Origin of the sequence: Halodesulfovibrio aestuarii DSM 17919 = ATCC 29578, assembly GCF_000384815.1 — a bacterium.
GTDB classification, from domain to species: Bacteria; Desulfobacterota; Desulfovibrionia; order Desulfovibrionales; family Desulfovibrionaceae; genus Halodesulfovibrio; species Halodesulfovibrio aestuarii.
On sequence record NZ_ARQF01000020.1, the window covers coordinates 519,044 to 576,714 of the forward strand.

A 57,671-nucleotide genomic window follows, 5' to 3' on the forward strand; every position below is an offset into this window, starting at 1 on the left:
AGATTGGATCCACAGCAAGACCAAGAACTTCACAAGTGATTGATTCAACTTCCGCAGGAATCATTGCCATAGTACCTACGGCACCGGAAATTTTCCCTACACGGATGCCTTCCACCGCAGCTTTAAAGCGCGTGTAATGGCGTTTAAATTCAGCATAGAAGCCAGCCATTTTTAAACCGAAACTTGTTGGCTCTGCATGAATACCGTGGGTACGTCCCATGCACAAACGACCTTTGTTCTCATGCGCAATGTTTTTCAGGGTCTCAAGCATTGTTTCAAAGTCTTTGAGAATGATATCACCAGCGCGGGAAAGCAGAACGCCGTTAGCTGTGTCCACAATGTCGGAAGAAGTACAGCCAAGGTGGATAAAGCGAGCCGCAGGGCCTACTTTTTCTTCTACAGCAGTGAGGAATGCAATTACGTCGTGACGAGTTGTTTCCTCAATTTCTAGAATACGGTCCACGTCAAAATCGGCCTTCTCACGAATCTGCTTCATACTTTCATCATCGATTTCGCCAAGGCGGTGCCATGCCTCACAAACAGCGATTTCAACTTCGAGCCAGACGCGGAATTTGTTTTCAAGCGTCCAGAGCTGACCCATTTCGGGGCGAGTATAACGATCGATCATTTTAGCGTTCTCTTACATATGGTTGTGGTTAAAGATTGCTATGCATAAAAAAGGCAGCCAATACTGGCCGCCAAAAATTTATCAAGATGCAGAAGAAGAAGAAGAATTAGAACACCCGGAAGAACCGGATGGGATATCCTTTTTAGTGGGATTCGATGCCGCACTGTTTTTTCCATATTCGGAAACATACCAGCCACCACCTTTGAGCACAAAAGTAGTGTTAGAGATAATACGTTCGGCTACGCCACCACAGACAGGACATGTAATAGACTCATCGCCTTCAGAGCAGGATGTAGTCCATTCTTCAAAAATTTGTTCGCAAGCATTACAGCGATATTCATAAATGGGCATAAAACCCTCCATCAACAAATAAACTAAAAAAAGCTAAACAGCGGCTTCATTGTTAAAACATGAAACCGCTGCCAAGAAAAATGCCGTTTCCCAGTCTGCATAGGCAGCTGGAAAACATTATCGAACCTGTAAGCAGCCGATAATTTATCGTAAAGAAACTTATGCGTTCTTAGCAGCAATAGCTTCTTTAATACGAAGTTTCATTGCTTTTTTACGACGCTGACGACGGCGATCGAGTTCTTTCTTACGTTCATGTTTTTTATGAGCCATTATAATTCTCCTTAGCAGGCTTTTCGAAAGTCGGGATAATACAGTAGATGACCGCTGTTGTCCAGCGATGCCATAGAATCACAGTTGATTCTATTTTTCATCATAAAATCCGCTGACCAGTTCGGAACGGGGTATTTCAGCAGAATTCTCCATGTCATTCACCATATATCTTCAAGCCCCTTTTGATGCATAATAACGTGCCGCGCAACGACTGACCACAAAACAATACAAGCCAGCACAAAAAAGCCCTTGAGTTCAGACTCAAGGGCTTGAAGTATAGCAGTAGTTACCATGCAGGTATTTTTTCAACCGGTTCACTCAAAAGGAACTCGCCCTTTTGAATCCATTCTTTAAGTTTGTCTGCAATTTCAAGTGAAATAGGGTAGCTGGTCATCGGTACTGACTCAACCTTCTTACCCATAATCTCTACTTCACCGGACTTCAGTTCCTCATAGGTGCAATGTTGCAGCACACGCGGTAACCCGTTGGGATAATCATGCCCGTAATCTTTAATCGGCATCTGAATATCGCTGTCTGCAACGCCTGTATACCACGCTATTTCTTCGTTAAGAATCGGGATCGGAATACCGACACCAAGACTCATAGTGTTACCGTACCCTAAGAAACTCAGACCACGCACATATCTAGCATCCATCTGCTTCAGGTCACCTTTCAGTTCCAATGTACCGGCAGGTGAAAGCGGAATGCCGCGCTCGTTTCGTTTTGGATTAGGTACATGCTGTGTACCTGCACCAATTACGTAACCGACACCGCCGCCAAGAAATATGCGGGTACCAAGCCCAATAGTTTTAAAGAGCGGATCGTTGAATAATGGAGACAAACACCCTGCGGTTGCAAAGTTCACGTTCCGCATGTTCGGTTTTAGCGGCCCCATATACGTGTACACAATGCGACTGGTGAGGTTCACAGCAGCATTATAGTTCTGGTAGCAGTTACGCGGGTTAAGCAACTCTGCATGTGGCAAGTCGCTCAATGTAATTTCTTTTTCATACAGTTTACGAGGATAACAGTCCGTTCCGTATGCTTCAGCACGCAATGAAACAGTGCGACCAGCAACAAGATCTTCAATAACGTTACCGCCGCCGTATTTAAATTGCCCCGGATAAACTTTGTTGAGCGGATCATCTTCCCGCGGCTCTGTTGCACCTAAATACCCATCCACAGCGGCAAGTCCTGAATAGGCAGGAACACCGTTGAGGGTAACTTTGGATGTTTTAATAGTAGGCGGCTCCTGCTGCCCGATATTGAAAAGAAGACCGGATGAGCACATCGGCGAAAATGTACCGGTAGTCACAACGTCTACCTCTTTGGCAGCCTTTTCTTTACCCATTGTACGTACAGCTTCAGTCATTTCTTCTGCGTTAAGTACAACAGCTTTACCGGAACGAATTCGCTCATTAATCTCAGCAATAGTTTTATTTACTTTTGTGTGTGCCACTTCCGCGCCTCCTCAAGGAAGATATACTTTTCATGATTGATTTGATCTATATCAATGTTTGCAGATAACCTCAAGTAGTTTGCTTTCAAAAATGTGACTCTCGAACCATAAACCGTCTTATGTAATTTTCCCTTTATTTTCAGTCCCCAAAAAAAAGACAGTCCCCATTTTTCTTGCTGTAGCTTTTCAACATAGAGTTGCTACTACAAAAAAAAGACTGTCAACCACGTTGCCTGAGAACAAAATTTACATGAGCGATAGAACTTTTTTTGCGCCGGCATGATTTGGATCCATTGCCAGACATATCTGCAAATGCATTTTTGCCATCACAGGATCCTCCGCTTTATAAAAGATGAGCCCCATATTGTACGCGATGGCAGTATCTGTCCGTACGAAATCTTCATTAAGCTGAACAACTTTCTTTAAGTACGCTGCAGCCTGTACGAATTCTTTACCCTCTGCGGAAGCAATGGCAATGTTATAATAAAGGTTCTCATCTCTGCGTGAGATTTGCAGTGCCCGCTTGTACTCATAGATTGCTTCACGCCATTTCCCCTGCTTTCGCAATACAATGCCAAGGCTATTGAAGGTTTCAATATCTGCCTTATCGAGGTTATCGCCCTTGGCTCGCAATGCCTTGCGCAGATACTGCTCTGCCCGTACAGGATCGCGCTTTTCATACGCAGAGGCAATCTGCTGGGAAACATTGCCTACATAGTCTATTGCTTCTTTATTCGCCTGCCGAAGTGCACCTTCAAAATAGATATCCGCGCTTACGTAGTTACCGAGCTCAACATAGATATGGCCAATATCCAACTTACGTTCCACATTCAGCGGGCTCATCTTGTCCAACTTTGTGAGACAATCGAGCTGCCTTTTCTTTACGCCGGCAACACCGTAAAGATCTGCCAACTTCTTAAGCGGGTCCAGAAACAACGGAGCGGAATCCCCTGCTCCAAGGTAGCATTTATGCGCAAGCTCGTATTTTTTTAACCCCTTATACGCATCACCCATAACAAGAAGTGCTGCTGAAGAATCCGGCTTTGCATTGAGGACAGTTCTTCCGACTTTAGCGGCATCTTCGTATGCGCCCTGTTCCAGCATCGTCTTTGCAATATCAATCAGCTGCCCCATCTTTCCCTGCGGTTTGATGCTATGCGCAACTTTCTCAATAAAAGTATTAATCGCTATTGGCTTGGTAATAAAGTTGTCCGCCCCGAGTTCATGCAACAGTACGAACTGCTCACGCGGCGCTTCGGTCATCGTAATGAACACCTTGCATTGTTTATAATCTTCCTTGATCTTACGAACAAGAAAAGCCATTTCTTTATCCCTGTGGATACGTTCAATAAAAACTAACAGTTTTTTCCCGGCAGCAAGCTCTTTTCTAATTTGTTTAAGGGACTCTTCAACAGTACTGACTTGCGAAAAACACTTATTTCGCAATCCAAGATGCTTGTTGAGTGTTTGTCGCAAAAGCGCTGTAAAGTTGGTATCTTCAGTCAAGACTATAGCATATCCATTTTTCTTAGAAAAAAAGTCTACTATGCTAGCCTCGAACTTTCGAAATTCCATTTTAGCTAAAACACTTTCCATCGACATAAAAGCTCCAGCCCGGGCTAATTCTATCTAGACACTATCACAATCTTGCAATGGTTATTCTGCGTGCAAGCCTGATGTAAAAATGAGGTCGTAGCCGCCTCAGTGATGCGTTATCGAAATCCTTCTACAGATAACAGAATGCACTGTGGCCTTAAAGAAAGGTAGTGTGAATTATTGTGATACAGCTTTTAACAATCTATCAATATAGATAGTTTGCTATTCTGGAAGATAAAATTTCCATCTTACTTACTGTGTGCGGCACTAGGTTAATATGTGTTAATTAAAGTATCAACACCAAAAAAATGTTATTCACTATTACAAAGGTGACTACAGCCTTGCACCACAACGCTTACAGTAAACAGCATCATGGGCATGGTCACTCGTCCCGCATGAACTACATGTCATTCCTTGCAACTTTTTTTTAACGTCAGAGAACTCTTGTGAAATAACCCCAGCGAGCACAACAATCATACTGTAGCCAATCAACATAATTAATGATGCAACAGCCTTACCTAGAACAGTCTGAGGGGTTATGTGGCCATACCCAACTGTAGTCAACGTGACAATTGCCCAATAAATTGAGATCGGGATGGATGTAAAACCATTCTCCTGCCCCTCGATGACATACATCAGTGTCCCGAAGATCACTACGAGTACCATAATCCATAACGAGAGTACCGCTATCCTGCGTCTACTGTTCAGTAAAATCTGCATCATTAAATGCGTATCGTTCAAATACTGCAATAACTTTACAAGACGTAGTATCCGCAACACACGGAAAAGACGTAATAATGCCAAAGAGGGAAAGAGGGGAAAAATGATTGTGATCCATGTCGGGGCAATAGAAAGCAAGTCTATCACACCGAAAGTACTGAACATATACGATTTAGATGAGGGTGAACACCACGCACGAAGTAAATATTCTATGGTGAAAAGAACAGTAAAAAAAAATTCCAAATAATTTACCGCATACCAATATTCTGCAGCCACAGAAGGAATTGAATACGCAAGTACAACGAACACTGACATCACAATGCTTACGATAAGCAGAAGGTTAAAGACCTTGCCCGGGAGTGTATCCTGCAAGTACATTGTATTGTATACAATCTGCTTTATTGATCTTCGTTTCATTTATTTGCACCGCTTTGTTAAGTAATACCTTCCAAATAATACGAAAACGAAGCCTTCCTCCAGTATTAACTCCTTTTTTACTTACAAAACAATATCATGCGAATAGTCTTCAACATAGTATTGGTAACTAGTGCTGTGTAATTTCAACACAACCGAAGGATGTCCCTGTTTACCCCTCGACAAAGCGGACTACTTTAATTCCAGCCTGCTCATGAACCATCTCCAGACGCCATAAAAAAAGACAGAAACACCGAACAGCCGGAATCTTCTGCCTTTTATATATTCTAATATCAAAATGGTACTAACCGCTGATTACACCACCAACCGATTCTACCATAAGCTACTTTCTTTTATGTTCTTCAAGACCGTATTTTTTAATTTTACTATGCAGTGTTGCACGGGTAATCCCAAGCGCACTGGCTGCATCCACTTTCTTTTTATGTTTTTTAAGTGCCGCCTGTACAGCCCGCTTTTCCAAACTTTCAAGAGAAACATCACCGAGCGGCAAATCAACTCCGCTGGAATTTCCCCTGCTCTGCTCAAGCAAGTTTTTACGCAAGTTTGCGGGTAATTCTCTATCGGTAATGTACTCAGTAGTAGCCATAATAACAGCGCGTTCCATGGTATTTTCCAACTCTCTGATATTCCCTTGCCACGGGCAATTCACTAACGCGTCCATGGCCTGTGGAGAACATCCCACAACGCTTTTGCCGTACTTTTCGGCATAAATATTCATAAAATACTCAGCCAGCAGTGGAATATCTGCCTGCCGTTCACGCAGAGAAGGAACTTCCAATCCGATCACATTCAGCCGATAATATAAATCTTCACGAAAGGTTTTATTTGCAACTTCATCCTGCAAGTCTCTGTTTGTTGCGGCAATAACGCGAATATCTACATGCAATATTGCGTCACTGCCTACTCGTTGCAACTCGCCCTGTTGCAACACGCGCAGCAGCTTTGCCTGTAATGATAACGGGATTTCACCCACTTCATCCATAAAAATGGTGCCGCCGTTCGCTTGCCAGAACAGTCCGTCCCTACGCTTATCAGCACCGGTAAAAGCCCCCTTCTCGTGCCCGAACAACTCGGACTCAAGCAAGCTTTCACTCAAGGCTGCACAGTTAATTGTCACAAAAGGTTTATTAGAGCGCTCACTGGCCTTATACACTGCTTTAGCGACCAGTTCCTTACCTGTACCTGATTCTCCTGTAATAAGAACAGGAGCATGCGTCGGAGCGACTGTGGTTATAGTTTCCACCAGATCATGCATACGTTCACTGCTGCCAACCATGCCGAACTGGTTCTTTTCAGAATTTTTTGCCTTCAGCGAACGGTTTTCTTCAGCAAGGCGGGTATGATCAAGCATCCGTTCAATTGTAAGCTTTAACACGTCAAAATCTAACGGTTTAATAAGATAGTCATATGCACCCTGCTTCAGGGCAAGAACGGCGGTATTAATAGAAGAATATGCGGTCATAATAAGTACAGGTATTGAAGGGTTATGCTTCGCTATCTGTTTCTGGGCTGTGATTCCGTCCATACCGGCCATGCGGATATCCATAAGCACGCTGTCATATGGACGTTCCTGTGCCATCGCCACAGCTGTTTCCCCATCCGTAGCTTCTGAGACTTCATAGCCCCAATCTTCAATTATTGTTCGGAGTACAGTGCGGTGCGAGCCGTCATCATCAACAATTAAAATATGCGCTGGCATCATTATTCCTTATCCATGCAAGGTAACTGTATAACAAACCGTGTTCCTTGCCCTTTATGGGAGAACACGCGAATAATTCCGTTATGTGCTTCAATAATCTTATGCACTACAGATAACCCAAGTCCCGTACCATGAGACTTAGTCGTAAAATATGGTTCAAATATACGTTCCGCTGTCTCACTGTCCATGCCTTCGCCATTGTCTTCCACAATAACGCTTAGTGACTGTGCATCCGGAACCACAGTCACTTGCAATTCGCCGCCTTCATCCATGGCATCAAGACTGTTCAAACACAGATTAAGAATAACTTGCGAAAATCTATCGGTATCCAGCAAAACCTGCGGCGTCTCCTCAGGGATAACCACAGAGAGATGCACGTCACGCAGTTCAGCCTCCTGCGTAATTAAGCCTGTGCAGTGTTCAATAACATCCGCGATGTAAACAGGCTTCATTGTTAAATCAGAGGGGCGGGAAAGGCCTATCAATTCGGTAATAACACGATTTAATCGTTCCACTTCATCAATAACAATGGCAGCCGTTTTTTCACCGGCGCTACCTTGTGTGAATTGCGATTTAAGATAGGTTGCGCCGCCTTTGATAGAGCTGAGAGGGTTCCGGATTTCATGTGCTACACCTGCTGCAAGAGAGCCTATAGCAGCAAGCTTGCCCTTACGCTCCACTTCCGTTTGCAGACTGTGCATTTCACGCAGATCACGCATCAAAAAGACAGTACCGATAACGATGCCATGTTCATCTTTTATGACTGATCCTGTGACACCCACAGGAAGCAAGGGCAGTGCTTCTGTAGAAAGCTCTATGATCTCTTCCCGACGCAATAAACCTTCACGCGCTTTGATATAGTACGGCACAAGGCCCGGCAAAAGTACCTGCGCAGCATCGAGACCTGCTGTAATATCTCCGTCGCAGTGCAGTAGTACCCTGCTCAGTTCATTCATATATACGATTTGGTCATTACTATCTGTCACAATCAATCCATCCGGCAAGTTGTACATAACTTCCTGCACCATGGCTTGACTGCGCCCTGCTTTTCGACGGGAACGCTGGGCACGATGCGCCCAATATAAAGATAAAAAGCCGACAACCGCCAACAAAAGCACACTGCCGCTAGTAACAACAGTCTGCACGGTGCTGGCGCGCTGCAATTCGCGAAGCGGACGAGCATCCAGCCCTACATAGATAACCGGCTGTTCCTTATCTTCATCTGTCGTATTAAGAAACGAGGTTATATCATCGGCAAGGTTCTGCGTATCAACTTTCTTTTCTATGGAACGGCTAGCAGTATGCGTTTCCGATGCTTTTTTCCCCTTGCGGAACAGCTGCATAAAACGTTCAAGCGGTTTAAGCGTCGGCTCCTTTTGTAACTTCTTCCACAATTCCTTACGGGTTAATGGAGTGAACTCTCTGTAGGCTAAGAAAACCTGCCGCTCATTAGCGGTATATATTGTCGAACGCCCTTTTGCTTCAGCACGCAGTTCTTTTATATGTCGTAAAAACTGTGCCTCCATGCGTTGCAACCCTTTCGGGAAGCTGCTCTGCATGATGGTTCCGTCACTAAACGTAATGGCAATGAAAAATATTTCAGGACGGTCTGCCATTTCATCAAGTAACAGCTTCAACCGTATTGTAGAATTTTTACTCCGCAAGTCCGTGCGCACTCCCGCTTCTACAGACGTGATAAGAGACGCGCCTTTATCTTCGTACAGCCGCACGTACTCTTTCATATTCTTCTGAATGGTGTTGTAGGTAAGAAAGGCTACGCCCAATCCCACAAGTAGAACCACCCCTACTATGCAATATGGTGAAAGCAGTCTGCTTGAAGAAGTCTCATTTCGTGTATTTTTTGAACGCATAGCGCTCTCTACTCCATGCCTCTTGCGTATAAAAATGTGCTATTTAGTGCAGTTATCAATATTTTTGTTCAAATTTTAAACGTTTTCTATAAAACGTATAGTTTTTATACATAGCGTCTTTACCCCGATCTACCACAAATAGCACGATAATTTTTATCCTACTGTAATGCTAAGACAAATTGAAAAAACGTTTTTTTGGCACGCAGGTTGCTGTAGAGAAAACATAAGCAAGCTAGCTCCCCCGACTGGCTGCTGAAGCGTATAGAGCGTAGCGTCACTAAAATGAGTTCACCCTCTCATTGTATGGCAACAAAATTGTTTTCAGGAAAACGTGACGCTACGCCCTAAAAAAATACAGTGCAAAACCCTTTTACCTGCTCATTTTCATAACAGTTTTGCATATTACATATGAGGTACTCCTATGACTAATCGTCTTTTAATTGCGCTCATTCTTGTGCTCTCAGTAGCCAGCGGCACTATTGCCGATGCCACTGAAATTGCTGAGCACGAAAAAGCTACGGCGACTCAAGTGGAGCTTACAGCTATCCAGCAACAAGAAGTGCTAAGACGTAATAAGGCATACGCAGAAAAAACCCGCCCGATTCGTGAAGAACTCTGGGCAAAAAAAACTATTCTTCGCGCACTCACAACTAACCAGAATGCCGAAGTTAATGATATTCAAAAGATCGTGAACGCCATGAAGGAACTCCGCGCCAAGCTGCATGCAGAGCGTGTTGTGTTCGAAGAGGATATGATGAAAAAGTACGGCTTCATCCCCTCCACCAACTGGATTAATAAGAACGATGCGTTCCGACCCGCTGACACTGATCCTGATACCGCAACAGAAGATTCTCAGAATACAGATGACAGCACCCCTAAGACGAAGAGCTTTTTTTCGAAGCTCTTCGACTAAAAAAAACAGATTGCTGCAACATGTATATCAAACAACATACATGTTGCAGCAATACTGTGAACCCTACAGTTAATCTCACTGCAAAGTTGAGCAGAAGTTTCGATAATACGGTTTGTTCTTCACTCAAGCATCAAAAATGCATCTCCCTGCAACGGTCTTGGTAATCGCTCCGAAGCAGGGAGAGAGTGGAGATGCGGTACAAGTCGATTACCATAACCGCACTACCCCTATTGTTACATACACAATTTCAGTACCCCTGACTTTCCCGGTCAGGGGTTTTGTTTTAATATCAGGTTAGAACATGGTAGAAACTCAGTGTCATATCCCGCACAGTCATAATGAACCAACTGAAACAAGTGCCGAGTGGATACACAAAAAAATTCATGCAAAAAGTGATTCCATGCGGTATTATGCTTAAAAAAAAGCACAACGAGCCGCGCTTCCTCTGAATAATTCATTTCAGCACAAAAGACAGTTCGCCTTTCAACACCACACTACCAGTGACAGACTAAACAAAATGCACGATAGCTTATGATAACAATGTATTAATGACATAACAGTTACCGTGTAAAAAACAGACCGCAACAGACTCAGGAGTACCTTATGGTTCGCATACTTTGCTCTGTACTTTGCAGTTTCCTTGCAACTATTATTTGTCTTACCGGTGCCTATGGAGCTGCACAGCATGACTTGCCCCCTCCTGTCACAAAAGTTCTGACGCATACATGGAAGGTCTCCCCTGCATGGAAAACATCAACCTACACCTTTCATAAAGAGGAATTTATTAATCCAAGAATTGTGGAAGAAATGCAGGGGCCACTTGCGGATAGCGGATCACAGCTCATTTCCGTAAACGTTCAGAACGCTAACATCAGCAATCAATTTTTTAGTGAAGTACGAGTGCGTTCCACTACCCCAACACCGTACGTTTACTATCAGGAAGATAACAAAGAATTCGGATACTCATTCGTAGGAGCAACAACTACCGGCATCCAAATTGTACACACTCAGAGCACACAGGGGGGCTCGGGAGTATATCATAATCTTCTATTTTTCATTTTTACCGATACAGATGCCATATCGTTCGGACTGGAAGTAGTTCCTGTAACTCAGCCAACGCTCACGCTAATCGGCACGCTTCCTCTTGGAGACAGATTTACAGGCACAATATCCCTTGCCGATGACACACTTACCGTACTCCCCCCCAAAGAGTCCGCGCAGCCTCTTCCGCTCTACAGCGGAGGAATTATTCTACAATTCAAATAAAAAAGGATGAGCAACCCTGCTCATCCTTTCATTCATGCTACTTAATGGCAAAAAACAACATCCCTTTGGTTACATCAGAACTGTTAAGCCCTGTTTCCGCAACCTTAGCGATTTGTTTAAAGCCAACCTCTTCAAGCAGTGCCAGAAACTCCGTTTCCGGTATAGCGCCCCCTTGTCATTTAAACCAGCAGTCCATCGCCTGCTCACTGCACATTGCCGACCCAACTAGTATCTGATCTGCAACATGAAGCCGACCACCTTTTTTGAGAACACGATATGCCTCTTTTAGAGCACGTTTCTTATCAACTGCAAGGTTCAGCATTGCGTTTGTGGTAACTACATCAAACTGCTCATCGTAAAACGGTAACGCTGCAACTTCGACAACTTGAAATAACACATTGGTTGTTTGAGAAATTTTTTTATTACTCTGTGCCCGCTTAACCATCTCTTCTGAAATATCGACTCCCACTGACAGTCCGGAAGAGCCAACCATTTTTGCGGCTAAAATAGCATCAATACCGGCGCCGCACCCTAGATCGAGCACTTTTTCGCCTGACACAATTTTACTCAACGATAATGGATTTCCCACGCCGCAATACCACTTTGCGACATCGTCAGGTAACAGCCCGATAAGCTCTTCAGGATAATGTCCGCCCTGCAACCCTTCTTTGCCTGTTGGGTACTGAAACTGACACGCAAGAGATTCAGCAACATTTTTATATTTTCTTTTTACAACAGAAATAATTTTCTGTGCAACTTCAGCACTGGGCCTAAGCATGCTTCACCGCACTCCAGTTACTATGCGTTACTGCATTACACACAATATGACTTGATACCCGCCTCTATAAAAAACCACACGGACAATATCTGGTTAAAAACAAATATGTCTATATTTCTCTTTAAAAAACAGCATATAAGCACTCACTAACAAAAGTGCCTCCACATTGCTGCAAAGGCACTTTTAACGGCATCATCATGTACAGCCGGGATTAAGCTATAAAAGATCTGCTATTTCATCTATGGAATATAAATTGTTACGATACAGCCCGTACCCCGCAAAACGAGAATGGGCAAACTTCACATCAACAGAATCACGTAACAAACGCACAACACTTTTCAGGTGCTTGGAATGAATAAACTCCGCCAGATGAGACCCTTCAGGCTCCTGATTAGCAAGGCAAATAACAACATGCGGTCTTTTATGTAGAATTCCTTGCAGGCCGTCCTTGCCATCCACCAGACTACCCGGAAGCATAAGTTGCTTACGCTGATAAAAAATATTTTCCACTTCAGCTATTAACTCTTCCAAAGCACTTGTGCCTTCCACAAGCTTGAACAATTTTTCAAGGTACGGGATGACCCCATACGGTCCCATTAAGTTCATTGAGCCAAACCGCATGGCAAAGATGGCCAAAGCAGGGTCAGGGTCAATTTTTGCTGCTATTTTTGTCGGCAGATATACACCTAGCATGTCAAAACGCATGACAACACCAGTCGAGAACGAGCTCTGGCAATCAATGTCGGTGATATGATAATCAGTTCGCGGTGCAACCGCAGAATACGTGTTTTCCCGCATCGCTGTCTGCAAAAAGTCCTTTACTACGACTTGTTCTTCACAGGTATACACTGTCTTTTCATTGCAAGATAAATAAACATCAATACATGTCTTCAATTCAGCAAAAATCAAAACCCAACGCTCTGGGTCATTCATAAGCGTATTATCAACACTCGGGAGTTCAACATAATAGCTTTTTGTCAAGTAATTCTGGTTAAATAACATATCGTACTTACCTGCTCTTAGACGAACAATAAGTAACGCAATGCCTCTATAATAAATATGCACTTCATCCGGACGAATTTGCATATCCAGAGACGTATCTTTCCGAACAAATTCCAGAAACGGATATAGAGGGCCGTTTTCGTGCAAGTCATCCATAAATTTACTGCTCAGTTCACGGGCCATGGCAAACTCCTTTTCATAAAAAAAGCCTATTACCACTATCCCAATTACAGCAGATAAAACCTATGATAAGACAATGTATTTGTGAGCAATAAATATAAAAAAGCCCCTTGCGCCGTAACGCAGGGGGCTTTTGATTATCTATTGAATATCTCGGGAACAGGATTAGTGCATCATGAATTTCAGAACGAACAAGCCTACCAGAACGTAAGCGAGCTTAGGAATCTCGGAACGGCGACCTGTAAGGAACTTCAGTGCTACGTAGGAAGTAAGACCGAAGATAATACCTTCTGCGATGCTGAAAGTGTACGGCATCATAACGATACACAGAAATGCAGGAATTGCTTCGGTGTAGTCGTCCAGATCGATTTCACGAATCGGGCTCATCATAAACATACCTACAGTAATAAGTGCAGGTGCAGTTGCCTGAGCAGGAATTACGAGAAATACAGGAGCGATGAGAAGAGCCAGAGCAAACATACCAGCGGTTGTAACCGCTGTAAGACCTGTACGCCCGCCTTCAGCAACACCGGCTGCACTTTCTACGAAAGTAGTAACCGTGGAGGTACCAAGGCAAGCACCGGCAGTTGTTGCGATAGCGTCTGCGAACAAAGCCTGTTTTGCGTTAGGAACACGCCCCTGCTTGTCGAGCATATTTGCTTTAGCGGTAACACCGATAAGGGTACCGACAGTGTCAAACATATCCACAAACAAAAAGGTAAAGAGAACAATAACCATGTCCAGAGAGAACACCTTGGAGAAGTCCAACTGCATAAAGAGCGGAGACAGGCTTGGAACACTGAACAAATGGTCAGTATTAAAAGTGCCCAGATCAGTTACACCAAGAGGAATACCAACGATGGTTGCTGCAAGCATACCAATAAGCAGTGCGCCTTTAACTTTTTTAGAAAAGAGCACGCCGATAACGATAAGGCCGATGATACAAACCAGTGGGCCAGCAGAAGCAATGTTACCAACGGTAACAAGGGTTGGTTCGTAAGGAACAACAATACCGGCACTCTTAAAGCCGATAAGCGCAATAAAGAAGCCGATACCGGCAGAAATAGCACGCTTTAAGTTTGCAGGGATACTGTTAATAATTGCTTCACGGACGTTGGTACCAGTGAGGACAACAAAAATAACACCTTCAAGGAATACTGCTGTAAGTGCAGTCTGCCAGGTGTAGCCCATGGTAAGAACTACGGTGTACGCAAAGAATGCGTTCAAACCCATGCCCGGAGCCAAAGCGAAAGGCAGGTTTGCAAAAAACCCCATGATCAATGTACCAACAACCGCGGACACTGCAGATGCAGTAAACACCGCAGCAGGGTCCATTCCAGCAGCTCCCAGAATGACAGGGTTAACAGCCAGAATGTACGCCATAGTCATAAATGTAGTCAGGCCCGCAGTCACTTCTGTGCTTACAGTAGTGCCGTGCTCGGACAGCTTGAACGTACGCTCAAGAAATCCCTTGCTCACAACAAGATCCTCCTTACGTAGCAACCATCGTATTTCCACTCCTCAACGCTCAGTACAGTCCCCGCACATAAACGCCGCACCTTGTCAGAAGATGCTCCCTAAAATACGATTTTGCTCGTTAACAACAGCAAAGCCGACCATTGGAAGTAGGTCGGCTTGGATTCCATGCACCAAAATATATAAGAGCGCAAGAAAAGAGCTCTGTCTGTCTCAACATGTTTCACGCTCAGTGTCTCAACGTGTTTCATAAACAACGTAATTAACCATTACTACTATTTTCTAACAGCTTACATGTAAAACAAGAAAGTAAATACATAACCTCAACAGAGCAACACACTATTACTTTCCGCGAACCTGCCCCCGCTGTTATTTTCCGTATTGCTAAACCTACTTCTAAAGTAAATGCGTGCCCGCCTCTATTGCTTTTCCCATGTCCTGAAGACGTTCCCCTTGAATAGCCTGACCACGTTTTTTCTGTGTGTCCGCTAATCCCGCGTATATGAGCGAATGCTCCACTCTGTCCCAGAGCTCCCCCCACATTTTTGTTAATTATCATCTCTCAAGACAAGCATCACTACACCTTTGAGCTGGTATATATAATAGAAAAACATTGTATTAATTGTATGTTACAGTATCGCGGACATTATAGGCACGTCTGCTCCAATACAAAAAGAGATGTGAAATCATGCGCTCTGGTGACTTGCTTAAAATTGCTGCCGTCGTGGGCACCCGACCTGAGGCCATAAAAATGGCGCCGGTTCTGCAAAGTCTTGCCTCAAGGGCAGACATGGCAACATATCTTATATCTACAGGGCAACATCACTCTCAACTCGATCAGGTTTTTTCTTTTTTCGAGATAACTCCAGACGTTGATCTAGAGCTTATGAAAGTAACGCACAACCTCAATGAACTTGCTGCGAAGACATTACAAGGAATGGACATTTTATTAGAGAAATCACCTCCAGACCTTCTTTTGGTACAAGGAGATACTACTACCGCATTTGCCGGGGCGCTGGCTGCTTTCCATCATCAAATCCCTGTAGGTCATATTGAGGCCGGATTACGAAGCGGCGACTTGCAGAACCCATATCCTGAAGAGGCGAACCGTAAGCTCATCAGTGTATTCGCAACTCTTAATTTCGCTCCTACATATGTAGCTCGCAGAAATCTTTTGTCTGAGGGCGTTCCTGCATCAAGTATCGTTACCACCGGCAATACGGTAGTGGACGCGCTAAACAGCATCGCCAGCAAAGTCACTAACGTTCCCGACAAGGTAGCTCAGGTTCTTAAATCCCAAAATCGTCTTATTCTGGTGACAGCACATCGTCGAGAATCCTGGGGAAAGCCTCTTGAAAACATCTGTGCAGCCATCAACAACCTTGTACGTACATATGATGATATTGAGATCATATTTCCAATACACAAAAACCCACGGGTACGGGAAATCGTCTTTAACAGCATCACAAAACACGAACGCGTGCACATCATTGAACCTCTGGATTATTTCGACTTCATTTCCACCATGAAGCATGCACATTTAATCCTAAGCGACTCCGGAGGCGTACAGGAAGAAGCGCCCGCCTTTGGAGTACCCGTTTTAGTTATGCGCAAAACTACAGAGCGCACCGAGGCTCTTGAGGCTAATCTGTCCAGACTTGTGGGCACTGACCCTGTGGAGATAGTTACACAGGCGTCCAGCATTCTTGGAGGTGATCCAGAACCAACTAAAACTGCTGCACAACTAAACCCCTTTGGAGACGGCCTCGCTTCTGAGCGCATAGTGAACGCTATTGATGCTTGGCACCATGGTAAACTTCCATATTTAAATGAGCACGACTCTTTTCACTCCACCAAGCCCGCTCCGCCACAATAAAAGGCTAGGCAGGCGGCATTTTATAGGCGTTAGAACAACCGGTTTCATGAAATTCAAATAATTATGGGACTTATATGTTAAACGAAGTAGGCATAATTTTATTTTTGGTACTTAAGATCATCTTTATTGGGGTTGCATTCATATTTGTCATCAGTGGCATAGATGAATTCTTCATCGACCTCTGCTACATCTTCCGAGGAGCTTACCGACGGCTGTTCATAACAAATCACTACAAGCGACTTACGGAAGAACAATTATTAGCCAAACCGGAACAGTCTGTTGCCATTATGATCCCCTGCTGGGATGAATCTGCTGTAATTCGGCGCATGCTGGAAAACACTATCAAGACTGTGACCTACAGTAACTACACCATTTTTGTAGGAACGTACCCGAATGATCCGGCGACCCAGCGGGAAGTAGATCTGGTGCGCGAAAAATACTGCAATGTGGAGCGCATTGTTACCCCGAATGACGGTCCTACCAGTAAAGCAGATTGTCTCAACTGGCTGTATGCGGGCATACTCGCTTTTGAAAAAGATAATAACAAAAAATATGATATCTTTCTTATGGAAGATCCTGAAGATATTCTTCATCCACTCCAGTTGAAACTGTGTAACTATATCATCCCAAAGCTCGATATGGTTCAGTTGCCAGTACATCCTATGCCACGGCATTGGACTAATTTCACAGGCAACCACTATATCGATGAATTTGCCGAAAACCATACCCGTGACCTCATCGTGCGCGAAGCCCTCACGGGCTCTCTGCCTTCAGCCGGCGTAGGTACAGCAGTCAGCCGTAATACCATAAAAACGATCGCTGAAGAAAGAGACCATCAACCTTTCGACACTAACTCGCTTACCGAGGATTACGAATTCGGTCTAAAAATTAAGGACTTTGGTTTCAAACAAGCTTTTGTACGCCAGTGGGTTTGGCGAAATAAAATGGTCAAAGACTTTTTTACACGCAAGCCAAAACAAAAACAGGTAAAAGAATTCATATCCATCCGCGAATACTTCCCTAATACATTCAAATCCTCTGTACGGCAAAAAACACGATGGGTTATGGGAATCTCTCTCCAAGGCTGGAAGAGTCTCGGGTGGCATGGCGGCTTGCCGTCACGGTACATGTTATGGCGTGACCGCAAAGCAGTTGTGACCAACCTTGCCAACTTCATAGGTAACATTTTGTTCGTCCTGATTTTGGTGCTGCTCACCTATAACATTCTGACTAACGCTTATCGACTTCCACCGTTAGTAGATGATTCCGCATGGATGACCGCCGTAATCTTCATTTGTCTCTTTTTCTTATTCTGGCGAATCATTATGCGTATTCTGTTCGTAGTGCGCACGTACGACTGGTTTCAGGGAATTCTATCTGTTCCGCGCCTGTTCTGGGGCAACATTATCAACTTTATTGCCACGATCAAAGCTATCTCAAAATACATTAAAATACGTTCCACAGGACAAAAGTTTACATGGGACAAAACAGACCATGTATACCCTTCCGAAGAAGAATTGCGCGCTTACCGCCGCAAACTGGGCGACCTGCTCCTTGATCGACGCTTCTTAACCATTGAACAATTAGACCACGCACTGGAAATAAAAGAGAAAACAAACAAAAGGCTGGGGGAAGTCCTTATCGAACTTGGGTATATTACTGAAGATCAGCTCGTTCAGACTCTAGGAGTACAATTCAAAGTAGCGACGCAGGATATTGATCCTTACAGTACTCCGCCTGAACTACTGGATTTGGTTCCTTTCAAATCAGCCGTTAAATATAATGTGTATCCGCTTGCCGTAGAAGGCGGACAACTCATTGTCGCCACAAACGAAATAATTGATGAATCGTCCCTGCGTGACCTTGAACAGGAGCTTGGTCATTTCATAGCATTGCGTCTCGCAACGCGGAGTGACATTTCCTTCGCTATTCGGAGAGGCTATGAGCGACGATTGACATTAAAAAAATCTGATTTCCTTGGCAAAAAGCTTGTTGATGAGGGACAAATTTCCTCAGAACAACTTGCTGAAGCTCTTCGCGCTCAAAGGCGTCGATACCATCCTTTAGGCGAAGTCCTGATTCGCCAACAAGCCATAACAGAAGAAACTTTTGCCAAAGCTAACAGTGAATTTTTAGCACAAGATGAATTTAAGAGAATAGGTGAATTTTTATTAGGCAAAGGCTATATCAATGCCAAACAATTGAATATTGCCCTTACCGAGCAACAAGACAGCTGCCCGTTATTGGGTGAAATACTCATCGAACAAGGAGTTATTTCACCGGATAACCTTGATCACTTCCTAAGCACTTGGGAGATCAATTAATGTATCGATTCATCTCTATCCTCAGTTTACTACTGTTACTCTCCACCGCGTGCGCGGCTTCCGCGCAAGATGCTGCAGATAAAAAAGGCTGGATAAAACAGCAAATCACCGACATCAAGGTATACCCTTACAAAGATAAGGCATACCAATATGTTAAAGAAGGCAAGCTTAAAGAGGCAGCAATAGAATTTGTGAAAGCTCTGGAAGTCGATCCCAGCGATGCAAAGGTGCGCCTAGATTACTGCCAAGTGCTGTATGATCAGGGGCAATATGCTGAAACAACGGTCCAAGCCCTGGAAGTTCTGAAAAGCCTCCCTGACAATGCTAATGCCCTTATGCTGGGAGCCAGTTCTTTGCAAAAACTTGGGCGCAATACCGAAGCGCTGGATCTTTTACTGGGGACGCTCAAGAAAGGTAATCTCACAGAAGCTGCGCGGAAAAATGCCTTTGTGAGCGCGGTCAACCTGTTGATCAAAGAGAAAGACTATGCGCTCCTGCTCAATATAATCGAGAACGAAGGCTCCATTCTTTCTCCGGCAAAACGCTCATACGTACTCGGCTTGGCTTATAAGGGTGCTAAACGTCCTGCTGAAGCCAGAGCTGCTTATGAACAGGCTCTGTCTATTACAGGAGATGCTGGTCTCTCCCGTAAAGACCGTCTAGTGGCACTAAGTGATCTGGCAGATATCCTTATGAAGGAGCGTGCATTTGGTAAGGCCCAAACAATGTTAATTGAAGCTCATGCCATTGATCCAAAAATGACGTCTATTCCCTACCGTCTGGCTGAAATTTCTTATGAAACAAAGCAATACGACAAGGCTCTGCAATGGATTGATATGTCTCTAAAACAGAAACAGGCATCAACCCATTTGCTTCTCAAGGCATTTATTCTTGAAAAACTTGGTAAAGGTGATCAGGCTATAGAAATTTTTGACAATCTTACCAAAGCTGCCACAACAAAACCTCAACAAGCTAAATTACTTACCCAAAAAGGTTTCGTGGCCATGAAATTAGGCCACCATGAAATGGCAATTAAAGCTTTTGAACAGTCATTAGCAATTCTGCCGACTGCTGAAGCTATGCGTGCATTAGCAACAGCTCAGGGGCTGAACGGCGAGTGGCCGAAGGCCGTTGAAACATACAAGTTACTTCTTACCGAGTTAGAGTCTGGTCAGGAGAAGGCGCTGACCCATATGCAGCTCGGGACAGCCTATACGAAAGTTGGTAAAACAACCGAAGCTATCTCCGAATTATCTAAGGCAGTCAGTTCCGGCCTTCTTTCACCGGAAGACCAAGAAAACGCACTGCAGGATCTGGGTTTTCTGTACTATAATGATGAGCAGTATCCTGCCGCAAGGCAAGCCTTCCTGTCAGCATTAGCTGAACAGCCCAACAATCGTAAAACCTTACTGGCTCTGGGGCGCACACAAGTCCGTGCCGGCGAATATAAAGATGCTATCAAGACGCTGAAAAGGCTCTATGCTCAGAATCAGGAGCTTGAGGTTTCAATGCTGCTTGCTAATGCGTATGAAAAAGACGGGCAGCGGGAGCAGGCTCTAACAGTCTATAATGCCCTTCTGGACAGTCGTCAGGCACGCGGTGACGATGCGATGATAATCTTGGAACGTATGGCCACTATTGAAGGTTTGCATGGCAAATTAAGCAGAGCCGGTGACCTTTATCTTAAAGCCTACGAGGCAGCCAAGGGAAAAGACACAGCCCTTCTTCTACGAGCTGGTGAATCATATTATTCAGCGAAACAGTACGATAAGGCCTTACGAGTCTTTAAGCGGTATATTGATAACTCATCCGGTACAGACAACTTTGAAGCATTAAGCATGATGGGTACCATCTTCTCTAAACGAGGCAGATTGGAAGAGGCTGCCGCGGCATACCGCAAGGCCCTTAAATCTAAGAATCTTACCCCGAAACAACGCCGCACCCTTCTCGTTAATCTTGGCTATATTTATATATCCATGGACAAAATTGACACCGGGGTAAATTACATGCGCCAAGCTATAGCCGTTGGTGGCGAAGATCCACGCCTCCGGTTGGATATAGGACAGGCTCTCTACCGTGCTAAGTATTACCCTGAAGCTATTCAGGAACTTAGACGTGCCAAAGAACTTGGAGTAGGCTATGAGGCGGATTCAGCTCTGTCCGTTTGCTACGAAAAGGCTAACAAGCCCGGTCTGGCTCTTTACTACTTGAAAGAGGTAGAACGGAACGCACCTAAGTCTGTGCTGGAAAGTTCGCCTGATTTCTATAGCCAGATGGCCTACTTGTATACGGTCGAAAAAAGTTACTCCAAAGCTATCACCTATTACGAAAAAGCATTATGCATTGCGCCTAGCCCCTTAAACACCTTCAAGCTTGGGCAGGTACAACGTCTGTCCGGTAATCTTGAAGCAGCCGGGGCGACGCTGCTCACGGTCAATCCTGAACAACTGGAGACGCAAGACACACGTGCCTTATACTACGAAGAACTTGGCCGCGTGTATAAAGGTACAAATCAGTTCGACAAGGCTCAGGAATCGTTCCGCAAAGCCATTGCTGAAAAACCAAACGCTGAAGAGTTTTACCTGCTGGGTCAGGCTCAAGAAAGTTCCGAAGACCTCGAAGGAGCCATTGAGTCCTATCAGGATGCTGTCGAGCTAAACCCTGCCGATGCCTATAGAATATCTCTTGGGTACGCATATTACAAAAGCGAAAAACTCGAAAAAGCGGCAACTATCTTTGAAGACATTCAACAGAAAGACCCTGACTATATTAACCTTACCGAAGATCTTGCATACATAAACAAACAACTCTACCGAAATGATGCTTCAGTTGAGTGGTTTAAAAAGTCTATTGATAACGCTCCGTTCTATCCTGATGAAACAGAAGCATCTCTCAGAAGAAAGATTTATGACTTCAAAGAAGAGATCCGGTACATCACCAATCGCTGGGATATCACCGGCTTTTACTCCTACTCACCGGATGACGACAACTTCATTACAGATGCGCAGGGCATTCAGGTTGGCGTGCTTGATAACACCGCTGGTGTAGAAGTCGGTTACATTCCACCAAAAATCGGTTTCCGAAACGGAAAGATCTTTGAAATCATTGGTCGAATAAGTACAAATCGCCAAAAAAATGGAATCGTAGATTTTGAGGCAGATTCAACCCAAGGTGCCGTAGGACTGCGCTACAAACCGTTTACCGAAGCAAACATTGCCTTGGGTGTAGAACGGCTGTTCAAAATTGGAGAGGACGCTGAAGATAATACTCTATTAAGAGCCATGGGTTCCTGGGACTACGGCTGGGCTATGCGAGCCGCAGAAGCGAATTGGAACTACACCTTTGTATACTCAGAATTCGATGCATATGTTCAAGATGATAAACGCACGGCCTTTTTAATCCACGGCCGTCAGGGCTGGACATGGAACATACACGATGAGCTGCTGGTTACTCCTCACCTCTATGCAACATACAAGGAAGAGTCTCCTGATAGAAATAATCTTAGCCACGTTGAAGGCGGACCGGCACTTTCCCTCCGCTGGCTCGAAGGTGAAGATGAATACGAATCCTACAAACGTGAGTGGGAAGTACTGCTTCGGTACACTATTGGCAAATACACAAAGAACATTAGTGACGACTATAACGGATTAAGCGTCATTTTAAGACTAAACTTCTAGAGAGTACACTATGATAAGCCGTCTTCGTATCTTTCTGGCCGCTAGTATTCTGATTTTGCCTTTCATTCTGCCGACATCCGGCTTTGCTATGCAGGGCATTTCAGGAACCTTTTTCCAACCGACAAACGCCATGAAAACATGGGACAACGAAACTTGGGATACTCTTTTTAATACGTATCGATGTCTGGGGCTTTCTGAAATTATTGTGCAGTGGGTAGTCTATGAAGACACCTCGGATAATTATGAAAAAAACACATATGAGTATGATCTATCTGTCATCAGTAAAATTATGGAACATGCTGAACAGAACGGTATGGATGTTACTATAGGTGGAGTGTTCCTTAACTCCTTCTGGAAGCGGATTGAAACTGATCCGGAACTGATAAAAGTTCACCTTATGCGTATCCGCAAAGGCACCGCTGAAGCAATTAAACGCATTGCACCGCAGCTACAGTGTTCCCCAGCCTTTGCTGGTTGGTATGTCTCTCAGGAAATAGATGATCGGACATGGCTGGACAAAAACTATACCGATATCCTTTGTTCCTTTATTAAAGATCTCCACGGAGACCTAAGCACTCTGGTTCCCAATAAGCCTATGTCCATCTCAGCCTTTTCCAACGGATGGGCTTCACCAGAAAGATTAGGACAATTCTGGCGAACTGTAGCTGACACCACAGGAGTGGGACGTGTATTATTTCAGGATGGAGTGGGCGTAAAGAAACTGACTGTTAAAGAAGTGCCGCTTTACCTGAAAAAAATGCAAGAAGAAATGCAAGGTGCGTGTTGCACTCTCCAACCAGTACTCGAAATATTTACGCAGCTGGAAGGAGACAAGTTCACCGCTGAACCTGCACCCCTGAAACGCATCCGTGAACAACTGCATGAAGAATTACCATTTGCTCCAAACGGCGTAATGCTATTCAGCGTTGCCGAATACATGAGTCCGATTGGCGGAGAAAAAGCCGAAGCGCTTCTTCAGGAAGTACTTCATAACAAGTAATGTGCTGGAATTTAAAACTAACGTTTCCTCCATTGGAACCATTAAATTCATGCTCATGGCATGTAGAGACATTTTACTTAGTTAGGTCAAGACCATACCCCAGAAAAAGCCCTCTCCGTTTCCACGTTGAGGGCTTTTTTTATAATAAATTGAAGGTAAGCTGCCGCATAGATGGAGGACAACAAGTAACAACTGTCTCATAAAAGTATCTTACGCAGGCCAAAAGTACTACTTGTCAATGCTCACACGATTTCTTCCATTGTCCTTACTCACGTGCATCTGATCAACAGCCCGCAGTAATACAGAATGCATATCTTCACCTTTCTCAGCAACCACTCCGCCCAATGATGCAGTGACCTTGATGATGGCTCCCTCATATTTCAACGAACTTTTTTCAATTAGCTTTCGTATATTTTCTGCAATGGTTAACAACTCTTCAGTACTAATATTAGGAAGAATGAGTAGAAACTCACCTCCACCCCAATGCGATACCGTATCAACTTCCCGCAGTTCTGAAAGAAAAGAATCGACAGCCATACGGAGTACATTATCCCCGGCAGAGTACCCCCACCTTTCATTAACATCCTTAAAATCATCAAGACCAACAAACAATACGCCATAAGTAGAGTTATCATTAATCGCCTGATAACGAACACGATCTAAAACATTTTCACCAAATTCTCTGTTACCAATTCCAGTCAGCTTGTTTTGCAACACTATTTCACGTAATTTTTTAAGATCTGATAAAAAATCATCCCGCGAAACCACCACTGAAAAAAATTGAACAGCTCCAATTATGTTTCCATTACCATCTTTTAGAGGAGAAGCTTTTAGCACCACAGGTACAAGCTGCCCATTTTTGTGATGCAAAAAAACAGAGGCCTCTGAAAACTTGTCTTCTTCAATAGCGGCGGTAAGGGGACAACCGTCGAAGCATAACGCTCTGCCTTCAGCGTCAACATGGTGCAACAAATTCTCAGGACAGCATCGGCCAAGCACTTCTTCAGCTGCATATCCTGTCAATTTTTCCGCCTCGTTGTTCCAAAATAAAACTTTACGTGTTCTATCAACAACATAGACACCACCAGCGAGAGTACGTAGGGCTTCTTTATACGAATCCTTTTCCATCAATCTCCCCCTAATCATAAGCGTTACGTTACTCACCTATTAATATCCAGCGCAGCCCCAAAAGCAATTACATCTTTCAAAGAAGCAGAGCACTCGTCATATTCTTAGCATTGAGTAACAAAGAAATCTCTACACGACTGCGGCGAAATAACATTCGGGCAGTTATATAAAAATATCCCACTATCCCTACCAATAAAGAGAGGGAAAGTGGGATATCAATTCTTAACGGAAATAATAATTTTAACGCGGCAACCAGTTATAACTGCAGACTGTAAATAACTTTATCATCACCAACATCATAAAAATCTTTCAGTAACGCTTCACTACCAAATCCACTTTTTTCATAAAAAGAACGAGCAGGCGCGTAACTGACTTTTGACGAAGTCTCAGCATACAAGGAGCGCCCGCCACAAGTCTATTAAGCATATGTTCAGCCAGAAGTGAGATATCTTCAATATGATCTCGTAATGGAGTGATTTCGATAGGAAAAACATTCAGGCGATAGAATAGGTCAGATCGAAATTTATTACTTTCGACCAAAGCAGATAAGTCTTCGTTACCGGCAGCGATAATACGAACGTCCACTGGAACATCCTCCTCCCCGCCGACTCTGTGAATTACCCGCTCCTGTAGCACTTGCAATAATCGAATTTGTACGGAGGGAGGTATGGTTGCAATCTAGTCTAAAAAGATGGTGCCACCTGCTGCTAATTCAAACTTCCCGCGCTTTCTGCGGTAAGCACCTGTAAAAGAACCTTTCTCATGACCAAAGAGTTCGCTCTCAACCAGATTTTCAGGCAACGAGCCACAGTGCACTACGACAAAAGGCCCATTACGCCGGTTGCTTTGGTTATGCACCAGACGCGCAATAACGTTTTTACCAGTGCCTGTTTCTCCTGATATTAAAACTGTGGAGCGCGTGTTCGCTACAAGTTTTATCTTTTTATAGATAGCCTGCATCGCAGGGCTGGAAAGTGTTGTTCCAACGGTAGGTTCAATTCCGGAAACAGAAATTGTGAGGCTTGCCCATGTGTCAATGAATTTGAAACCATATCTTCTGACGCATGTTCCAAGGCTCATAAAGTCGATGTCTGCCACTTGCAGTTACTCCTAAGAATGTTGCTTGCAACACATACTTAGTTTTTTTTGAGTAGCAATCATGTTTTGAGTTCATTTTAATGAACTCAAACATTTTGTTCTCGTAAAACAGAATGATAGATATTCATCCCTCTCAGGGGTTTCCCAACTAAATTCTCAGTTCTCAATACTCACCAGATTCCTTCCATTATCCTTGCTGATGTACAACTGATTATCGGCCCGCTGCAACACAGATTGTAACTCTTCGCCATTCTTGGCAATGACTCCACCAAAGGATGCAGTAACCTTAATTATCGTATCTTCATATTCATACCAGCTTGTTTCAACCAACATTCGCAAGCGCTCTCCTACTATAAGCAAGTCTTGGGCTGTAATATTTGGGAGAATAAGCAAAAACTCCTCCCCGCCCCAACGAGATATGATATCAAAAATCCGCAATCCTGAATCAAGAGACTTGGAAACCATTCTAAGGACTTCATCCCCCACAAAATGCCCCCATGTATCATTAATATGCTTAAAATAATCAATATCAACAAACAATACTCCATAAGAAGCATTCATGTTTTTTGACTGGCTGCATACGTTCTCTAAAGTAATTTCAGCGAAACGCCTGTTGCCAACGCCTGTGAGTCTATCAAGCAAAGCCTCTTTACGTAATTTTTCAAACTCTGAAAAAAAATTTTCCCGGGAAAGAGATAGAGAAAAAAATTCAACAGCTCCAATAACATTCCCAATATCGTCTCTTAAAGGTGATGTTTTAACCGTTACAGGAACACGGTGCCCATTCTTATGACGCATAAAAACAGCAGCTTCTGCAAGTTTGCCTTCCTGAATAGTTAACTCAAGAGGACAACCTCTCATACACAGCTCTTGCCCCTCAGCATTGACATGACAGAGCATGTTATCAGCACACTTCTTACCAAGTACTTCAGCCGAACCATACCCTGTAAGTCTTTCTGCTGCCTTATTCCAAAATATAATTTTCTGTTCTTTATCAACAACATATACACCGTCAGCAAGGGCATGCAAAACATCTACATAGAAAGCATGATCCATAAATTTCTCTCCTACCCATATCTGTTACGCTCTAACGCATTACATATATCAAAAAAATAATTACCTCTTCAAGATAAACAATATATAATATATAATTTGCCCCAAATTGAGCTAAAAGTAGCGTCTCCCCCCAATACGACTGCGAATAATTTCACAATCAGCCAGAGCTCTCACTTCAACAACTCACTGATTATAGAACAAAAAATCCCGCAATTTTCATTGCGGGATTAATCATATCGACATCAAATTAACTTTCTTTTTATTCACCCAAGCTGACACTTCTTTTCTAAAAAAAATCGATTCTTCAAAGTGACAACAACGATGTCAAAATTATCTCATTCTAAAACAATCAGTTACATCCAGACAATTCACGAAGACCGACTCTACGCGACATAGCCCTTGCAACTATCTTAGATAATATATCCTCTTTATTAGATCTTTCTATATTATCCACGCTTACGCATTTCATGCGCTGCCGCCACCATGTTCCGTAAGGAAGCAATACATTCCGGCCAGTCCCTTGTTTTAAGGCCGCAATCCGGATTTACCCACAAACGTTCTTTTGGGATATACGCTGTCGCATCTTCCAAAAGTTGGACCATTTCCTCTTTGGTTGGGACACGCGGGCTATGAATGTCGTAGATCCCCGGACCGATCTCATTCGGATAATCAAAGCTCTTGAACGCATCCAGTAACTCCATTTTGCTACGACTTGCTTCGATACTGATTACATCTGCATCCATTGCGGCAATTGACCCAATAATGTCATTAAACTCGCTGTAGCACATGTGAGAATGAATCTGCGTTGAATCATCAACACAAGAAGTTGATAGACGGAAACAATCCACGGCCCATGCAAGATATTTTTCACGATCTTTCTGTTTGATAGGCATACCTTCACTAAAGGCTGCTTCATCAATCTGAAGAATCTTTACCTTAGCATCTTCAAGATCCTTTACCTCATCACGAATTGCAAGAGCCAGCTGGCGGCAAACATCCGCACGCTCCATGTCATCACGCACAAAGCTCCAACAAAGAATTGTTACAGGCCCTGTAAGCATCCCTTTCATATGCTTATGAGTGAGTGATGCCGCATACGTTATCCATTTAACCGTCATCGGATTTGGTCTGCTTATATCGCCATAGATGATCGGAGGTTTCACACAACGGCTACCGTAGCTCTGCACCCAACCACTGCTGGTAAAACAGAAACCATCCATCTGCTGTCCAAAATATTCCACCATGTCATTTCGTTCCGGTTCTCCATGAACAAGAATATCCAGCCCCAGAGCTTCCTGCTCTTTCACAACGCGCTGAATCTCTTTTTTAATGAAACCTTCATAATTCTCTTCAGTCAGAATACCTTTTTTAAATGCACTACGCTTAGCACGAATTTCTGAAGTCTGAGGGAAAGAGCCAATTGTGGTAGTTGGATACTGTGGCAGGTCGAGCCATGCTTGTGTGTTCTTACGCACTTCATATGGTTGTTGGCGGCAAAACATCTTTTCATCAATAGCGCTAACACGTTCCTGCACCAACGGATTATGAACGCGCCTGCTCAGGCGGCGTGAATTAATTGCAGAAGTGTTTCGATCCAGTATCGCAACCCCCTCTGTTCGTCCTGTTCCAGAACGTTCGCTCAACAAGTTTTCTACGTCAGAAACTTCCTGACACTTCTGAACGGCAAAGGCCAACCAACTCTTCAGCTCTTCATCAAGCTTTGTTTCACTCGCAAGGTCAACCGGGCTATGCAGCAAAGAGCAACTGGACCCCACTAGCACCCTTTCAGCAGGAAGAGCATCAAGAGAGCCATTCACCTTCGTTAGCACCTTTTCGTAGTCGGTCTTCCACACGTTACGACCATCTATAAGGCCTATGGAAAGCGCCATCGAGGAAGGAAGTTTTTCAATATACGCATCTAGATTTGCACCGCCACGAGTCAAATCTACGTGTACCCCCGCACAGCCAGAGGCAAAGGCAATATCAAGATTGTCGTCCAACGCATCGAAATATGTTGTCAACAATAGGCCAGCAGAATTTACTGATGCATTCAGCACATCATACGCCTGTAAAAACGCCTCACGAGCAACTGGAGACATATCTGCACATAAAATAGGTTCATCAATCTGAATCCAACGACATAATGGATCAAGCTGGGTAACTATTTCTTTATACACACCAATAACGGCATCTAAGCTTTGCCAGCAGTCATACCCATCAACACCTTTCGCCAAAGAAAGATACGTAATAGGCCCCACCAGTACAGGCTTTGGCACATAGCCACAGGCAATAGCTCTACGAGTATCGTCAATCAATGTAGTTGAAGAAAGCGTAAACTGCTGTGAAGCGGTAATTTCCGGTACAATATAGTGGTAGTTAGTATTGAACCACTTGGTCATTTCCATTGGCGGAATATTTCGGGAAGCGTCCCCGCGTGCCATACGAAAATATGTGGATAGATCGGAAGTGGTGCTGGAGCCACCAACATCAAACCGCTCAGGAATTGCCCCGAGCATTGCTGTTGTGTCGAGCACATGGTCATAAAAAGAAAAATCGCCGGTTGAAACGTAAGAAAGACCTGCTTCATGTTGGATACGCCAGTGGCGTTCCTTTAAGTCCTGACTCACGCTCAAAAGTTCTGATGTGGAGGAAACCCCACGCCAGTAGGCTTCAAGAGCCTTTTTCAGTTCGCGGTGGGCACCTATACGAGGAAACCCGAGAATGTGTTTTTCCATCTGTGTTACTCCTTTTATTGGAAAATAAAAGGAACAACGACAACTCGAAATGCGGGCAATGCAAGTACTATTCAAGCACAAAATAACGTGCCAAACATCTTGCCGGATGCCTGTCCAATCGCGAGACAGTCGTGCTCCTGCATTTATGACGTCTCCTGGCTTCCGGTCTGTTTTTCCCTAGCCTTCCCGCATTCAACAGTGACTAGAGCAGCTTATTATCCGGTTACAGTGGCGCGACCGCGACGGATTTACACCGTCTTCCGTTTCATAAATGCTTATATCGAGATTTATTAATATATGCACTTTCTTTTTTTTGCAAGGAGTTGTTAAAAACAAAATCAACTTTTTTCTTCGCAACGTAATAATCAGCAGACTTAAAACTTAAAAAAAGCTTTCCCCTAAAAATACAAGTTGCAAAAACTTGTCACCTCAACTCGTTAAACACAAAAAAAGCCCTCACAGCTTTCACTGTAAGGGCTTAATATCATGGCGGAGAGGGAGGGAAGCACATTGTCCTCAAAAACTCTCATCAGTAAATATATTTTTCAATTCGTCTTTGCCTGTTACTCACAAAGTTACTCATAAATAGGCGAGTAAACAACTTTGGAAAAATTAGTCATGAACGTCAAGCCATGACACTACTTCCTCTCCAAAGTGAATAAAGTCATCAAGATGATGCAAAGCAACAGCGTGTACCACATCCCAATCTAGATTTGTATATTCGTGAACAGCTACATTCCGAAGCCCAACACTACGAGACATGCTCTTTGCCACATCTTTGCTGAGAACTCCTTCACGATGAAGTAAAAGGAACGCTTCCGCCATCGTCGATGGCACAGACAAAGTATCCGCAAGAATATGAGTCGAAATGTCGATACTTATCTGCACGGCACGTTGCAGATTGAGTACAACGATATCTTGTAAGTCAAAATCTGCTTCTAGTATCTCAGCTTCAGCAGGAGTTTTCTCCTTAACTCGCTGGATACAGCGCTGCAACAAAAGCAATTTTTGCTGAACAACTTCTTTATCCATTAAATCCTCTCTGCAGTCGGCTTTCAACAATTCGACAGCGTAGCGGTTCCATGTCTGCTTGATCAAAAAGCATTCGTTTAATCAACATAGCGTGAATTAAATCAGAACGCTTTAGAACAACTTCACCTTTTGTAAGAACTTGGTGCAAAATTACTCCTTCGGCCGAATATAAATCCACAACATCAACCTCGCGGCCAAGAGCCAAGCTCAACTCTGCAATCAAATCTAGGCGCAACGAAACAGATAACGGTTTAGAGGCAAACACAGCCACATCTACGTCACTATCTGCACGCATCGTCCCCGCAGCAGCAGAGCCAAAGACAATGCCTAGTTGAATTTCTTTATGTGCAGCCAGCACGCCAGCTATATTCTTTTTAAGTGTAATCTTATCCATTGTTACGCCTGAGTTAATAATTTCCCTATGCTTCGCGCAAGAATAGCAGGCAATAAAGATCGAGGCTAGCCTTTTGCCTTCATACGTTGCCAACAAATTCCAAAGCGGCCTCAAACATTATAGTAAGTTCGATTCGTAATCTGCAAAAAACAACAAGGAACAGAGCCCAGAGTATAATATATTAACGTGTAAGAATTTCGACTTGATCTGACATTTCCTCTTGAAAAATAAGAGGTTCTCCCTTTTGATGAATAATCAGAAGACCACCAAAACGGGTACCATGCCCAAAGGAGAACCTTATGACAACGTACAACCAAAACGTTATTAAGCACAAGGTCGGACTTCTTAACCTAGCAGAAGAACTTGGAAACATATCCAAGGCATGCAAGATGATGGGGTATTCCCGCGACACCTTCTACCGGTATCAGGCTGCCAAGGAAGAAGGCGGAGTTGAAGCACTTTTTGATAAAATTCGGCGTAAGCCGAATCTGAAGAACCGTGTTGAAAAAGAAGTTGAGGACGCAGTAGTAGCCTTCGCAACCTCCTATCCAGCGCATGGACAGACAAGAACAAGCAACGAGCTGCGTAAGAAAGGGATTTTTGTTTCTCCTTCTGGAGTTCGTTCTATTTGGGTCAGGCATGACTTGCATAATTTTAAACTGCGACTCACAGCGCTTGAGAAGCTCTCTGCGGAAAAAGGAATAGTGCTCACTGAGGCACAGGTGCAAGTGCTCGAACGCAAGAAAGATGATGATGTTGCCCATGGCGAAATCGAAACTGCTCACCCAGGCTATCTTGGAAGTCAGGATACGTTTTATGTGGGCACAATTAAAGGCGCTGGTCGTATCTACCAGCAGACTTTTGTGGATACTTACTCAAAATGGGCCGCAGCGAAGCTATATACAACAAAGACACCTATTACAGCCGTAGACATGCTCAACGACAAGGTTCTTCCATCCTTTGAAGAGCAAGAAATGGGTATGTTACGTATCCTAACAGATCGTGGCACAGAGTATTGTGGAATCTAAAGCAGCACGACTACCAGCTATTTTTAGGCATACGAAAACAAAAGCAAGACACCCGCAAACCAATGGGATCTGCGAGCGCTTTCACAAAACTATTTTGAACGAGTTTTATCAGGTTGCCTTCAGACGAAAAGTATACTCAAGCCTTGATGAATTGCAGATAGATCTTGATCTGTGGCTACTTGAATATAACACCGAGAGAACGCATCAAGGCAAAATGTGTTGCGGTAGAACGCCATTTGGACCTATGATGGATGCAAAGCATCTTTGGACGCAACATGTTGTAAATCTCAATTAAACTGACAGGTGGTCGGTCAAAAGGGCTATGTGTCAGATCAAGTATGAACCACTACACGTTATAAATAAAAGCCCCGAAATCCTATGGTTCAAACCATACAAAACTTCGGGGCTTCTTAGTTATAATTAGTCAATATTACTATGAGGCAGTGTTCGCGTGGAGACGCAACTCTTCTGTAACCGTTGTAATCCGATTGGTTGTTTCTTCCAGATTTGTAATTACCTGTGTTGCCCCTTCAACTTCTTCTCCGGAAGCTGCCACTATTTTTTCCATCTTCACTAACGCAGATGAAACCTGTGCATATTCATTAGCTTGCCTGTCTGCAGCTTCAGAAATTTGCAATGAGCGATCATATGTTGTTTCTGCACCATCAGCTATTCGCTTAAAGCGCTCCCCTGAATCCTCAGCAAGGGTTGCTGTTTCAGTAATATCTTGTGCAATGCCATCCATTGATTGCGCATTAACCTGAGTTGCCTGCTGGATGCCGGAGATCGTGTGATCCACCTTTTTAGTGGCTTCCATTGTTTTTTCAGCCAGTTTGCGCACCTCATCAGCAACAACGGCGAACCCTCTGCCAGCTTCGCCCGCTCTTGCTGCTTCAATTGCGGCGTTGAGTGCAAGCAAGTTTGTCTGGTCAGCGATATCAGAAATAACCACCATGACTTGGTTGATGGATTCTGCCTGACGATCAAGCTGACTCATTTGCTCCTGCAACATGTTAGCTTTTTTGTGGACAGCTTTGATGGATGAAAGAGACTTTTCAATCATTTGGGAACCTTCACGAACAGTTTCTAGCTCTGTTTTGCCCTGTGACATGGCTTGATTAGCAAGTTCTTTAATAAGAATTGCTGCTTGGTGGAGGTTATCCATTGCGTGATCAACTTCACTCATCTGATTGATTTGATCATACGATTTTTCGCCTACAGTACTCATGTGACCGGTAAGAGTATCCATCATTGATTTACTCTCGACAGCAGCTTGCTCTAACGTATGAGCTGTACGCAAAATTTCATCATATGAAGTTTGAAGATCCTGTCTACTTTTCTCTGCTTCATTTTGAGCTAATGCTGCGGCCTGTGCTTTATCCCGTGCATCTAAAGTTGCTCTATGCAAATCGTTATGACCGGTTACAAGTTCTTTCGACATCAAGTTCATTGCTACAGCTAATTCTGATAGTTCATCAGTTCCGTCTGTAGGTATATGCAAATCAAGCTGACCAGCTGCGATGTCTTTTGCCCCTTTCGTAACAGTCGAGAGTGGTCTTAAGATACTGCGGATAATAAAGGCACAAAGGAACATGATACCTATAAGAAAAATACCAAATAGTGTTGCGACAAAAATGATTCTTGGACGGGCAAGACTCATCAGATTTTTTTTAAACGCTATCTGGTTCTTCAATATATTAGACATGTAGATGCCAGTACCAATCCAAATGTCTGTTCCATCAATAAACTGCGCTGAGCCAATTTTAGGTTGCAGTCCTTCCCCCGGTTTATTCCAGTCAAACTCTGTAATGCCACCACCGGCCTTAGCCAGCTTGAATAATTCCTGAATAATATAGGTTCCGTCTGGTCCTTTCAGTTGACTAAGGTCTTTGTTTATCAAAGATGTATTAGCTCCATGAGCTACACAAGTAGTCCCCCTGTATGCATAAAAATAACCAGACTTATCTTTTTCAAAACGAATTCTGGTAAAGGCATTTTGAATGATCTTCTCCTGCTCTGCTGGATCCGATACATTTTGTAGTGAAGCAGCAAGCGCGCTGGAAAGGATTGTTGTTGCTGCAGTTATTTTTTCTTTTTCCTGAATGGCCATTCTTTTATTTACTTCAACCGAGCTCGTATCCATGAGCATGTTGGACGCTTGCCAGTATTCAAAAAGCAATCCCCCAAGTGAAAGTAGAAGCAAGGCGAAAAGTAGTTGAATTCTAGTAGCGATTTTAAATTTTCGTAACATCGTAGTTTACTTCTATATTCTGTTAAAGATTGACCAATAATTTTGCCAAATTAAATACTACAACGAGTAGTCCCCCTAAGACATTCGACCATTGTTGTATATTTATCACGATAACCCAGTGCTTATATCATATGGCAATGGAAAATATTGCAAAGCACGTCCCAATAGGACTTTACCCTTAATTTTGTAGCAGAATCACCCCCCATAGTTACTATTTTCCCCAGCTAACCCTCACCAATATAAAATCGACTATCCAAGCCCAACTACAGGCCAACAAGTTAAAGACGTACTTATCCAAGACCATTCAACTATAGCAGAGAGTGTTATGGACAAACTCACACCGAGCCAAAATATCGTCTTCAATAATATTGGGGTGGTAGATAAGGTTGGTAGTAGATTTGCTAAACGCGTTACGATAATTTCGGAAGAAAATGCATTTTTCATTAATCTAACAATTCAAGATAGTCATGACTTATCCGCTGAAACTCAAAAAGATAACGAGCACTCCCGAAAGATTTTTCTAGGACTCGAAAATTTCAACGTTGTAACTAATGCACTTAATTATGGTAAACCTGAAGTATCAGTTGCTTATTCTCGCAACAGCTCCGAAATTGATCTAAAAGACTTTAAAAGCAATCAGTCAAGTCACTGATTACAATATTTCACTTTACCACTTCGAATAATTACCTCTTCCAATATTCTCTTAGCATTTTCCTGTACACTTTCTTTAGCCTTAGCAGCATTCAAGGTACGTAAGAAAATTGTACTAATCTACAAAACCATTCTTGAAACTCTGATTAAAAAAGAAAATCAAAAGTTCACTAAGGGAAAAACAAGATTGCCCTCAGTAGATTTTTAGACTCTTTGTAAAAAGATTAACAAGAATAGGGTATAAAAAGACTAGTTGCAGACTTGATGAAAAAGCACAAGGAAGAAGATAAAGGGCTCAAAAAAGAATTCAAAGGATTCCTTGAACTCTTTCTAGAAAAATTAGCTTGAAAATCAGACAAGGTTTTCAATTTTGAAGCTGACACAGCAAAACCTGAGAGTCCAAGTATAGATAGAACTGAAAACAAAGGCCAACAACAAGCTGGTATTATTAAACAACAAACCAATATTATTAATTAAAAATATGGACAACCGATGTTATACGAAGCCTTAAAAAGCGTACTGAGTCTATTTTAACACTTGGTTCAAATGATCTCTTTGGAGACGAAAATAACGCAGGAGCTGTTCAGCAGCACTCCACAGGAAAGATCCTTCACAAGGGCTACGCCTCAGAACCTCAGGAAAATTGACACGACATGACAAAAAAATGCGGGGCAGATGTGGGGCACAAACCTTATTCCTGAACAGAAGACACAAAAAAAGCCCTCACAGTTTTCACTGTAAGGGCTTAATATCATGGCGGAGAGGGAGGGATTCGAACCCCCGGAAGGCGCAAACCTTCAACGGTTTTCAAGACCGCCGCGTTCAACCGAGCTCTGCCACCTCTCCGTGTTATGTTCTCTGCGAAGCAGAGGTGGTCTGTATAGAGAATTACGATTCAAAGTGCAAGCACTTATCGCATTCTTTTTAAATTTTTATCCAACCACTAATACGTTACTGAATCTGAGCATTGAAGCAAACCAAACAAAATTCTCAATAAGTTATCGGGATTAATAGGTTTTCCAACATACTCATTCATTCCTGCGGCAAGAAAAGCTTCTCTGTCACCTTTTAAGGCATGTGCTGTCATAGCCACTACAGGTACGTCTGATCGCACACAAAAAGACGTTGATTCACGAATCCTGCGTGTTGCTTCAAGACCATCCATCTGCGGCATGGCGATATCCATTAGCACCACATCGTATGCCTCTTTCTTTACCGCTTCCAGTGCCTCAATACCATTCGTCGCAAGATCAACTTCAAAGCCCTGTTTTTTTAAAAAAATATCCATATATTTTAGGTTCACGGCATTATCATCCACGACAAGAACTTTCTTAGAGCTGCCAAGTTCTGGTTTAGCCAGAGCATTTTCCCGAGTTGCCACCTCGCCTCGCTCATTTAGCTTACCAAGCTGAAACGGGAGCGTAAAAAAGAACTCTGCACCTTCTCCCGGTGCGCTGGTAACCTCAAGCTTGCCTCCCATTAATTCAACAAGCTTGCGACAAATGGCTAACCCAAGTCCAGTTCCTTGATATTGCCGCGACACGGAGCTATCAGACTGGACAAAACGCTCAAAAATTGCCTCCTGATGCTCCTTGAGAATACCAATTCCGCTATCCTTAATGGAAAACCGTAACTGAGCCCACTCATGTTTTAACTCTACCAGTTCAACAGCTAGATGAACAGTTCCGGCATCAGTGAACTTCAAAGCATTATCAAGCAAATTAACTATCACTTGTCTGATTCGAGAAAAATCACCTACGATTACATCTGGCACATCATCAGGAACAGTAAAAACTAAATTCAAGCAACGCTCTTCTGCACGATGGAAAAACATTGTACGTAGGGCAGAAAGACGCTTTCGGAGCCTGAATGCTTGCCTGTCTACCTCCATAACTCCCGCTTCAATCTTTGAAAAATCCAAAATCTGGTTGATTAGAACAAGCAGCGACTCTGCTGAATTTTCAACAGCTTCAAGATATTCCCGCTGCTCTGCATCAAGTTCTGTATCAAGCGCCAGATCAAGCATACCAAGCAAGCCATTCATTGGAGTGCGTATCTCATGACTCATTGTTGTCAGAAACTCACTTTTGGCTTTATCTGCCGCCTCAGCGGAATCTTTAGCAGCTCTTAGCTCATGCGTCATTTCTACTTCACGCGGTATTTCACTAGTACATTCCAGTAGTAATGGTGCACCTTGCTCCGACGACAAAGGAATATATTGAATACTGCGGTGCACACCTGTAGTGGGATGCCGTTCCGTAATTATCTGACTTTCGCCTTCAGCAAGAGCTGTTTGAAGTGAATGTATGCGTCTGCCATTGTGCAAACACGATTCAGTCTTCATCTCTCCCCAGACTGGATCGCCCGATGCAGCAGTGGAGTACGCAATACTTCCGTCGTCCGTATAAGCGGTTACACCAACGGGGACAGCGCGCAATATATCCCTCAGCAACGATGCTTCACGCTTCGCTGCCGCTGCTTCCTGCTCCAGACTAGCAGAATATGCTTCAAGCTCGACAATTTTTTCAATTGCTGTCGTCAAATCAACCGGATCAAACATACATCGGTCTTTGCCCGTTATAGGACTCAACAACATGCAATTATCTATATCTTTATCCACATGCGCCCCCACTTCTTGCACATATACATGAAATCACTCTATCCAGTATCATACCTTCAAAAAAAAATCTTCATATTATACGACATTCACAGACATAATTAGCAACCAGTCTTCTGGTAAGAAGTTTAGTCGATAACGTACTGCTAATTCCAGTGTTCTCTACAATAAAAGAACAAACTAAATATTTTTTGCACAAGCCTTAAAAAACTACTATTTTACTCTATTTCACCTCATAACAATCTATTTTATATAATTATTCCACACTGTTTGCACTTTCAAACAGTAAGATTCCAGTGGTTTTTTTTGTATCAAAAACTTTATTTTTATGTTTTAGAAACAGAGTTAATGGGTATGTCACACTCGCTAAATGTGTACATTTCAGAAGGGTTAGTTACCGCTCGTGAAAAATTTCACCTTGACGCAATTGCCCCTAAGAAGTAGACACAGCGGTGTGGTAATGTGGGCTTTTTTTCAATATTTTAAACCAGCTATGAGGCGAAGGGTTATGGAGGAGAGGCTTTTACATCCTGCCGACGGGAACAGTACGTCACGCCAATTTGGCGGCGCGGCCCCGTTCTTCGTAGGTCTGGTAGTGGCACTCATCTTTGGTTGGTGGGCTTTCCCTGGACTGCTTTTTTCAGAACAGGAACAGCCTATTAATTTCAGCCATAAGGTGCATATTCAAGACGCAGAAATGGAATGTTCTGCGTGCCATTCTTTCCGTGAAGACGGCACTTTTGCCGGCCTTCCGACAACTGAAAGCTGTGCCGAATGTCACAGCGACGAACCACTCGGGGAAGATCCGGAAGAAGCACGCTTCATTAAGGAGTATGTTCAGACCGGTAAAGAAGTTAAATGGCATGTGTATCAAGCACAGCCAGATAACGTCTTCTTCAGTCATGCTGCTCACTCTTTGGAATCATGCAACTCTTGTCATGACTTCAAAGAAACCGAGCTCTGCTCCCAGTGTCACATTGATGTGGCCAATATGGACAAGGCCCCGACTTACTATGAAAACAAGCTGACCAAGTACAGCAAACAGACCATGAAGATGTGGCAATGTGAACGCTGCCATGCTCATCCAGAGCACTTTGGCGTTACTCGTTCCAACAACGCATGCTTCGTCTGTCATAAGTAAAAGGGGAGTATCCAATGGCAGTAGATAGACGAGGATTCCTTAAGTTTGTTGCAGGCGCCACCACTGGTGTTCTGGCTACTCCCGTACCTTGGAAGCTCCTTGATGACGCGAGTATCTGGACTCAGAACTGGTCCTGGATTCCACGAAATGTAGATGGTGCAAACTCCTACGTTTCAACAATCAGTAAATTGTGTCCTTCCGCTGCGGGCATGAAAGTTCGTCTGGTTGGAGAGCGTCCTGTACGCGTACTTCCAGATGATAACCACCCGCTTTCCATGGGTGGCATCACAGCCCTCGCTGTAGCAGAAGTTCAGCTTATGTACTCTCCTTCCCGTGTTAAACGTCCACTTAAGCATGCCGGTGATGGCGCTTATGTTGCGATTTCATGGGAAGAAGCAGAGAAAATGCTCAAAGAAAACCTCAGAAGAGCAGGTTCCAAAGTTGCTTATGTATCTGGTGACGAAACCGGTACAATCAACGAACTTCTTTCCGGTATGGCGAAAGAAAGTGGTTCCGAAGACTTCTATGTTATGCCTTCAGAGGTTCAGCCAGCAGCACTTGCTTTTGCTAGCATGAATGGCAAAGGCCAGCTTGGCTACGACATCGAAAATAGCGACTACGTGTTTGCTATCGGTGCTAACATTCTTGAGTCTTGGGGCACAGTGCTTCGCAACCGCGCAGCATTTAAAAAGTCCCACCCCGCTGCAAAAAAACCAACTGTTAAGTTTGTCTACGCAGGCCCAGTGCAGAACAACACTGCTGCAGGCGCAGACGAATGGTTACCAGCAAAATCCGGTGCTGAAGCAATCGTAGCAATGGGCATTGCAAATCTGCTTATCAAATCCGGTGCTACAATTAACGCACCAGACTTTGCAGAGTTCAAAGCGCTTGCCGCTCAGTACACTCCGCAAAAGGTTGCTGCGCTCGCTGGAGTTGCTCCTGCTAAGCTTAAAGCAATCGCAGCAGAGCTTTCAAAAGCTCAGCGTCCTGTTGTTCTTACCGGTTCTGAATTCGGTCAGGGTACAGGCGTTGCAACTGTTCTTGCTGGAACCGCAGTTAACATGCTGCTCGGTAGCTTTGGTCGCGAAGGCGGCGTAAAAGCTCTTCCTTTGGCACCGAAAGTTATTGCTTCCGGCATGGATCGTTCTGAAAGCGCTCAAAAAGACCTCGTGGCCTACCTTTCCCGCATCAGTGCAGGAAAAGTTTCCAAGCCGCGTGCAATGGTCTTCTACGAAGCAAACCCAGTATACGGTCTGCCTCAGCCTGCAGCTATGGCTAAAGTAATGGATAAGGTTCCATTTAAAGTTGCTTTCACCAGCTTCCTTGATGAAACTGCGAAAGCCTGTGACCTTATTCTGCCTACTCCGCTCGGTCTTGAACGCTTCGATGACGTGGAAACACCATATGGAATCGGTCAGGCATTCTACAGTCTCGCTCGTCCTGTTGCGCCTTGCGTAATTGACGGCAAGCCTGCTGCTGACGTGCTTCTGAGTGTTGCTACTCAGCTCAACATGGATCTTGGTTTCGCTACGTTTGAAGAAATTCTTCAGGCGAAAGCAGAAGCTGCAGGTGCTGATTGGGACAGCCTGATGGAAGGCGAATTCTTTACAAGTGATGCTGTTGCAGAACAGTCTAATCTGCGCATTGCCGCAGACGTAATAGGTAAAGCACTTGCTGCTGCACCTAAGGCTGCAAAGCTAAGCATTGCCCCTGTGCAGAAACTGAGCCTCGGCACCCCGAACACCGCTATTCCACCGTACAACAACAAAACAATTCGTCGTTGGGAACTCCAGAAAAACGAAATGTATGTTGCGATGAACGGAGCAACAGCGCGTGAGCTCGGCGTGGTAAAACACGACCGTATTAAGCTCAGTAATTCCAGCGGCAGCATCCAGGCCCGTGTGAACATTTTTGAAGGCGTTATGCCAAATACCATTGCAGTGCTGATGGGCTTTGGCCACACCGCGTTCGATGAGTTCAGCAAAGGCAAAGGCGAAAACGTCATGGAGCTGCTGACTGTTGGTTATGAAGCCGGCACCGGACAATCTGTCTGGAACGTTGCTGGTGTAAACGTCAGCAAGGCATAAGGGACGAGCGTCATGCAAACTAAAGAATTCACTATAAAATGGGGCATGGCAATTGACCTCGACAAATGCACCGGTTGTGGTGCCTGCATGGTTGCATGTCAGGCAGAAAACAACCTTGCACCAATTGCCGATGCTTCCAATAAAATCAAAGTAATGAACTGGATCACAGTCTACGAACTGTCCAACGGTAAACCTTACCCTGAACACGACGTAGCCTACCTGCCTCGCCCTTGTCAGCAGTGTGGTCATCCGCCTTGCGTTTCTGTTTGTCCGGTTATCGCGACTGACAAAAACGAAGAAGGCGGAATCGTCAGCCAGGTAACTCCTCGTTGCATCGGCTGTCGTTACTGCATGGCTGCCTGCCCTTACCACGCACGCTACTTTAACTGGCGTGATCCGGTATGGCCTGGTGGACTTGAAAAAGCTCTTACTCCTGACGTATCTGTACGTCCTCGCGGTGTTGTAGAAAAATGTACTTTCTGTCACCACCGCTGGATGGCTGCAAAAGATAAAGCTATCGTTGAAGGTCGTGATCCTATGGATCTGGCTGAAGGCGAATACGTTACTTCCTGTACCGAGGCATGTCCTAACGGTGCAATCACCTTCGGCGACCTAAACAACGAAGAACATGAAGTAGCTAAGCTTGCTAGCTCCAAACACGCTCACAGATTGCTCGAACGTCTTGGTGCCCACACTCAGGTTTACTACGTAAGCCGCCGTGAATGGGTTCTGCGTCAGCTCGATAACTATCTGGAAGACGAAAAGGTTAAGGGGTAACAGTCATGGGAAAGAACTACTCTCTTCCTGCAGATCATGAACTCTTCCCGGAAGGCACATCACGCTGCTCTCTGACGAAGTTTTCAATCTGGATGGGACTTGTCGGTGCTGTAGCTCTTTGGGGTCTTTACGCTGCATTCAGAGTGCTCGCGGAAGGACTTGGCGTTACAGCCCTTGATGACTACTTCGGCTTTGGTCTCTGGATCACCTTTGACCTTGCCGTTATTGCTCTCGGTGCTGGTGCGTTCTTCACTGGTCTGCTCAGATACATTCTGAATATTGATCCGTTGAAAAACATCATCAACCTCACCGTTATTATCGGCTTTATTTGCTACTCCGGTGCTATGCTCATTCTCGTGCTCGACGTTGGTCAGCCGATTCGTGCATGGTTCGGTTACTGGCATGCGAACGTACACTCCATGCTTACAGAAGTTATTTTCTGTATTACTTGTTACTTGATTGTTCTGATCATCGAGTATGTACCGCTGATCCTCGAACAAAAACAACTTAACAAGATTCCAGTGTTGCATCACATCGCGCATAACCTGCACGTTTGGATGCCTCTGTTTGCTGGTATCGGTGCGTTCCTTTCCACTTTCCACCAGGGTTCACTCGGTGGTATGTACGGCGTTCTTTTTGGCCGTCCTTACGTACTCCGTGATGGTTTCTTCATCTGGCCTTGGACTTTCTTCCTCTTTGTTATTTCCGCAGTTGGTTCCGGTCCGGTATTTACCGTGCTTATCGCAACTATCATGGAAAAAATGACTGGCAAGAAACTGGTTAGCTGGGAAATTAAAACCCTTATGGGTAAAATTGCTGGTGCAATGCTGCTTGTATACCTTGTATTCAAGTTTGCAGACACCTACGCATGGGCAATAGATGTATTGCCACGTTCCGGTCTCACTTTTGACCAGAACTTCTACCAGACAATCTACGGCAAGTGGCTCCTGTGGTCAGAGCTGTTCCTTTGTGGCGTTATTCCGTGTGTTATTTTACTCACACCGAAACTTCGCAACAACCCGGTTCTCTTCTACTCCGCTGCTTTCCTCGATTGTGCAGGCATTACTATCAACCGTTACGTATTTACGGTTCAGGCTCTCGCGATGCCGGTATTGCCTTTCGACACCTGGGAAACATACGCACCAAACTGGGCAGAATGGGGTGCAAGCGCACTCGTACTTGCCTACGGTGCTATTATTCTCAGCCTGTCATACCGTTACCTGCCGGTGTTCCCGCAGGAACGTAGTTTGAATGCGACTAAGTCCAACTAGGGCTTAGTTTCAGATAGGTAAGCTTAAAGTCAGTTGAGCCCCGGCCGGTCCCCACCCGTGCCGGGGTTCTTCGTTTTGAATCTGCAAGTTTTATCTACAAAAAAAATCGTCAAAAACTTGCCGAAGACATATCCTAATGCGAAAAACTATACCCAGAAATAGTAGGCAAGTGTGAACAAAACAAGCGAGACAACGCGCACACTCTGATTGCAGAAAATAAGCCATAGGGCGAGGCGTGACGGAAATATCCCCATATAAGTTGCAAGTTGATGCCTCAGCGCGCGCATTGGCGACGAAAGTATATTGCCGGCAAGTAAAGCCAGCACAACATCTTTTGCTTGAATCGATCCGTCAGTTAAAAGCGCACCTGCAGCAGCCATAGAAGCTGTTATTTCTGCTGCTAAGCTAAGAATAAGTACACCCGCAGCTTCTGGATTAATAAACGGCAAAAAACCGTTATCTCCGCCAATAACATCATTTAACGCCTCAAACACTCCGAAGCGATTTAACATAAAAACAATTGTGTACACAGGAATTGTTACAAGCAACACTCGCCTGATTCTGCGCATAAATCGTGAGACTACTCTTTGAAACACCTCTTTGGCATCCTTTGGAGCATTATCATCAAGCTCACAGGTTACGCAGCCCTCAGGTGTTGGAGGAAGGATGAAACGTCCCGCAATAACGGTTCCGATTGTACGGAACAACGCTGCAGAAACAATTATCCCTACATACCAGAACGCGGCTTTACCAAGAAAAGGTACCGCAAGAAAGAAAAGTGACGGAAGGTGCAGAAAAAGCACCGGAGTGCTGTTCAGCAAGTTTGAGAAATACAGTTCCTTACGAACAATTTTTCCTTGCTCATACTGCTCAGCAAGATACGAGTTTGCCGAAATGCTCGAAAAGAAAGCCATAGTAAATGCTGCACCGGAGACATCCTGCAAATGCGCCATGCGTACCAATGGTGATGACACCTTTGCGAGAAAACGGCCCCAATGCAACGCTTCAATAATGTTGCCTATAGCCAGACCAAGCGAAATAGAAAGAATAAGTCTCAGTAACGGGCGGCAAAGCCCATTCCAAAGTACATCGAAGTCCATAAAAGAAAAGAGTTCAGTGTGCATACTGAACTCTTTACCATAATTTACTTCAATCACAAATCCAATCACAAGCTAGCTCAGCCCAAATGGCTGACCTTATCGACGAACGAATTGCCGACAGAGCTTATCTGCGAGCCTTTATGAACTTTTTTTACTGTTCTGCTCCAACGGCCCTAAAAACAAGCAAAACTCTGTAGAAAGTTTCGTAACCCGCCCATGGAAACCACTCGAGTCATCAAAAACTAAGACTCTTCGTGCCCCTCATCGCGAGGCAGATCAGACTTGGACGCTTCTGCGCGAGCGAGATCATCACAGCGTTCGTTTTCAGGATGCCCGCTGTGTCCGCGCACCCAGTGCAGGGTAACATCGTGCTTTTCAAGATACGGGAGCAAACGCAGCCATAGGTCTTTATTCTTCACCGGCTTTTTTGAAGCGTTTTTCCAACCATTCTTTTGCCAGTTTACAAGCCATTTTTTCTCTACAGCGTTACGAACGTACTGAGAATCTGTATATAGATCGACTTTGCACGGCTCTTTAAGCGCAGCTAGCCCTTCGATTACAGCAAGAATTTCCATTCTGTTGTTGGTGGTCAGGGCAAAACCGCCTGAAAGTTCTTTTTCTGTATCACCAAACCGAAGAATACTTCCCCAGCCACCGGGGCCCGGATTTCCAAGGCAGGAGCCGTCTGTATAAAGCAAAATATGTTTCATATACCAAGTTCTCACATATTATGTTGATTGAAAAATTTGTACGTAACGACCATGCCTTTTAAAAACATGAATCAACGTATGCTCAGTATGAAACATAAAAAATGACGCACGGCTAGCTTTTTTCAGAGCCTCTCATTACACATCCCGTAATGCACTTTGAAAATGCAGTATGAAAAACATGCATACACCAACCCCTGTTCCGGATATACTCAGGACAAGGTGCATTACTTCGGCTATAATATGCGCCAGTGATTACAATCACGCACTCTATGAACAGCAATATCATGAGGAATAGAATGCTTCATACCACAGGACTCATTAAATGGATATTCATCATCTTCTGTGCCTTGCTGCTTGCAAGCCTTCTCTTTTTCAGAGAACTCGGAACGCGTTCTGCTGATATTACTGAGAAGCTTGGTGTTACAAACGGAAAACTTGCCTCCATGCCTGAGACACCGAATGCTGTTTCCAGCCAGACTGATATCGAATCAAAGTATGTCTCCCCACTACCTATGACCGGTTCTGTGCAGGAAACTAAAAAAAAAATATTACAGTGCCTGCAGGAAATGGGAAACAACTCGATTGTGACGCAAAATGATACCTATATCCATGCAGTCTTCGTTACACCCATTATGCAATATCATGATGATGTTGAGTTCTATATTGATACAAAAACACAAAACGTGCAGTTCCGGTCTGCTTCCCGCGTCGGAAAGTCTGACTTTGGAGCCAATAGAGCACGCTACAATTCTTTTAAAAAACTATATTTACAGTAACCGGTCTGCACAGAATGAAAAAAGCGGCAAGCCATGTGGCCTGCCGCTTTTTATGTCTGATCAATTAGCAGTATGATCTGGCAGGCTATTTCCCGCCCATGTCATCCCATAATTTTTGAAGCGCTGTAGCTAATCCCAGTTGCCATTGGTTCTTTTCAAAATACGGTATGAAGTATTCATTTTGCAGATGGTACATGTAATCTGCTCCCAACGCCTTACGCAGCAGCGGAGGAAATTCTACAAGCACCTGACGGGTATACGGATTAATGCCGATAAATACAGTCTTCGTGTCCAGCTTAGCCGGCAGAACCACCGGAGTATTGCGCACCTGAACACGTAACTTTAACCCATGTGTTTCCCGAAGCGCCGAGGCAAACTCACGCAATGCCGTTTTTTGGGCTGCCGTCAGCGTTTCTGTCTGATCATACACAGTTCCCCGAGAGCGAATCTCCTTGAAACTATACTCAGTCTGAAACCAAAATGCTGCGGCTACTACTACGAAGACTGCAACCAGCAACATCGCACGCAAAAAAAATTCACCAGAAGAGTTGGCGCGGACTAACGGGCCGCGTTTATTTCTAAAAAACCCCATCTGCTCTCCGGTTCTACTGCAGCGCTATCCGCTCCGCAGGCTGTTATCTACTCTTTGCCATAAGCCATCTCTTTAATGGCCGTGGCATACAGTGTTGCTACTTCGTCCATGTACCCGGTGTCAATTCCACCCTTCCATGTAACTACTTCGGTAAAACGCTTCGGAATCTTAACTGCATCCACATCAAATCCAGTTTTACACTTTAACTGCCACCGCAACTTTTGAATATACTTACCAGCAGCTTCAAGGTTATCGGCAATGTTGCCAAAACCTGCGGCAGTCAACGCATCTTTCAACTTTTCCGGCCCGTAAGTACCACGGGCAAAAAGACACCCCATCATACTGTTAATATAAATTCGGCCACGCTCATCTTCAAGCATAAACTCAACAGCTTTTCCGGCATTCTTTTCTGTGTTGTTCTGGTCAAATGCATACCCGCCAGTGTCGAGATGCGAATGACGGAAGCCATAGGCAGAGGCAACAAAGAAAACTTCACCAGTTGCATAACCTGCCATTTCCTGCCCGAGAACGCAGGCAAATTCTTCACCACCATATAGCTTTGCAGCAGCCATAGAACCACGGGAAAGCGCCTGATAGAATGCATTCTCACCAGTAGCAATAAATTTAAGCCCGTTGAGGAAGCCTTTCATCTCTCCGAACTTGAGATCAACAATGGTTTCTTCTTTAGAAACAATACCTTTTTCTGTAGCTTCTGCTGCCCATGCAAGAGCAACACCTGCGCTCATACAGTCAAGACCAAGTTTTTCTGTTTCATCTAACAAGGCAAGTACATCAGCGGCACTGGTAATACCAAGCATGCTACCCTGCGCAAATATCGGTTCGTAGTCATAGGACACTTGTTTGTAGAGAAACTCATGCTCATTTGCAAACTGCTGTCGCAACAGCCCAATATGAATACACCCTACAGGACACCCTGCGCATGCAACCTGCCGGAGCAGAAGCTGCTTTGCAAAGGTTTCACCGGAAATATTGTCCACACGGTCGTCGTGCGTTTTCTGTAAGTTGTTCCATGGGAGCGCTTGTAATTCGTTCAACGGAATCAAGTTTTGTGGAGTACCTAAGTCATGGTACTTCTTCATTTTACCTGTTTCAGTGATATCTTGATAAATATCTTTCATCATATCGGCATAGGCTTTTCCCTCAGGAAGGTCGAAAGCCCCGTCTCCGGAAACGACAATACCTTTAAGGTTCTTAAAGCCCATGGCTGCACCGGAACCCAGACGGCCAAAATGACGAAATGAATCTACATTGATACAAGCGTAGGCAACACCACGCTCTCCTGCTTGACCTATGCGGATAGCAGAACGATGTCCTGAATTTTTTTTACCAAAACGACGCAAGAACTTACCCGTAGCAAAGACATCTTTTCCACGAAGGTATGTCACACCTTCCACTTCACAGGAACGTGAACCAATAATAAGGGCACTTAACTGCTTTGCCTTACCGGTAATCATCAAAGCATCGTATCCCGCAAAACGAATAGACAAAGCAAGACGGCCACCGGCATGGCTTTCTGCCCACTCTCCGGAGTACGGAGAACGAAAACCACACACGACTTTACTCATTAACGGGTAAAACCCTGTAAGGGGGCCAATTGCGAAAATAAGCGGTTGGCGCGGGTCATCTGCAGGGGCGTCGAGTACTCCGTATCTTTCATATAAAACAGCCGCAAGGCCACTGCCACCAATGTGCATATGGCGGTCTTCAATCATTAACACGCTGCTTTTGCCTGTAGTAAGCTCTACATGCAATACACGGGAAAAGTTTGGATCCATTTTCATATATCAGGCTCCCTTACCCTTCTTCGCGTGCTGGAATGTCACGCAGCTCTATACAATTATGCGGACAGAAAGGCACACAACGCCCGCAATGAATACACAGATATGGCAAATCGCTTTCCGTTTCATAATAAATAGCATCCACAGGGCAGACTTCTGCGCATTTGCCACATTTAATACACTTATCATGCGTTACAATAACTCCGCCGCCCTTTCGTTGCTTTAGGGCTTCTGTCGGGCACACTTCAGCACAGGGTGCGGGGTCACATGCCACACAAATATGAGCTTCAAAACCGGTTGTTAATCCTCCGGCAGAAGAGATACGAATTCCAGCCGTATTCCATGACAATTTTTTATGGACTAGCCGTGCGCAGGCCAATGAACAGGAATGGCATCCGATGCATTGCTCCATACGAACTGCTTCAAGTCTTTTCATGCTGATTACCTACTTTATTCTTCAGATGGGGTACCATATCCACCTATTACTGCCGGTTCGATTCATTCAAGCCTTCATATTCTCACAACCGGACCCCGACGTATTCACATGTTATTCTCACATAGTTTTCAAAAGAACATGCCAGTGCATACTGTGCAGTGTAATGTTGTCTGTTAAACGAAACGGCTTGAAACCAGATATGCAGGTTACCACATTTTTACCATACTATGGTATCTACGCACCGAGATCTGTCTGTTTTATGTATACACAACTTTCATACAATTTTTTCTTCTACTTTCAGCAACTTATTCTCCTATAACCACACCAACGTAAATCCTATAGTGAAATTTATACAGTGAGTTATCACTGTTTAGAGGAATGCTGCTTGACCTATTAAGACAACTACCCTAAATTTCAAATATTATGAATTGGGATTGGGAAAAACTGCAAGAAAAGCGGCAGAGGCAATCGGGTCATGGCCCAAACTGGGGTGGAACACCTCCAGAGGGAAATGATTCTGACCCGATAGGTGATGGCCTAAAGAAACTCCGGGGAATTAACTTTCCTGCGGGCAAGTTCGTTCTTGCCTTAGTAGTTCTTCTTTGGCTCGCATCAGGCATTTACATTGTGCAACCTGACGAAGAAGGTGTTGTGCTCCAGTTCGGCAAATATGTTGCCACAACAGGACCTGGACCACATTACCATCTTCCTTACCCTGTTGAGACAGTTTATAAACCTAAAGTGTCTCAAATTCGTCGTGTTGAGGTCGGGTTCCGCTCTACTGGCAAAGCATCATCTTTCCAGCAAGGACAGTCCCGTACCGTCAAGGCGGAGTCACTCATGCTTACTGGTGATGAGAACATCGTCGATGTTCAGTTCATTATTCAGTACCGCATCAGCAATGCTGTGGATTACCTTTTCAACGTTACTCAACAGTCCGTCACTGTCAAAAGCGCCGCTGAAGCCGCAATGCGCGAAATTATCGGCCACAACAAAATTGACAACGCTTTGACTGAAGGGAAACTGAAAATTCAGAACGATTGCCGCCAACTGCTGCAGGATATTCTGAATCGTTACAAAGCAGGTATCCAGATTGTTGCTGTGCAAATGCAGGACGTACATCCACCAAAAGAAGTTGTTGACGCATTCAAAGACGTTGCCAGCGCCCGTGAAGACCGCAGCCGCATTATTAATGAAGCTGAGGCCTACAGTAACGACATTCTGCCAAAAGCACACGGTGCCGCAGCAGAGATTGTTAACCAGGCACAGGCATACAAAGAGTCTACCGTTAACAAAGCTCAGGGTGATGCATCACGATTCCTTGCAATCCTTGCTGAGTATAATCAGGCTAAATCTATCACCAGAAAAAGAATGTACTTAGAAGCCATGGAAAGCGTTTTCAGCGGTTCCGGAGTCAACAAAGTCATTGTTCCTAACAAAGGCGTCACTCCAACTATTCCATTTTTACCACTCAGCGACGGCAGTACGAAGGGGAGTAAGTAATGAATAAAACAACTACTCCAATTCTAATTCTGCTGGTTCTCCTTATCGCTGTAGTATTTCAATCTGCTTTCATTGTTCAGCAGACTGAAAAGGCGATTGTTCTCCAGCTTGGTAAGCCGGACAACAATGTTTATGCACCGGGTCTGCATTTCAAAATTCCGTTCATTCAGAACGTCATCTACTTTGATTCGCGCCTTCTGGAATACGATGCACAGCCTGCAGAAGCCCTCACAAAAGACAAAAAAGCTCTTGTGCTGGACAACTACGCTCGCTGGCGCATCGTGAACCCTCTTCTCTTCTACCAGACCGTGCGAACTATTCCGGGTGCACAGGCACGACTAGACGATATTGTATACTCCCAGTTACGTGCAGCACTTGGTCGTTACACATTGACTGAAATCGTTTCGACTGAACGTGACACAATCATGCAAATGGTTACCAAGCGTTCATCCAGTTTGATTAAAGCATACGGTATCGAAATTGTTGATGTGCGAATTAAACGTACCGACCTTCCACCAGAAAACCAGCGTGCTATTTTCGGACGTATGCGTGCAGAACGTGAACGTCAGGCAAAGCAGTACCGTTCTGAAGGTCAACAGGAATCAATCACCATTAAATCTCTTGCAAACAGACAGCGTACAGTCATTATTGCGAAGGCAAACAAAGAAGCCGAGATCATCCGAGGTCAAGGCGATGCAATCGCAACAAAAATCTACGCGGAATCGCTTGGCAAAGATGAAGAGTTCTACAACTTCCAGCGATCACTTGAAGCTTACAAAGACAGCTTTAAAAACAACACTCGCATTATCGTGACACCGGACAATAAGTTCCTTCAAGAAATGCAGTAAAAAACAACAAAAAAAGAGTGTAACAGCAAGGCTTAACCATGCAGTTACACTCTTTTTTATTATTGTTTTTAGTTGAATATAATTTACACATCTTCTTCTCAGCTGCTCTCAAAATACTTACGTCTTCTTTTTTTCGTAACACAAAGCAAAGCATATTGATAATTCATTGTTAATACGCACCGCATTAATTTACAATTTTTAATGATTATCCATAGTCAACCACATTGACAAATCGGTACAAATCCGTCCACAAAGAATGTTTGCATCTACTAAGAGCTATTAATATCTCTTAGCCATCTAGAAATTTGCTATCGAGATTTTTAGATACTTTTGCATGAAAACAATGTTTCAATTGTTTCGCACACTGCCTTGTTTGTTGTTAACAACCATGCTGCAGAGTTTACACACAATACCCAGCAATTTTCAACGACAAGACCTAGCCCCCATAAGCTTAATGCTTATTCTAACGTCTTGGCGGGAGAGACACCGTGTCCACCTTTGATGAAGTTTTTGAACGTATAAAACTGGCTACAAACACCAGAACTCAGGTTGAACTGGCTGAAGTACTTGATATTCGTCAATCAAGCATCTCGGACGCCAAGCGTCGAGACTCTGTTCCTTCTGACTGGTACATGAAACTATTTGAAAAGTTTGGCCTTAATCCAGATTGGCTTAAGAAAGGCGTCGGCCCTATGTACCTGCGTACAGAAGAAGACGGCTACCAGCCAGTTGAAGGCCCTGCTGCAGGACGGGTTTTTGAAAACCCGGCTAAATTTGGTGATCCAGATGCACGCAGCGCTGTTGTAACAATTCACTCCATGCAAGATGTTGAAGTTTCTGACGAAGCTGATGAAGCTCGCCGCTTTACCAGTGTTGGCAAACTTTCCATCCCACAATCTTTTGCTGGTGCGACCATTCAAATTTTCCGAGTTGATGCGTGCAGCATGGAACCTCTCATAAAAAAAGGTGCCTACGTTGGTCTTGATACAGCTCAAACCAACATCCTTTCCGGAGAGATCTATGGTGTATACGTCCCATACGAAGGAATCTCCATCAAACGTATTTTCCTTGATGCAGCAAACCAGCGTTTTATTCTACGCAGTGAAAACCCTGTTCACCCTGAGCAGTACCTGCCAATGGATCGTTGTAAAAAAGACGTTGTTGGACGTGTCGTCTGGAACCTTCAGACAATGTAGTCACACAGAATTCTACGTTAAAAGGCGGTCATTATGACCGCCTTTTTTTGTATTGTCATATAAAAATTTCCCCCCTCCCGCCTAGACAACCCCGTGCATTTATTGCATATAAATCAAGATCTTTACTTAGTTATACTTTCATAACTCTGACAACCTGCTGTTTGAAATCTCATACGCCGCATGCGTTTAACTTGGTACGGCACGCTAACACGTGCGGCAGAACGGGGAATAATATGGCCTCTATCAGTATTCTTGTGGTTGATGATGAACGCATTGTGGCACTTGACATAAAGGGCACTCTTGAGACTCTCGGATACAATGTCTGTGCTGTCGCCAATACTGCTGAAAGCGCGCTAAAAGCGACTGAAAAAAACTCGCCGGATTTAGTCCTGATGGACATCAACCTCAAAGGTGAAATGGATGGCATTGCTATTGCGCATGTTATCAACGCAAAACATTCCATCCCTGTTGTATTCCTCACCGCATATTCAGACAGAGACACTTTTGATCGCGCTAAATCTTCCAACCCGTACGGATTCATTCTTAAGCCCTTTGATGCAAGAAAATTACACTCTGCCATCGAAATTGCACTCATTAAACACTCTGAGGAAGCACGCCTGACAGAAGCACGACACAAGGCTGAACTGGAAAATAGCGCAAAATCCAGTTTTTTTGCAAATATGAGTCATGAAATACGTAATTCTCTCAACGGCATTGTCGGCATGACGGACCTTGCTCTTGAAACAGATCTTGACCACGATCAAAAAGAATACATGACAACGGTGCTGGATTCAGCAGAAAATTTACTCGATATTTTAAATGATATTCTAGACTTATCCCGTATTGAAGCTCGTCAAATGCCGTTGACTCCGAAACGATTCAATCTTGAAAACCTGATCAGCAAAATTGTCCGTACCCATACACCGAAGGCGCATAAAAAAAAGCTTACGCTGTCCTATGATATTCCGGCATTTGTTCCCACACTATTAAAAGGCGACCCAACGCGCCTATCGCAAATTATTACCAATCTGCTTTCCAACGCCATAAAGTTTACAGAACAAGGCGGTATCTCACTTGAGATCTCCGACCTCGCAACACTCGGTGCATATTCAGAACAGCAGCATGAACCTGCACCTAAATACCGTATGCTTCTTTTTTCCATTCGCGACACAGGAGTAGGACTCACAGAAGAAGAACAAAATTATATTTTTGAACCATATAAACAAGTCCTTGCGGAGGGCAAAACGCCTATTCGCGGAACAGGCTTAGGTCTAGCAATTTGCCGTGATCTTGTGGAGCTAATGAACGGAACAATCTGGGTACGCAGCAAACCGGGAGCAGGCAGCACATTCCATTTTACAGCCCAGTTTGAACATGGTGAACTTGAAGAGAATCTCTCCAAGCCGGAGATGACTCCCGAATTTCCTCCGGGGTTGCATGTCGCCATTGCGGATAACAACGTTGTCGGCCAAAAGCTTCTTCTTGAATTACTCGAAAAAAAAGGATTTACATGCCACGTTACATCAAACGGGGCTGAATTGCTTGAACTATTGGCCTCAGAGCCCATAGACATGGTTGTGACAGAAATAAAACTGCCCTTCCTTACAGGACTGGAAGCGATGAGACATATCCGCTCCGGCACCATTCCCGGTACTCCCACAAACCTCCCTATTATTGCGGTCACAGCTTTTGCCCTAAAGGGAGATAAGGAACGCTTTATTGAAGCAGGCATGGACGGCTATGTCGCAAAACCAATACATACATCTGAATTTTACAGAGAAATCGCAAAAGTACTTCAACCAGAAGAACTACTCGCACAACCGGAAAATGAACTTGAAGAAACAGACATGTCCCAGCTGCTGGATGTTGAAGGAACTCTCCTGCGCCTTGAGGAAGACACAGACCTTATCTGTAGGCTGTACTCTCTCTTTATAGACGAACTTGCAGAACGTCTGTATGGATTAAGACTCTTTCTTCAAGAAAACGCGTACAGCAACACAGCTCTGCATAGCCAGTCATTTGCAGCTGCTGCATTCAATATCGGTGCAAATAGTCTGGGCAACGCACTCATGCAGATATACACGGCCGCAACGCATAGGGAACAGCCCACCGCAGATCAATTGCAAGAGCTTGAAACGCTCAGCATTAAGACCAAAAACGAAATTATGCGCAATATGGAGAAGCTTTCTTAATATTGCCTTTGTCCGGAGACTCCATGGCGCAGCTACTGCCGATCATTACTTCAGTACATTCAACCCATCGGTTACCAGAAGCAGTTTCCACCTTGTTGCGGCAACTTAGTGACACCTGTTCTTCAGACCAAAGCCTTGACCTTGATTATGTACGTAGTTTTCTGTCATCATCGTTAGGGTGGGAACGCAAAGATGTTCTTCATAAGTTCAAAAAACAACTTCTTGAGCCGGAAAATCTGTCCACAATCACTCACCACATTCAATTACAGACGATGGGAAAAGTGAATTCATTCCCCTTATTTTTTCATGATACCTACGACCAACAGGTAACAATCCTTGTACACCCACGTCCGCTGCGCCTGTCTGATGGCAGTAAGCAGATAAGCAGCACACTTTCTTTAGGGTCAGACGGGTACCCCCTCAAAAAACAATCTGATCGTCAACGGCTTAATCTGTTGGCGATTCTGGATAAGCTTCCGGAATTTATAGCATTAGTAACCCCGCAATTTACACTACGGTACATCAACAAACCTTTTCGGGATCAAGTACAATTAAAAGCAGGTGATTCCTGCTACTATGCGTTCACAGGGGACACAGAAGCAGCCGAAAAACCCTCGCATCCATACTTACCGCCGTTTGATGTCTTTGAAACAGGTTCCCCATCTTTTTCTGCATGGAAAAGCCCTTGTTCAGGGCGATCATATCGTTTTCTAAGTTATCCATTTACAGATACAGACGGAGAACCGCTCATTCTACTTATGGGCCTTGATATCACCCAGCTTACCCGCTTTCAGGAAAAACTTGCGATTACAGAACGCCAGTACCACTTAATCACTAACAACCTTTCATTGGGCATCGCGGTTGTGGATGGTCAACGGAACATTACGGCGGCTAACCGTCAATTCCGCAACTGGTTTAAATTGCAGAATGAATCATACCCTGTCAGCTGTCCTTTTGTCCTTATCGAACAGGATGAAAACGGTGAATGCCTGCTCGACAAAACCACCAGCCTTACTCTTCAGGATGGTAAAGAACATGAATACGAGTTTTCTACCCCACTAAATGGAGCAGAAATCACTTTTCGGATCACTGCATGTCCTTTACATCAAACCAAACTATTTTCATCAGCGATTATTCTTCTGGAAGATATAACCGAAAAGAAAAAGATAGAGCAACGCACTCAGCAGATGCGTAAGCTGGAGGCCATGAGCACTCTCGCCGCCGGCATTGCACATGAGATTAACCAACCGTTATCGGCTCTGCGTCTTTATGCCAGCGGACTAGATTTATTGGTTGAGCAACGCGGTTCAGTTCCGACCAAGATTTTGCAGGAACGTCTGGGACTAATTCTACGTGAGACCGGCACCATCGAAGACATCATCACACACATGCGATCACTTGTGCGTCATCAAGGGGCATTTCCGCTTGAACGGTCCGATGTAAACTATGCAGTCGAGCAAGCAGTCAGCCTACTGCAAAACAAGCTGGCCACCCGGAACATCAACGTACACAATCAGCTGCAAAATGAACTTCCGCCAGCACTTGCGCTCCCTATTCAACTAGAGCAGATCGTAATCAACATCATGATGAATGCTGCTCATGCTCTTGAACATACCGAAGGACAGCGGTGTATTACTATTACAACCTGCGAAACCAATGACCACTACATTCAGCTCTGCATTGAGGATAACGGTCCCGGTTTACAAGGACTTGGTGATAAAATATTTGATCCTTTCTTTACCACAAAAGAATCAGGAAAGAGCATGGGGCTTGGGCTTGCCCTCGTACACACCTTTGTTACCAGCTGGGAGGGTACCATTACTGCTGACTCCCCAAGAGCAGACAACAAAGGCACACTAATTAAAATTCTACTTCCACAAGCTCCGACGACTTAAGAGATCTGTATGCGAATACTCATTGTTGACGACAATTCTACCAGCCTGCAAAGTCTAAGTGTTGTACTTACAGACTTAGGACACCAGCCAAGTACATTCAGCGATCCGCACGCAGCACTCAACCATGCGAAGGAAAGCTATTACCCTCTTATTATTACAGATATAAAAATGCCGACACTGGACGGCCTTTCCCTGCTTGCAGAACTGAAGGCGTGTGAAACAAGCAAACGCAGTGATGTAATCATCATCACCGGTCATGGAGACATGGAAACAGCTATTACGGCGCTGCGTAACGGTGCTTACGACTACTTAAATAAACCAATTAATGCCCGTGAGCTTGCCGCTGCTGTTGAGCGCAGTGCTGAACATCAAACCCTGCTTTTTGAAAATACTGACCTGAAACAGAATATGAAGGAACGCGTTGCAGAGGCTCAAGAGTCTTTGCAGGGAGATTTAGAAAAGATGCGTTCCCAGCTTCGTAATGTCTCGGGCATTGGAGAAATAATTTCGGGTTCACCCCGAATGCAGGAAATAATCCGCGATGCGACCATTTTTCATCATGAACCGGACGTCCCTGTCCTCATTGAAGGGGAAACAGGCACAGGTAAAGAAGTTATCGCGCGTCTGGTACATCATGGAGAAACCCATTGTGACACTCCGTTTGTTGCCCTCAACTGCTCTGCTATTGCTGAATCTCTTTTTGAAAGCGAACTGTTCGGATATGAAGCAGGGGCCTACACCGGATCACGCACTGGCGGCTCTGCCGGCAAGCTTGAGTTAGCAGGGAACGGGACACTTTTTTTGGATGAAATTGCCGAGATGCCCCTGCACTTACAGCCAAAGCTACTTCGAGTACTGGAAGAAAGAACCTTCTACCGTGTCGGTGGATTGCAAAAAAAGCACTTCACTGCCCGCATTATCGGAGCCGGTAACAAGAACCTTGAATTAATGGTGGAAGAAGGTCTGTTCCGTCGCGATTTGTATCACAGGCTTACAGTAGGGCATCTACGCCTTCCCCCGTTACGTGAACGCCAAAATGACATCGCCAAAATGGCATCGTTATTTCTGCGAAAACAGGTAAAACGGAAAGGAAAACGATTTTCATCAATCGCTCCCGAAACCCTTACGATGCTCAAAGAGCATTCGTGGCCTGGGAACGTCCGCGAATTAGAAAACATCATTGAGCGCGCCGTACTTATCCACGACGACATAATACTTCGCCCTGAGCATATTGAATTTACCACTCTTTCTTATTCAACAAATAGAGTTCAGGCAGCAGCTCCGCGACTCGACACAATGCCATTGCCTTCAATTGATATTGCATCATCCACTATTGTTTTACCGGATGAGCCTTTCAAACTGGAAGACGTGACACAATCTGTTATCCGCAAGGCACTAAGCAAGTTTGATGGTAACAAAACAAAGGCTGCAGCGTATCTTGGTATTTCCCGATATGCACTTTATCGCAAAATATCCTAACGTGCGGTTCCGCACGTCGTGCGAAATCGCACGTGCGTTTTCGCACTTTTTTTCTTCTTTTAATAAAATTCTAGAATAGCCCAAAATAATAAAAACATAACATACTGTTTTAAAGATCTTTTTTTTATAAAGCAGTTCTTAACATTTTGGCATGATAGATGCTATAAGTCTGACTGACGGTTGGATTGCCAGCGATTAGGCGTCCCCCCCCCCAACGTACCAACCGTCGTGCTTAGGCTCTGAATACGGTGCGAACTATAACTGACTTCCCCCCCCTACAGTTATGGTTCTATTTCCGAGGCGTAGATTCAGACCAACCTATCTTTGCCCCCTGTAATCACCCCCCCCCCGATTACAG

General features: G+C 44.3%; 40 protein-coding genes, 1 tRNA gene, 2 pseudogenes and 1 riboswitch (1 of these 44 cut by a window edge). Of the genes and pseudogenes, 19 read left to right on the top strand and 24 right to left on the bottom strand.

Annotated elements, in window-relative coordinates; translation table 11 throughout:
* The 7 genes from purB to F461_RS18645 all read right to left on the bottom strand — a co-directional run.
* Positions 1-628, bottom strand: the start of a protein-coding gene (gene purB / locus F461_RS0108330) for an adenylosuccinate lyase (protein ID WP_020000697.1). The gene continues 668 nt to the left of window position 1, outside the view; only the first 628 of its 1,296 coding nucleotides appear in the window; it begins with the start codon at positions 626-628; its stop codon lies off the left edge, out of view.
* An 81-nt stretch (positions 629-709) separates the two neighbouring features.
* On the bottom strand, positions 710-979 hold the full coding sequence (locus tag F461_RS0108335; RefSeq protein ID WP_020000698.1) for an FmdB family zinc ribbon protein: 270 nt from the start codon (positions 977-979) through the stop codon (positions 710-712).
* 556 nt (positions 980-1,535) lie between these two features.
* On the bottom strand, positions 1,536-2,708 hold the full coding sequence (locus F461_RS0108345; RefSeq protein WP_020000700.1) for a homocysteine biosynthesis protein: 1,173 nt from the start codon (positions 2,706-2,708) through the stop codon (positions 1,536-1,538).
* A gap of 246 nt (positions 2,709-2,954) precedes the next feature.
* Positions 2,955-4,310, bottom strand: coding sequence for a tetratricopeptide repeat protein (locus tag F461_RS0108350; RefSeq protein ID WP_020000701.1), 1,356 nt, complete (start codon positions 4,308-4,310; stop codon positions 2,955-2,957).
* A gap of 327 nt (positions 4,311-4,637) precedes the next feature.
* Positions 4,638-5,441, bottom strand: coding sequence for an ion transporter (locus tag F461_RS0108355; protein WP_020000702.1), 804 nt, complete (start codon positions 5,439-5,441; stop codon positions 4,638-4,640).
* 340 nt (positions 5,442-5,781) lie between these two features.
* Entirely contained in the window at positions 5,782-7,161 is a 1,380-nt protein-coding gene (locus F461_RS0108360; RefSeq protein WP_020000703.1) for a sigma-54-dependent transcriptional regulator, read from the bottom strand.
* Positions 7,161-9,029, bottom strand: coding sequence for an ATP-binding protein (locus F461_RS18645; RefSeq protein ID WP_020000704.1), 1,869 nt, complete (start codon positions 9,027-9,029; stop codon positions 7,161-7,163). The genes F461_RS0108360 and F461_RS18645 overlap by 1 nt, the downstream gene beginning before the upstream one ends.
* Before the next feature lie 421 nt (positions 9,030-9,450).
* Between F461_RS18645 and F461_RS17510 the strand changes: the two genes are divergently transcribed.
* Together F461_RS17510 and F461_RS0108375 are read left to right on the top strand one after the other, a co-directional pair.
* Positions 9,451-9,942, top strand: a complete 492-nt coding sequence (locus F461_RS17510; protein ID WP_020000705.1) for a hypothetical protein — start codon at positions 9,451-9,453, stop codon at positions 9,940-9,942.
* Positions 9,943-10,545: 603 nt separating this feature from the next.
* Positions 10,546-11,208 carry a hypothetical protein gene (locus F461_RS0108375; RefSeq protein WP_020000706.1) on the top strand — a complete coding sequence of 221 codons (663 nt, stop codon included), beginning with the start codon at positions 10,546-10,548 and terminating at the stop codon, positions 11,206-11,208.
* Positions 11,209-11,245: 37 nt separating this feature from the next.
* Here F461_RS0108375 and F461_RS17515 read toward each other — a convergent pair whose 3' ends face one another.
* From F461_RS17515 to F461_RS0108390, 3 genes are all read right to left on the bottom strand, one after another.
* Positions 11,246-11,986: a methyltransferase domain-containing protein gene (locus F461_RS17515; protein ID WP_272483551.1), complete on the bottom strand. Its 741-nt coding sequence runs from the start codon at positions 11,984-11,986 to the stop codon at positions 11,246-11,248.
* 216 nt (positions 11,987-12,202) lie between these two features.
* A complete protein-coding gene (locus F461_RS0108385) occupies positions 12,203-13,171 on the bottom strand; it encodes a hypothetical protein (protein WP_020000708.1) in 969 nt (322 codons plus the stop codon).
* Between the two features lie 162 nt (positions 13,172-13,333).
* Positions 13,334-14,647: an NCS2 family permease gene (locus F461_RS0108390; protein WP_020000709.1), complete on the bottom strand. Its 1,314-nt coding sequence runs from the start codon at positions 14,645-14,647 to the stop codon at positions 13,334-13,336.
* A gap of 685 nt (positions 14,648-15,332) precedes the next feature.
* On the opposite strand from F461_RS0108390, the gene wecB reads away from it, so the two are divergent.
* From wecB to F461_RS0108415, 4 genes are all read left to right on the top strand, one after another.
* Complete coding sequence (gene wecB, locus F461_RS0108400) at positions 15,333-16,520, top strand: non-hydrolyzing UDP-N-acetylglucosamine 2-epimerase (RefSeq protein WP_020000711.1); 1,188 nt, start codon at positions 15,333-15,335, stop codon at positions 16,518-16,520.
* 74 nt (positions 16,521-16,594) lie between these two features.
* Complete coding sequence (locus F461_RS0108405) at positions 16,595-18,844, top strand: glycosyl transferase family protein (protein WP_020000712.1); 2,250 nt, start codon at positions 16,595-16,597, stop codon at positions 18,842-18,844.
* Positions 18,844-22,521 carry a tetratricopeptide repeat protein gene (locus F461_RS0108410; RefSeq protein ID WP_020000713.1) on the top strand — a complete coding sequence of 1,226 codons (3,678 nt, stop codon included), beginning with the start codon at positions 18,844-18,846 and terminating at the stop codon, positions 22,519-22,521. The genes F461_RS0108405 and F461_RS0108410 overlap by 1 nt, the downstream gene beginning before the upstream one ends.
* A gap of 10 nt (positions 22,522-22,531) precedes the next feature.
* Complete coding sequence (locus tag F461_RS0108415; RefSeq protein ID WP_020000714.1) at positions 22,532-23,521, top strand: DUF4434 domain-containing protein; 990 nt, start codon at positions 22,532-22,534, stop codon at positions 23,519-23,521.
* Between the two features lie 228 nt (positions 23,522-23,749).
* Here F461_RS0108415 and F461_RS0108420 read toward each other — a convergent pair whose 3' ends face one another.
* From F461_RS0108420 to mntA, 6 genes and pseudogenes are all read right to left on the bottom strand, one after another.
* A complete protein-coding gene (locus tag F461_RS0108420) occupies positions 23,750-24,649 on the bottom strand; it encodes a sensor domain-containing diguanylate cyclase (protein ID WP_020000715.1) in 900 nt (299 codons plus the stop codon).
* A gap of 414 nt (positions 24,650-25,063) precedes the next feature.
* Positions 25,064-25,624 (bottom strand): annotated as a pseudogene (locus F461_RS19025) (sigma 54-interacting transcriptional regulator); the annotation flags it as partial.
* A gap of 279 nt (positions 25,625-25,903) precedes the next feature.
* A complete protein-coding gene (locus tag F461_RS0108435; RefSeq protein ID WP_020000718.1) occupies positions 25,904-26,803 on the bottom strand; it encodes a sensor domain-containing diguanylate cyclase in 900 nt (299 codons plus the stop codon).
* A gap of 446 nt (positions 26,804-27,249) precedes the next feature.
* On the bottom strand, positions 27,250-29,538 hold the full coding sequence (gene metE / locus F461_RS0108440; RefSeq protein ID WP_020000719.1) for a 5-methyltetrahydropteroyltriglutamate--homocysteine S-methyltransferase: 2,289 nt from the start codon (positions 29,536-29,538) through the stop codon (positions 27,250-27,252).
* 131 nt (positions 29,539-29,669) lie between these two features.
* Positions 29,670-29,848: riboswitch (cobalamin riboswitch) on the bottom strand.
* 302 nt (positions 29,849-30,150) lie between these two features.
* Complete coding sequence (hepT, locus tag F461_RS0108445; RefSeq protein WP_020000720.1) at positions 30,151-30,570, bottom strand: type VII toxin-antitoxin system HepT family RNase toxin; 420 nt, start codon at positions 30,568-30,570, stop codon at positions 30,151-30,153.
* Positions 30,563-30,964 (bottom strand): type VII toxin-antitoxin system MntA family adenylyltransferase antitoxin, encoded by a 402-nt coding sequence (mntA, locus tag F461_RS0108450; protein WP_020000721.1) that lies wholly within the window; start codon positions 30,962-30,964, stop codon positions 30,563-30,565. Before mntA ends, hepT begins: the two co-directional genes overlap by 8 nt.
* Before the next feature lie 299 nt (positions 30,965-31,263).
* On the opposite strand from mntA, the pseudogene F461_RS17525 reads away from it, so the two are divergent.
* Positions 31,264-32,287: pseudogene (locus F461_RS17525) on the top strand (IS481 family transposase).
* A gap of 138 nt (positions 32,288-32,425) precedes the next feature.
* Here the strand turns inward: F461_RS17525 and F461_RS0108460 are convergent.
* The gene (locus tag F461_RS0108460) at positions 32,426-34,243 is read right to left on the bottom strand and encodes a methyl-accepting chemotaxis protein (RefSeq protein WP_020000722.1); all 1,818 of its coding nucleotides are present in this window, start codon (positions 34,241-34,243) and stop codon (positions 32,426-32,428) included.
* A gap of 325 nt (positions 34,244-34,568) precedes the next feature.
* On the opposite strand from F461_RS0108460, the gene F461_RS0108465 reads away from it, so the two are divergent.
* Complete coding sequence (locus F461_RS0108465) at positions 34,569-34,895, top strand: hypothetical protein (RefSeq protein ID WP_020000723.1); 327 nt, start codon at positions 34,569-34,571, stop codon at positions 34,893-34,895.
* Positions 34,896-35,648: 753 nt separating this feature from the next.
* On the opposite strand, the gene F461_RS0108475 is transcribed toward F461_RS0108465, so the two are convergent.
* A tRNA-Ser gene (locus tag F461_RS0108475) sits at positions 35,649-35,740 on the bottom strand.
* Positions 35,741-35,837: 97 nt separating this feature from the next.
* Entirely contained in the window at positions 35,838-37,514 is a 1,677-nt protein-coding gene (locus F461_RS17530) for an ATP-binding protein (RefSeq protein ID WP_020000724.1), read from the bottom strand.
* Positions 37,515-38,019: 505 nt separating this feature from the next.
* Here F461_RS17530 and qrcA point away from each other — a divergent pair.
* The 4 genes from qrcA to qrcD are packed head-to-tail and all read left to right on the top strand — an operon-like array spanning position 38,020 to position 42,787.
* Positions 38,020-38,652: a menaquinone reductase multiheme cytochrome c subunit QrcA gene (gene qrcA, locus F461_RS0108485; protein ID WP_020000725.1), complete on the top strand. Its 633-nt coding sequence runs from the start codon at positions 38,020-38,022 to the stop codon at positions 38,650-38,652.
* Positions 38,653-38,666: 14 nt separating this feature from the next.
* Positions 38,667-40,739, top strand: a complete 2,073-nt coding sequence (qrcB, locus tag F461_RS0108490) for a menaquinone reductase molybdopterin-binding-like subunit QrcB (protein ID WP_020000726.1) — start codon at positions 38,667-38,669, stop codon at positions 40,737-40,739.
* A 12-nt stretch (positions 40,740-40,751) separates the two neighbouring features.
* Positions 40,752-41,516, top strand: a complete 765-nt coding sequence (gene qrcC / locus F461_RS0108495; protein WP_020000727.1) for a menaquinone reductase iron-sulfur cluster-binding subunit QrcC — start codon at positions 40,752-40,754, stop codon at positions 41,514-41,516.
* Positions 41,517-41,521: 5 nt separating this feature from the next.
* Positions 41,522-42,787, top strand: coding sequence for a menaquinone reductase integral membrane subunit QrcD (qrcD, locus tag F461_RS0108500; RefSeq protein ID WP_020000728.1), 1,266 nt, complete (start codon positions 41,522-41,524; stop codon positions 42,785-42,787).
* A 146-nt stretch (positions 42,788-42,933) separates the two neighbouring features.
* Here the strand turns inward: qrcD and F461_RS0108505 are convergent, their stop codons facing one another.
* Both F461_RS0108505 and rnhA read right to left on the bottom strand, forming a co-directional pair.
* A complete protein-coding gene (locus tag F461_RS0108505; RefSeq protein WP_020000729.1) occupies positions 42,934-43,911 on the bottom strand; it encodes a membrane protein in 978 nt (325 codons plus the stop codon).
* 218 nt (positions 43,912-44,129) lie between these two features.
* Entirely contained in the window at positions 44,130-44,597 is a 468-nt protein-coding gene (gene rnhA, locus F461_RS0108510) for a ribonuclease HI (RefSeq protein ID WP_020000730.1), read from the bottom strand.
* Between the two features lie 296 nt (positions 44,598-44,893).
* On the opposite strand from rnhA, the gene F461_RS19030 reads away from it, so the two are divergent.
* Positions 44,894-45,373, top strand: coding sequence for a DUF1499 domain-containing protein (locus F461_RS19030; RefSeq protein WP_020000731.1), 480 nt, complete (start codon positions 44,894-44,896; stop codon positions 45,371-45,373).
* 85 nt (positions 45,374-45,458) lie between these two features.
* On the opposite strand, the gene F461_RS0108520 is transcribed toward F461_RS19030, so the two are convergent.
* The 3 genes from F461_RS0108520 to F461_RS0108530 are packed head-to-tail and all read right to left on the bottom strand — an operon-like array spanning position 45,459 to position 48,200.
* Positions 45,459-45,965 (bottom strand): TPM domain-containing protein, encoded by a 507-nt coding sequence (locus tag F461_RS0108520; protein WP_020000732.1) that lies wholly within the window; start codon positions 45,963-45,965, stop codon positions 45,459-45,461.
* Between the two features lie 47 nt (positions 45,966-46,012).
* On the bottom strand, positions 46,013-47,767 hold the full coding sequence (locus tag F461_RS0108525) for an aldehyde ferredoxin oxidoreductase N-terminal domain-containing protein (protein ID WP_020000733.1): 1,755 nt from the start codon (positions 47,765-47,767) through the stop codon (positions 46,013-46,015).
* A 13-nt stretch (positions 47,768-47,780) separates the two neighbouring features.
* Positions 47,781-48,200 carry a 4Fe-4S binding protein gene (locus F461_RS0108530; protein ID WP_020000734.1) on the bottom strand — a complete coding sequence of 140 codons (420 nt, stop codon included), beginning with the start codon at positions 48,198-48,200 and terminating at the stop codon, positions 47,781-47,783.
* A gap of 423 nt (positions 48,201-48,623) precedes the next feature.
* Between F461_RS0108530 and hflK the strand changes: the two genes are divergently transcribed.
* From hflK to F461_RS0108560, 6 genes are all read left to right on the top strand, one after another.
* Complete coding sequence (hflK, locus tag F461_RS0108535) at positions 48,624-49,703, top strand: FtsH protease activity modulator HflK (protein ID WP_020000735.1); 1,080 nt, start codon at positions 48,624-48,626, stop codon at positions 49,701-49,703.
* The gene (gene hflC / locus F461_RS0108540; RefSeq protein WP_020000736.1) at positions 49,703-50,551 is read left to right on the top strand and encodes a protease modulator HflC; all 849 of its coding nucleotides are present in this window, start codon (positions 49,703-49,705) and stop codon (positions 50,549-50,551) included. Before hflK ends, hflC begins: the two co-directional genes overlap by 1 nt.
* A gap of 488 nt (positions 50,552-51,039) precedes the next feature.
* Positions 51,040-51,747, top strand: a complete 708-nt coding sequence (locus F461_RS0108545) for a LexA family transcriptional regulator (protein WP_020000737.1) — start codon at positions 51,040-51,042, stop codon at positions 51,745-51,747.
* A 233-nt stretch (positions 51,748-51,980) separates the two neighbouring features.
* The gene (locus F461_RS18660; RefSeq protein ID WP_020000738.1) at positions 51,981-53,939 is read left to right on the top strand and encodes a response regulator; all 1,959 of its coding nucleotides are present in this window, start codon (positions 51,981-51,983) and stop codon (positions 53,937-53,939) included.
* A 23-nt stretch (positions 53,940-53,962) separates the two neighbouring features.
* Positions 53,963-55,834: an ATP-binding protein gene (locus tag F461_RS17540; RefSeq protein ID WP_020000739.1), complete on the top strand. Its 1,872-nt coding sequence runs from the start codon at positions 53,963-53,965 to the stop codon at positions 55,832-55,834.
* A 9-nt stretch (positions 55,835-55,843) separates the two neighbouring features.
* A complete protein-coding gene (locus tag F461_RS0108560; RefSeq protein WP_020000740.1) occupies positions 55,844-57,313 on the top strand; it encodes a sigma-54-dependent transcriptional regulator in 1,470 nt (489 codons plus the stop codon).
* Positions 57,314-57,671: the final 358 nt, after the last annotated feature.

Bases quoted from the DNA above. Each gene is read 5' to 3' on its own strand.
- F461_RS0108335 (WP_020000698.1), bottom strand. From the start codon at position 979: ATGCCCATTTATGAATATCGCTGTAATGCTTGCGAACAAATTTTTGAA.
- F461_RS0108350 (WP_020000701.1), bottom strand. From the start codon at position 4,310: ATGTCGATGGAAAGTGTTTTAGCTAAAATGGAATTTCGAAAGTTCGAG.
- F461_RS0108355 (WP_020000702.1), bottom strand. From the start codon at position 5,441: ATGAAACGAAGATCAATAAAGCAGATTGTATACAATACAATGTACTTG.
- F461_RS0108360 (WP_020000703.1), bottom strand. From the start codon at position 7,161: ATGATGCCAGCGCATATTTTAATTGTTGATGATGACGGCTCGCACCGC.
- F461_RS18645 (WP_020000704.1), bottom strand. From the start codon at position 9,029: ATGCGTTCAAAAAATACACGAAATGAGACTTCTTCAAGCAGACTGCTT.
- F461_RS17510 (WP_020000705.1), top strand. From the start codon at position 9,451: ATGACTAATCGTCTTTTAATTGCGCTCATTCTTGTGCTCTCAGTAGCC.
- F461_RS0108375 (WP_020000706.1), top strand. From the start codon at position 10,546: ATGGTTCGCATACTTTGCTCTGTACTTTGCAGTTTCCTTGCAACTATT.
- F461_RS0108385 (WP_020000708.1), bottom strand. From the start codon at position 13,171: ATGGCCCGTGAACTGAGCAGTAAATTTATGGATGACTTGCACGAAAAC.
- wecB (WP_020000711.1), top strand. From the start codon at position 15,333: ATGCGCTCTGGTGACTTGCTTAAAATTGCTGCCGTCGTGGGCACCCGA.
- F461_RS0108405 (WP_020000712.1), top strand. From the start codon at position 16,595: ATGTTAAACGAAGTAGGCATAATTTTATTTTTGGTACTTAAGATCATC.
- F461_RS0108410 (WP_020000713.1), top strand. From the start codon at position 18,844: ATGTATCGATTCATCTCTATCCTCAGTTTACTACTGTTACTCTCCACC.
- F461_RS0108415 (WP_020000714.1), top strand. From the start codon at position 22,532: ATGATAAGCCGTCTTCGTATCTTTCTGGCCGCTAGTATTCTGATTTTG.
- F461_RS0108420 (WP_020000715.1), bottom strand. From the start codon at position 24,649: ATGGAAAAGGATTCGTATAAAGAAGCCCTACGTACTCTCGCTGGTGGT.
- F461_RS0108435 (WP_020000718.1), bottom strand. From the start codon at position 26,803: ATGGATCATGCTTTCTATGTAGATGTTTTGCATGCCCTTGCTGACGGT.
- metE (WP_020000719.1), bottom strand. From the start codon at position 29,538: ATGGAAAAACACATTCTCGGGTTTCCTCGTATAGGTGCCCACCGCGAA.
- hepT (WP_020000720.1), bottom strand. From the start codon at position 30,570: ATGGATAAAGAAGTTGTTCAGCAAAAATTGCTTTTGTTGCAGCGCTGT.
- mntA (WP_020000721.1), bottom strand. From the start codon at position 30,964: ATGGATAAGATTACACTTAAAAAGAATATAGCTGGCGTGCTGGCTGCA.
- F461_RS0108460 (WP_020000722.1), bottom strand. From the start codon at position 34,243: ATGTTACGAAAATTTAAAATCGCTACTAGAATTCAACTACTTTTCGCC.
- F461_RS0108465 (WP_020000723.1), top strand. From the start codon at position 34,569: ATGGACAAACTCACACCGAGCCAAAATATCGTCTTCAATAATATTGGG.
- qrcA (WP_020000725.1), top strand. From the start codon at position 38,020: ATGGAGGAGAGGCTTTTACATCCTGCCGACGGGAACAGTACGTCACGC.
- qrcB (WP_020000726.1), top strand. From the start codon at position 38,667: ATGGCAGTAGATAGACGAGGATTCCTTAAGTTTGTTGCAGGCGCCACC.
- qrcC (WP_020000727.1), top strand. From the start codon at position 40,752: ATGCAAACTAAAGAATTCACTATAAAATGGGGCATGGCAATTGACCTC.
- qrcD (WP_020000728.1), top strand. From the start codon at position 41,522: ATGGGAAAGAACTACTCTCTTCCTGCAGATCATGAACTCTTCCCGGAA.
- F461_RS0108505 (WP_020000729.1), bottom strand. From the start codon at position 43,911: ATGCACACTGAACTCTTTTCTTTTATGGACTTCGATGTACTTTGGAAT.
- rnhA (WP_020000730.1), bottom strand. From the start codon at position 44,597: ATGAAACATATTTTGCTTTATACAGACGGCTCCTGCCTTGGAAATCCG.
- F461_RS19030 (WP_020000731.1), top strand. From the start codon at position 44,894: ATGCTTCATACCACAGGACTCATTAAATGGATATTCATCATCTTCTGT.
- F461_RS0108520 (WP_020000732.1), bottom strand. From the start codon at position 45,965: ATGGGGTTTTTTAGAAATAAACGCGGCCCGTTAGTCCGCGCCAACTCT.
- F461_RS0108525 (WP_020000733.1), bottom strand. From the start codon at position 47,767: ATGAAAATGGATCCAAACTTTTCCCGTGTATTGCATGTAGAGCTTACT.
- F461_RS0108530 (WP_020000734.1), bottom strand. From the start codon at position 48,200: ATGAAAAGACTTGAAGCAGTTCGTATGGAGCAATGCATCGGATGCCAT.
- hflK (WP_020000735.1), top strand. From the start codon at position 48,624: ATGAATTGGGATTGGGAAAAACTGCAAGAAAAGCGGCAGAGGCAATCG.
- hflC (WP_020000736.1), top strand. From the start codon at position 49,703: ATGAATAAAACAACTACTCCAATTCTAATTCTGCTGGTTCTCCTTATC.
- F461_RS18660 (WP_020000738.1), top strand. From the start codon at position 51,981: ATGGCCTCTATCAGTATTCTTGTGGTTGATGATGAACGCATTGTGGCA.
- F461_RS17540 (WP_020000739.1), top strand. From the start codon at position 53,963: ATGGCGCAGCTACTGCCGATCATTACTTCAGTACATTCAACCCATCGG.
- F461_RS0108560 (WP_020000740.1), top strand. From the start codon at position 55,844: ATGCGAATACTCATTGTTGACGACAATTCTACCAGCCTGCAAAGTCTA.